Below are 56,186 nucleotides of genomic sequence, written 5' to 3' on the forward strand. Positions count from 1 at the left end.
GCGCCTCCTACAACATGACGCTGTGCACCAGCGTCCAGATCTGCAACCGGCCCGACTGGATCAAGGACGAGCGCGGCAATCAGACCGACTTCACCTATGATCCGGCCCATGGCGGGGTGCTGACCGTCACCAAGTCGGCCGGTTCGGACGGCGTGCGGCCTCAGGTTCGCTACACCTACGGCCAGTTCACCGCCCGCTACATCAAGAACGGCGTCCTGACGGCCGCGCCGGCGGTCTGGCGCCTGACCCGGACCTCGACCTGCGCGACGGGCGCGGCGCCGGCATGTCTCGGCACGGCCAATGAAACCGTGACCGACTATGCCTATGAATCCAGCGCCGCGGCCAACAATGTGCGCCTGCTGTCGGTGACCACCCGGGCCGGCGACAACAGCCTGTCGGCCACCACCAGCTACGCCTATGACGCGCGGGGCGACGTGATCGCCACCGACGGGCCGCTGGCGGGTGCCGCCGACACGAGCCGGACCTATTACGACGCCTCGCGCTGGAAGACCGGCGTGGTCGGTCCCGACCCCGATGGGGCGGGGGCGCTGCTCTATCGCGCCGCCCGCACCACCTACGCCGCCGACGGCCAGCCCACCCTGGTCGAGACCGGCACGGCGACCAATCAGTCCGACACGGCGATGTCGAGCTTCGTCGCGCTGCAACAGAGCGTTCCGGCCTATGACGCCCAACGGCGCAAGATCAGCGACAGCTTGGTGGTCGGCGGCGTGACCCAGGCCCTGACGCAAGTCGGTTACGACACGGCCGGCCGCCCAGTCTGCCAGACGGTGCGGATGAACCCGGCCGCGTTTGCCTCCGCGCCCGGCGCTTGCAGCCTGGGGACCCCGGGAACCGACGGGCCCGACCGGATCACTTACACCGTTTATGACGCCGGCAACCGGGTCACCCAGGTGACCAGCGGCTATGGAACGACCGCGCCCTATACGCCCCGCGTCGAGAAGACCGTCACCTACACCGCCAACGGCCAGGAGCAGACCGTCGCCGACGGCAAGGGCAACACCACGACCTACGAATATGACGGCTTCGACCGGTTGGTGAAGGTCCGCTATCCCAGCCCGACCTGCTGCGCCAGCTCGACCGCCGACTACGAGTCCTACGGCTATGACGCGGCCGGCAATCGCACCACCTGGCGGCGGCGCAGCGGCTATCCCAGCCCGACCTGCTGCGCCAGCTCGACCGCCGACTACGAGTCCTACGGCTATGACGCGGCCGGCAATCGCACCACCTGGCGGCGGCGCAGCGCCAGCCTCGACCCCAACGCCGACACCATCACCTTCACCTACGATGCGCTGAACCGGGCGGTCCACAAGGGTGGTCCGGTCGCCGACACCGACTACGGCTTCGACAATCTTGGACACCAGACCTCTGCCACCTATTCCAGCGGCGGCGGAGCCACATCGGCGACCTATGACGCCCTGGGGCGGATGAAGACCGAGACCACCAACGGCTTGACGATGAGGTACCAGTACGACGCGGCGGGCCGACGGATCGCGGCTATCTGGCCCGACAACACCTTCGCGTCCTATGCCTATGACGTGACCGGCGCGATGACGGGGATCTGGGAGAACGCCGCTCTTTCGCTTGCCGGCTACGCCTATGACGACCTGGGCCGCCGAACCGCGACCTATCGCGCCAATGGGGTCCACAGCTTTTACGGTTACGACGCGGCCTCTCGGCTAAACTGTCTGAGCCATAGGGTGGTTTGCACCGATCCGGCTCGGACCTGGAGCTTCGCCTACAACGCCGCCGGCCAGGTCACGACCCGTTCGGCCAGCAGCGGTCTGTACGAGTGGAGCCAGGTTCAGGCCAGCAAGACCTACACCGTCAACGGCCTGAACCAGTACGCCACGGCGGCGGGAGCGGCGATCGGCTACGATGCTCGGGGCAACCTCTCCAGCGACGGGTCCAAGACCTACGCCTACGACCTGCTCAATAATCTGACGTCCGCCGGAACAAGCGCTCTCACCTACGAGCCTTCGGGCCGTCTGTGGTCGACGGCGGCGAACGGTGTGACGACCAACTTCCTGTATTCAGGTCCGGATCTGGTGGCCGAGTACAGCGGTGGGGCGCTCCTGCGCCGCTATGTGCCCGGTCCCGGAGTCGATGCGCCGGCGGTGTGGTACGAAGGCTCGGGCACGACCCAGCCGCGCTACCTGCTGTCCGACGCCCAGGGCTCGATCGTCTCGGTGACCGACGCGGCCGGCGCGGCGATCACCACGAACACCTATGACGAATACGGCCTGCCGAACGCCGGCAACCAGGGCCGATTCCAGTACACCGGCCAGATCTGGCTGCCGGAGGTGGGGCTGTACCACTACAAGGCCCGGGCCTATTCTCCGACCCTGGGACGGTTTCTCCAAACCGACCCCACAGGCTACGATGATGGCCTCAACTGGTATGCCTATGTCGGCAACGATCCGCTGAATAAGGGAGATCCAACAGGTGAAGGGGCCCTTGAATTTGTTCAGAACGTACTCGCGGATCCGCAAACCCCAGGCGCTGTCGCCCAAATCCTAGGGGGAGGAAGCCTGGCCCTGCTCGGCGGAGCGGGTATCGGTGCGAGTGGTGTGGGAGAGCTTGCAAGTGGCGGCCTCGCCTCGCCGATTGCTATCCCAGCCGCGATCGCTTCTGCCGGTGTCACGGGCGCAGGGATTGGAATTGCCGCGAATGGTCAGGCCAAGTGGAACGACATTATCCACCGGGCGGACGCGAACTCTGGCTCCTCAGAATCGAAGCCTCTCCTTGGACGCAATCCGCAGGCTGGCGGAAGCCGCACCAATACGGATTTGCCCGGCGGTCGCTCTACCGCCAAGAGTATTTTCCGGAATCAAACCCGTGGACAAAGTGTAAGCCAGCAACAACTGGGAAATGGCGGGGTTAGGCGGTCTGCTCCTGATGGGAAGCAAATACGAATGAATCCCAATGGTTCTACACGGGTGGACCTGCCCGGGCGTGGTCCGGCCAAGAACGGCGAGACTATCCATGTTGAACCTTAATTTATGGTCTGCGAGGTGCGCCATGCTTCGTGATGAGATGAAGGCCCTCCTGGGAGGCGGGTGGGGCGCGCTCGAAGCCCAAGGAGGTCAAGTACGCGAGCGTCAAAATATTCACCAAAATATTGCCTATGCCAGCGGGATTGTGATCCCCGTCTCCCCTCCGGTCATTGTAACTGGCGACTCGTTGGAGCAGTCCAACGTGGAGTTCTTCGGGATGAAGATCGAACTCGCCGACAGCGTTCTGCAATCTAAAATAACCCGGCCTCCCTTCAGTGCTATCGAGCAATGGCCGATTGAATGCACTTCACTGAGAGAATTTTCGTCTAGAGGGCCTACGCGAGCAACTATTGGCTGGCAAAGGGCTAGCCTCGATAAGGACTCGCGCGATTCCGATCCCCTTTTTGCTGCGTGGTGTTTGTTTGGGTCAGGTGCAGGGGAGGTTATCTTTTTTGCCGATGAAGCAGTCCCTTTAGACGTTGGTATTTCTTTCGATTCAGAAGCAATCGCTGCGGTGAGGAAGTTCATCGTAGCAGAGTACGAAGAAGAAATCTGATCGTCTTGCTCTAGAGTGAATTCCCTCACCTGCTTATGATAGGCTAAAACCGCCTCAAGGGCCAAATCGGCGCTCCGGGCAAACCTCGCCCGTGTGAGCCGCCGCAAAGCCAAGTGGCGTAAGGAAAATCGCCCGATCTACGACGGGGCCGCGTCGGGGGATCTGTTTCTCCAAACCGACCCCATCGGGTCTAAGGCAGGTCTCAACTGGTACGCCTATGTGGGCAACGATCCGCTGAGCCGGCGCGATCCAACGGGACTGTATGATTGCAAAGGCAACGAGGATGAATGCAAGCGCTTTGCCAGCGATCTTTCAACCCTGCGGAGAGCGAAAAATGTATCTGGATTGTCAAGTGCTGATCACAATAGGCTAGGCGGCGCTATAAAAGCTTACGGCACTAAAGGTGATGGAAATGGCGTAACGGTTAGTTTTGGGGCTCTTTCTGGAACCCCCTTTGCTGAAACCGCCGGTGGATTCCGCAGTAAAACTCAATCTATTACTATAAATTGTGCCAAAATTGACCAGCGCACCAAACCGGGAGCTGGACGAGATGCATTGTCGGCAAGCGTGGTGGGGCACGAAGGGAAGCATGTCGAAGATCATATTTCCGGATATTTCGAGGCTGACTATGGTTATCTCCAATATTTTCAGAAGTCAGAATATTCAGGATAACTTACAAGTTTTATAATTGATAAGGCTCTTGGATTTGCCAATCCCTTATTCCATAAGGAGCCCGCAGGAGGCATCCTATATATCTGACGAACTTGGAGATAAATATTGCCGCAGATCAAATAACGGTTCAGAGTACACGACTAACTGCTGATAGTATTGGTGGCTATGAAACTGATATTATTACTAATCGGAATAACTAGGCGGACAATTTTCTGACAAGTGAGGTGATTTTGCGATTAACGCTTGGATGTATGGTTCTTTAGGGGGGGCTCGCATGAAAAGTCTGTTGAAAATTCTTAGTGGCGTTCTGATATCGACTGTTGTGTTGCTCGCGTCGATCCTAGTCGGTGGGCGCTACGAAATGCGCTCCGTGGGTGAGGGGGGCATGGTGCGGATGGATCGGTGGACTGGAAAGGCAATGGTTTGTGTGCCGCGGCGCTGCGTGATGTATCCGACAGCCCGTCCAGACCCTCTTCCTCCTCCCGAACTTAAGATGAACTGAAGATTAGAACGGCTGGATTGGCCTAATCGCATAATCTGTCGGAGCGAAGATAAGTATGCGCCGGGGATTACGGTGACAGTGCACTAAATTGTGCGGAAGCGGGCCGTATGGAGGTGCGCTGTCACTTGATTACAACGCCGCCGGCCAGATCAAGACGCGCAGCTCGTCCAATCCGCTCTACGAGTGGACAGCGGCCGCGACGCCGCGCGGCTACACGATCAACGGGCGTAAGCAGACCGCCGAGGCCGGCTCCTCGGTCCTGGCCTATGATGGCCGGGGCAACCTGACCAATGATGGGGCGACGGCCTTCGGCTACGACCTGGACAGCCCGCTGACCAGCGCCACTTCTGGCTCCGGCGTCGCCACCTTGAGCTACGACCCGCTGGGACGCCTGGACCAGACTGCCAAGGATGTGACGGCCCGACGTTGCAGACCATTTCGTCCAGATGCCAGCGCGGCGACGGCGCGGGTCGGCGGCGCTTGAGGTTCCGGGCGATCCGCGGGCCGAACTTGACCGTCCAGCAGCGGATGGTCTCGTAGCTGACCTCGATCCCGCGCTGGGCGAGCAACTCCTCGACGTCACGAAAGCTCAGGGTGAAGCGGAAATAGAGCCACACCGCGTAGCGGATGACCTCGGCCGGAAACCGGTGACGCTTGAAGGAGACAGGACGCATGCCGCGCCTCTGCCTTCCTAGACGAACCGTGTCCAGCCCTGGAGCTTCGGGGTCGCCCGGTTAAGCTGACAACACCTGCTTTCGGCCTGGCCGACCATGGTCGACAGCTTTCGGCGCGCCCGCCGAACCTTCGAGCAAGGCTTGGCGCGCGAGGCCGCGCGCCTGGCCGACCAAACCGATCTTGCCAGTCTGGAAGCCTTGCTCGACGAGATGGCCGCCAGCCTGAAGAGCCCCGAGGCGTTCATCGCCGCGGAGCTGCGCTTTCACGCCCGCCTGGTCGCGGTTGCGCGCAACGTCATCTTCGACGCCATGGCCGAGACGGTGCTGGCGTGGTGGCGCGACCACCAGATCGACGCGGCGGCCGTCGCGGCGCGTGCGCGCGCCGTGCTCGCCGCCCATGGCGACACGGTTCGTGCGATCAAGGCCAAGGACCCCGACGCGGCGGAAGTCGCCCTGGCGGGCTATTTCGATCTGATCGCCGCCCCCTAGGACGCGCCGCCTTCGCTCAAGGATGTCGCGCGCAAGGTCAGGGCTTGAGCGCCAGCAGATGCCGATAGCCGGCGCGGGTCATCCATCTGGCGCGCTCGAGATGGGTTTCCCAGCACCGGCGGCTGAGATCGGGCGCCTGGCGCGCGTCGCGACCCAGGATCAACAAGCTGGCCTCCCGCCAGTCCGCGCCGTCCTGATCCGCGTCCAGGAGGCGCAGATAGGTGACCAGATGGCGCTGGTCATAGTCGGTCAGCGTCTGCGACCACGGCGCTTCATCGGCCACGGGATGTTGCAACTGGGACGTCAAACCAAGATCTCTGAATGCGGATGCCACGAGCGCGTCACTCTATCAGGCCTGTCTCCCAAGGCCCTAGCGCCGCGGCGGCGGCGACGTCCATCAAGAACTTGGCTTTGAGATCGGGGCCCGCGGGTCGGCTCGACAGGCGAGGCGGGCTCGGAAACACTTTGGGCGTGGGAAGCTTCGAGCGGTCGCGATGTCCGATGTCCGCGCCCTTGCGCCGGTCTGGCGACAGGCCGAAACCTATGAGCCTCTGCTGGGCGCCGATGCCTCGGTCTGGGCCTGGGAGTTCGCGCGGCGCGGGCGTGGTCGCGACGCGGGCCTGGACGGCGCGGACCCGGGCGAGATCGCGCCCGAGCTTTGTTTCGCGGGGCCCGGCCCCGCCGGAGACCCGCTGCCCGCCGTGCTCTGGCGCTGGCAGGCGGACGGGTCGGTGCCCGTCCTGAGGGCCCAGCCGGCGACGCCTGGCGACGCCGCCGCGCTTGACCTGGCCCGGCTGGACCTGCCGTGCCTCGTCGTGCGAACCGCCGACGGCGAGCAGCACGTTCAGATCAGCCAGGGCCTTGCCCGCCTGCGGTTGGCGCTGGTGGGGGGCGACATTCTCGCCGGTCCCGCGATCCTTCACTTCCATTTGCCGGACGCGGGAAGGGGGGGCGCGGCCCTAGCGGCGGTGGCCAAGCTGATCGCCCTGCGCGACACCGGCCGGCTGCCCCCGCGACCGCGCGCCCTTTCGAAGGCCGGGCGCTGGCTGGAGGTCCTGCGCGCCCATGACGCGCGCCAGGCCGGCGCCAGTCAGCGCGACATCGCCCTGGCCCTGTTTGGCGAGGAGCGGGTGCGCCAGGACTGGAGCGGGCCTTCCGACTACATGCGCATGCGCGTCCAGCGTCTGGTGCGGGCGGCCGAGGAAGCTGTCGGCGGCGGCTATCGGCGAGTGTTCGGGCTCAGGGCCGCCGAGACCGGGCGCGCGCCGGTCGTCGACATCTGGCGTTCGCCCGCCTGGCGCGGCGGGTTTTCGTCGCTGGTCCTGGCGGTCGCGATTTTCCTGGGGACATCTTTCGGACCGACCCAAACGCGGCGCGAGTCGTGCCGATTTTCAGGAGACCCGTGCCTGAAAACGGTCGAGCGGTCCCGGATCGTGGCTCTGGCGGGGTTCACACGCCACAATTCTCGAGCCCAACTCGCCCCAGACGACGACGCCGATTCCGGTCATGCGTCCTGAAGGGCTCAATAGGGGCATGGCCAAGTCCCGCCTCGCGCCCCGCGGTCCCGTTCGCGCCGCCTCGCCCCGCGCCCAGCCGCGGCCGGATCCGACCGACCCCGACCGCGCCCGCATGGCCTGGGAGTTCCTGCGCCGAAATCCCGACTATCGGGCCGACTACCGCAGCTGGCGAGCCGGGGCGGCGATCGGCGTGGCCGAGCGGTGGGGCCTGCGGGCGCCGCTGGATCCGGATCTGCGCGATATCGACGCCGGCGCGATCTGGCGCGCCGACGGGGCGCCTTGCGCGCACCCGCCTGGCGCGGCGCGGCCGCCCGAGCCGCGGGCTATGGATCGTCGTGACGCAGCCGTGGCAGGTTCTCCGCCAGCCAGCGCTCGGCGCCTTGGTCCATCTTGTCCATGTGGCCTTCGAGACTGTCGTATGAACGCTTGAAGGCCTCGATGAAGAACTGCGGCTGGATGTTGGTCATCCGGTCGCCGACCTTCTGCTCGAACTTGTGGAACGAGGCGAGCTTGATCGAGGCGGCCTGGTTTTCGACACAGCGCAGGGCGTGATCCAGCGAGCCCAGCATCAGCGCCTCGATGATGCCGACCGGATCGCTGCCGGTGGCGTCGCCGAACCGGAAGATCCGGGCGATGTCCAGGGCGCCGGAGCCGGACTCGAAGTTGTAGTAGGTGCGCAGGGGCAGGCCCATGGCGTCGGCCACCTGGCGCGCCGACAGGTGTCGCAGGTCGCGAATGTGCTTCAGGATTTGGGACAGGAGCTGACCCTGGCGCCTCAGCTCCTCGGATGCGCGTTTGACCAAAGTATTACCCGGCACTTGCTAGTGTCTATGAGGCGGCAAAGCGACGAACAGGTCAAAGCGCAGCCTGACGTGTCTTTGGAAAACTATTCTCGCGATACGGTTTCAAGCACGCCGACCCAGGGCCCGGGGCGAGGCGCGCGCCATTTTCCACGATGGTTTTACCGACTTATGGCGCGGGCCATGCCACGTAACGATTTGCCGCGCCGTTGAATCGGCGCTCACCCGGAAAAATACCCCCAAATGTTCTCCGGCGACGGAGAAAAAGCGCTCCGCGGACGGCGGCCTTTTCCAGGGTCGGCGACAGTGTCGCCTCGACCTTTCGGGACCCACGCCTTGCCTCCAAGACGCGACGCCTTCGCCCTGGCGCTGAACGCCCTGAGACATCGGCTTCGCCAAGGCGTCGACGCGCCCGGCGACGCCCTGCCGATCCAGACGATCGCCGACGACCTGCGTCTGTCGACGACGCCCGTGCGCGAGGCGCTGTCTCGCCTGGCCGGCGAGAGACTGGTGGACAAGCGCGGCCCAACCTATACGCGCCCAAGGCCCGACGGGCCGACCCTGGCGGCGCTCTACGACCTGCGCCTGGTCTATCTGACGGCCGCCCTGGGGCGGCGGATCGAGCGGCGGGACGGCGTTCGCCGCGCGCCCCTGGAGCTTCTGGCGGTGGCGCGGGCCCAGGCGGTCGGGGCGGGGGCCGCCGCCATGGTCGAGGCGCTGTTCCTGGACCTGATGCGCGGGGGCGACGACGGCGTCCTGTTCCAGGCCTATCAGCCGCTCGCCGATCGACTGGCGCCGTTCGCCGCGCTCGAGGACGTGGTCCTACAAGACGTCGGCCAGGACGCCTCGGCGCTGGTCGCGGCGGTCCAGGCGGGGCGGACGGCCGAGCTGAGACGGGCGCTGAGGCGCCATCACCGTGTCCGGATGACCCAGGCCGCCCAGATCGCCCGCCTGGCCGACGGCGAAAGATATCGAACGGATATGATTTGAATATCGACCCCCCGGGGCGCGCCCTTTGAGGGCCGCGACAAGCGGCTTTCCGCAAACCCAAGGAGGTCCTGATGACCACCCCTGCCACCCTCACGCTGATCCGCCTCGGCTCGGCCAAGTCGCTGACCCTGGCCAACTTCCCGCTCGGCGAGCCCGAGCCGGTGGAGTTCACCGACAAGTACGGCATCTGAAGCCGGACCGCCGGTCGTCGGCGCCGCCGCGCGCCGGCGACCTCCCGTCGATCCCTTCGGTCAAGGAGAAGACCATGACCCACCTCGTCCAAGGACGCCTGCTGCGGCTGGGCGCCGCCAAGCGCCTGACCCAGGCCAATCTGCATCAAGGCATGCAGGAGGGCGAAGACCTCACCGACCGCTGGGGCGTGTGAGCGGCAGGCCGGACGCGCCCAAAGGGCCGTCCGGCCGCGACTTCGTCGGAAGGAGACTCCCCATGGGATATTGGCTGGCGCCCGGCGTCCACGCGGTTCATGTCGAGTCCGACCTGGTGTTCCTGGACATCGCCTCGGACGCCTATCTCTGCCTGGTCGGGGGCGCGGCGCACCTGCATGTCGGCGCGGACGGGGCGGTGAGCGCCGATCCGGCGTCATCGGCCCAGGATCTGGTGGAGGCCGGGCTTGTCGGCCTCCAACCTCGCGCGGGCTCGGGGCCCAGTCCGCCGCCGGTCCGCCAGGCGTTGGAGATCACGTCCAAGCCTTGTTCGCCGCTCGCGCTCATCGGCCTGCTGCCCGGCATGGCCGGCGCGGCCGCGATCAATCTGCGCGCCGCCCGCGCCGTCCAGACCCTGACCTTCGCGCAGGTCCTGGCCCTGGCCGGTCCGCTCAAGGCCGCGGCCTTCGCCGCGCCGTCGCCAGCCCTGCTGGCCGCTTGCCGCCGATTCGACCGCCTGGCGCCCTGGCTCCCGCGGTCTGGTCGCTGCCTGATGCGCAGCCTGGAGCAGCGCCTTTACCTGGCGCGGCGCGGTTTCGCGGTCGCCTGGGTGTTCGGCGTGCGCACCTGGCCGTTCGAGGCCCATTGCTGGCTGCAGGCCGGCGAGGTGGTGCTGGACGACAGCCTGGGGCACGCGCGCGGCTTCACGCCGATCCTGGTGGTGTGAGGTGCGCGACTACCTGGTCATCGAGATCGAAGCCGGAGCCGACCCCGCGCCCTGGCGCGAGGCCGAAGCCCTGGTCCTGGCCAGCGGCCAATGGTCCAAGGTCGCCGAACGCCGGCGGTTTTCGATCTTCCTGGAGGCGGCCCGGCCGCCGGCCTATCGCCATCTGGCCGGCGTCGGCGGCGGGCTGATCGGCGAGGTGTTCGACGCCCAGGCGGCCCGGCGGGGGGAGGGGCGCGATTTTTGCCTGGTGGGGCTGGGCGCGGAACCGCGCGAGGTCGCCGCCGCCCTGGCCGACCGCGCCTTTGGCCGCTACGTCGCCATCCTCAATGACGATCGCGGGCCCGCCCGGGTCCTGCGCGATCCGCTGGGCGTGATGGAGGCGATCGGCTGGCGGCGCGGCCCCTTGCGGTTCATCGGCTCGCGGCTGCCGGACCTGCGGGCGCTGTGGCCGCACGAGCTGTCGATCGATTGGCCGGCCCTGGCCGCCATCCTGCGCCAGAAGAACCTGGCCAGCGTCATCTGTCCCCTCAAGGGAGTGGTCAGCTATCCGCCCGGCGTATTGGCTGGACCGGACGGCGAGGGACCGCGGCTGTGGTCGCCGGCCGTCTTCGCCCGGCGGCCCTGGCGCGACGCCGACCCGCGCGCCCTGCGCGACGTGGTCGATGGGGCGGTCGCCGCCTGGGCCCAGGGCCTGGGCGGCGTCTTCTGCGAGATTTCCGGCGGACTGGACTCGGCGATCGTCGCCACCAGCCTGACGCACGCGCGCGCGCCGCTGCTCTACGGTCTCAACCACAGCTTTCCGCGCGAGGAATCCGACGAGCGCGCCTATGCGCGGGCCGTGGCCGATCACATCGGCGCGCCGCTGCGGATCGTCGAGCGCGGCCCGCTGCGCCTGGAGCCGGCCAAGCTGGTCGGCGCGGCGGGCGGTCCCCGGCCCAACTATGTCGGCGGCGATCCCGACCACGACGCCGACCTGTCCGCCAGGCTCGCGGAGCCGGGCGTGGAGGCGATGTTCACCGGGCGCGGCGGCGACGGGGTGTTCTTCCAATCCGGCCATCCGTCCCTGGCCCGCGACGTGCTGGCGGGCGCCTGCGGCGACGGTCGGATCGGCGGCCTGGCGCGCCTGGCCCGGCGCAACGGCGCGACCGTCTGGGACATCCTGCGAAGGGGCCTGGCGCCGCAGGACCTGACCGCGGGCCTCGGCGTCCAGATGTTCATGAGTGCGGCGGCCGCGGCCGGGCCCGTCGGCCGCCATCCCTGGCTGGGCGAGGCTCGCGACCTGGCCCCGGCCAAGCAGCTGCAGATCCTGGCCCTGGTCAACGGCCTCAGCGCCTTTGGGGAAAGCCGGCGCCACCGGGCCGGCGACGTGATCGACCCGCTGATGAGCCAGCCGGTCGTGGAGTTTTGCCTGTCGCTGGCGGCGGGGCGCCTGGCGATCGGCGCCAATGACCGCCCGTTCGCCCGCGCCGCCTTCGCCGAGCGGCTGCCCGCCGCCGTGCTCGAGCGTCGCGGCAAGGGGAACCTGACGATCTTCGTGGCCCAGAGCTTGTGCCAGAGCCTGGACGCTCTGCGGCCCTATCTGCTGGAGGGCCGCCTGGCCGCCGCGGGACTGGTGGACCGCGAGCGGCTCGACGCGGCCCTGTGCGCCGACCAGCTGGTGTGGACCAACATCACCTCCGAGCTTTTCGTGCTGCTGGCCCTGGAGGCCTGGGCGCGGCGCTGGACCGAGCGGCTCACTGCCTCGGCGGCCGCCCCGAGCCCGCCGGCATGACCGGCTCGGGAGCCGCCAGGGCCGCGTCGAGAAAGGCCAGCAGGCGCTGGTAGTAATCGCGGACATTGCCGGGCGCGTAGAACACATGGCCCTCGCCGCGATAGATCACCAGGACCGCGTCCTTGTTCTGGCGATAGAGCGCGCCGAACAGGGCCTGGGGTTGGGCGACGTCCTTGTCGTTGTCGCCATGGAACATCAGCACCGGGGCGGTGATCTTGTCGGCGAAGACGATCGGACTGTTGCGCAGGTAGCGCTGCGGGTCGCTCCAGGGCGGGGCGCCCATCCGCGCCTGGCCGGTCTCCAGCCAGCCGCTCGAGGCGAACACCGTCATGCCCGCCTCCGGGACGGCGTAGGAGAACGGCGCCAGGCGGGCGTAGGCGCTGATCAGGTTGGAGGTCGCCGCCGTCGCCACCACGGCCTTGAAGCGCGGGCTCTGGGTCGCCGCCCCGAGCACCGCGTAGCCGCCATAGCTGTGGCCCCAGATCGCCACGCGCCCGGCGTCGACCAGGCCCTGGGCGGCGGCCTGGTCGACCGGCCCGAGCATCTGGTCGGCCAGGCCCTCCATCGGTTCGCGGCCCGCCAGATAGGGCATGGCCGGCACGAGGGCGGCGTAGCCGTGGGCCGCCAGGATCTGGGCGTTGACCGACATCTGCAAGGCGCCCGGGGCCTGCTGGGCCGGCGGTGCGGCCGGCGCGCTCCCGGGATAGGGCAGGACCACCACCGGCGGCGGGCCCCTGGACGATGGCGCGCCGGGCGGCGAGCCGTCAGCTGGGCGCGGCGGCAGATAGAGCCAGCTGGTCAGGTCCTGGCCGTCCAGGCCCTTGTGGCGGATGGCGATCGGCGCGGCGAACGCCACATCGTCCAGGGCGGCGTTGACCGTGACCAAGGTCTTGGCGGCCATGCCGTCCTGGGCCAGCAGGACGGTTTCGACGCCGTGGTCGTCCTTGGCGGTCTGGACGGTCCCGGCGGACGTCAGGGCGGTGACGCGCGCGCCCGGCGATGGCGCGGGCAGGCGCGGCCCGGGCCAGGACAGGGCCGGCGGGGCGGCGGCGGCGTCCAAGGCCAGGGCCTTGAGCGGCGGCACGAAATTCTGCGCCCCGCGAAAGCCGGGCGGCCGATCGGCCAGCGACTGGACCTGCGCCGCCGCGACGCCCCAGGCGTGAGCCCCGGCGCGCGTGACGCGCCAGACCTGGCCGCCGGCGCTGAGCGCCCAGACGCCGGGATCGGCGCCGATCGCCCGCGGCTCGCCGGGCAGGGCGGCCGTCAGGTTCGTCGGCCGCCGGCCGTCCAGCCGCCAGTAGTCCGCGCGGCCGCCGGCCGGGGGGCGGGCGAAGATCACCGGCTGTCCGTCCAGCCAGCCGCCGAGCGGCACGCCCTGCAGGTCGAAGGTGGGGGCGAACACCGGCTTCAGACCGCCCAGCGCCAGGGGCGCGGCGCCCCGCAGGCTCATGCGCCAATAGGCGCCCTCCGAGAACGGGACGTCGCCCCGGCGGGCGAAGACCAGCAGCGCGCGCCCGTCGTCGGACCAGCTGAGGAACCGGCCCATCACGTCGCAGTCGGGACAGGGCGTGACCGGCCCTCCGTCGTCGAGCCCGGCCAGCACCAGGGTCTTGGCGGTGGGCTCGGAGGCGGCGTTGGTCGGCTCGGGCGTCTGGGGCTGGATGTCCTGCCCCTCGACCAGGGCCGCCGCCGTCGCCCCGTCCGGGGCCAGGCTGAAGTCGCGCACCGCGCCGGGGACCACGACCCGGCTCTGTCCGGTCTTCAGATCGATCAGCATCAGGCCCAGGCTCGCGGCCCTGGCCCGCAGGTCCCGATAGCGGCCGCTGCCGACGACGCTGGCGCCCAGTTCGCCCCGCGCCGTGGCCGTCCATTGGCCGCTGACCCGCGCCTGGCCCTGCCAGCCGAAGCCGATCGGGGTGTCGGGGGCGTCCTGGGGCCGCGCGGAGACCAGCAGCTGGTCGTCGGTCCGCCACAGCAGGCTTGGACCCCAGACCGGCTGGCGCGGCGCGATCCCCAGCCAGCGCGCCTGGCCGGTGGCCAGCTCGACCACCCCCAGCTCGAAGGCGTGACCGGTGAGCCGGCCGACGGCCAGCCTGCGGCCGCCGGGCGAGACGCCCAGGGCGACGTAGCCGGGCCCCCCCGGCAGATCGAGCCTTCGCTCCGCCCCGCCGGCCTTGACGTCGAACACCTGGATGCGGCCCAGGCCCAGCCGGGCGCTCCAGTCCAGATCGTAGGCCGGGGCGCTGTCCCAGCGCGCGTAGCGCTGGACGACCAGCCAGCGCCCGCTCGGATCGAGCCTGGCCGACTCCAGCTGCTCCAGGGCCAGCAGGCGCTCGACCGTGAACGGCGCCGCCGTTGCGACCGGTGCGACCGGTGCGACCGGCCCGGGCGCCGCGCCGGCGGCCGGGGGGAGAAGGGCGATCAGCGCGCGGCCGACCGCGAGCGCCGACAAGCGTCGCATCGTGGGTGTCTCCGGATTTGGGCGGTTAGGGGGAGGGGCGGCCTACCAGGCCTTGGTCAGCTGCAGGCTGACCATGCGGCCCAACGGGTCGGCGTTGACCGGGTCGTAGCCGATCGCCAGCGGGTTGTCGTGGAACGGCGGGTCGGCGTCCAAGAGGTTCTGGACGTTCAGCGTCACCGACAGGCCATCGGCGGCCAGCAGCCGGCCTTGCCAGCGGCCCTGCAGGTCGAGCGTGGTCCAGGGATGCACCCGCCGGCCGGTCTCGGCGTAGCTGTCGCCGACATGGTTGACCCCGGCGGTCACCGAGGCGGGGCCATGGGTCCAGGTGGCCGAGACGCGGCCGCGCAGGTCGGCCGGATAGCCGGCCACGCCGGCCAGTTCGGTCTGGACCGAGGTCGGGGTGAGCTTGCGCCTATAGTGCATCATCCACGACAGGGCGCCGGTGAACGTCAGCGGGTCGCCGGCCAGGGTGGCGGCGTAGGTCAGCTGGGCGTCCAGGCCCTGGACCTCCAGGCTGCCGGTGTTGAGGTTGCGCGCGTCGATGATCGCCCCGTAGGTGTCGACCGCGTAGACCCCCGTGCCCGAGGCGTTGGGATCGGCCATCGCCGCCAGGACCTTGGCCCGGTCGGCCGGATTGGTCGCCGGATGGACGATCGTCACGAACGGCGCGAACTGCGCCGAGGTCAGGGCCTGGGTCAGGACGACCGGAGCGCCGACCCGGTCCTTGAACACGGTGCGATAGGCCGACAGCTCCACGGTCAGGTCCGGGACGTCTTGCGGCGTGAAGGTCACGCCGGCCGTCCACGACTTGGCGGTCTCGGGCTTCAGGTCGGGATTTCCGCCCTGATAGACCAGGGTGGGGAACTGGCCGCCGGCATAGGTGATGGCCACCGGCGAGACGGTGTAGGGCAGGTGCAGCTCCGACATGGCCGGGGCCCGGAACGAGGTTCCGTAGGTGGCCTTGAAGGCCAGGGCCGGGATCGGCGCCCAGATCACCCCGACCTTGGGGTTTTCCGTGCGGCCGACGTCGTCATAGTCCTCGATCCGCCCGGCCAGCGACAGCTCCAGGCGCTCGATGAGCCGCACGGCGTTGTCGGGACCGACCAGGGGCGCGTTGAGCTCGGCATAGACGGCCCTGACCTCGCGGCCGAACCGGCGGGGGACCTTGGCGGTCCGCACCGCCCCGGCCAGGAACCGCGCGCCGCCGGTCCGCAGCTCTTCGCGGCGGACCTGGCCGCCGAGCGCCAGGCGCAGGGTTCCGCCCGGCAGGCGGGCCAGCGGTCCGTCGAAGCCCAGATTGACCGAGCGGTGCTCGCTGCGGCTCTTGGAGACGTCCCAGCCGGCCAGCACGAAATCCAGCACCTTGGCCGGGTTGGAGCCCTGGCCGATATAGGGGTTGAAATAGCCGTCGCGCGTGGCGCTGAACGATGTCAGCGGCGAGTCGGGCGCCAGGCCCGCGGCCTCGTTCAGGTTGCCGCCGTGCAGCAGGCCCGAGCCGTCGCTGCGCCCCAGCTCCTGGGCGTAGGTCGCCGACAGGTCCGCGTTCCAATCCCTGCCGAGCGGGGTCTTGGCCTCCAGGCTCGCGCCGAGGCTTTCGGAGACGCCCCAGTTGTCGATGCCGCCGCGCTCGTTCTGGAACGAATAGGTGATGCGCTCGGACGCCTGGCCGGTGGGCGAGACATAGAAGGGGTTGGCGGCGGTCACCACCAGGGTCGTGCCCGGCGCGGAATTGCGCGCGTCGATCTCGCGATGGGCGAAGCGGAAGTCCCCCGACAACTCCACCCGGCCCACCGACTGGGCGGCCGACAGCACCACGCTGTGGCGGATGGATTCGGGCAGCACGTCGTAGGCGCCGCGCTGGTTGAAGCGGTTGACCGTGCCGTACACGAAATCGCTCGGCTTCAGCTGCGTCCCGTCCTGGCCCGCTGGAATGGCGTAGGTGGAGACATAGACCCCGGCGCTGTTGAGCCGAAGGATGTTGCCCGGCGCGCTGAGGGTGATGCTGCGCCGGTCCGCGCCGCCCAGGGCGGTGAGGTCGGCGTTGCCGGCATAGGGCCGGTCGGCGCCGCGCAGGGCGTCGTTGCGGGCGTACTCATAGGCCGCCAGCACGTGGCCGCGCGACCAGGTCTTGCCCAGGGCCTGGCTGGCCAGGGAACGGGTGTAGCCGCCTTGCGTCGCCGTCCCGGCCGACAGACGCGTCTCGCCGCCGTCCAGATCGGCGCGCAGGCGGATGTCGACCACCCCGCCGACCGCGTCCGAGCCATAGAGCGCCGAGGCTCCGTCCAGCAGCACCTCGACCCGGCCCACCGCCGCGAACGGGATCGCCGAAATGTCGGAGAAGTCGCCGTAGATCCCCGCGCCGGCCATGCGCTTGCCGTTGAACAGCACCAGGGTCGAGTCCGCCCCCAGGCCTCGCAGGTCCACGCCCGTGCCGCGCATCATGTTGGTGCCGTTCAGGTCCGCCCCGGTGGAGACGCTGTCCTCGCTGGCGGTGCCGCCCGAGGCCTGGGGCAGGGAGGTCAGGGCCTCGGCCACGCTGGCGTAGCCGCCCCGGTCGATCTCGTCGCGGCCCAGGACCACGACGGGCGAGGCGCTGTCCTTGACGCCCCGGATATGGCTGCCGACCACCACTTCCGACAGCAGGGTGGCCTCGTCGGTCTTCGAGGCGGGGGCGTTCGGCGCGACCGGGTCGGCGGGCAGGCCCGCCAGCAGGTCGGGCTCGGCCGCGTCGGCGGCGGCGGGCGGCGGGCCGCCGCGCGGGCGCACCACCAGCAGGCGCGGACCGGCGCGCTGGGCTTCCAGGTCGCTGCCCGCCAGCAGGCGGGCGAGCGCCTCATCGAGGCTGAACACCCCGTCCAGGGCCGGAACCTGGCGGCCCTCGACCGCCTTGCTGGTGAACACGATCTGCACCCCGGTCTGCTGGCCCAGGGCCAGAAGGGCCGCGCCGAGCGGTCCCTTGGGCGTGCGCACCGCCGAGGCGGGCGCGGTCGCGGGCGTCTGCTGCACAGGCGCGGCCAGGCCCGGGCCGGCCAGGGCGGCGCTCAGGGCCAGCAACGATAGGCCCGCGAGGCCCCGACGAATCGACACAACCATGACGGCAATAATCCCCCAAATCGCGCCGGGTTCGTCGTCGTGACGAACGCGTGACGGGCGCGTCTGGGATGGAGACCCGCCAGGGGGCGGCCGGCCTTACCGCCGCGTGAAATAAATATGACGGTGTTCGCCCCGCGCCCGCTCGGCGCGGCGCCGTCGCAATCTGAAGATTGGCCGGCCGGTCCGGGCCATGGCCGACGGCGCGACCGGAAAGCCGGTCCGGCCCTAGGACCGGGCCTTGGCCGGACCCGTCGGGGCGAGCAATTCGATCGAGCCGTCGTCGCGCTCGGCGCTGTCCAGGTTCAGCGAGGCGGCCACGCCCCGCGCGAAGGCGCCGGTGTCGCCGGCGTCGAACACCCCGTTGACCCGCTCGTTGGCCGGCGCGCCGGCCCCCAGCACCACCTTCTGGCGGCTGTAGCGATTGACCTCGTCCACGGCCTCTCGCAACGGCGCGTCCTGGAAGGTCAGGCGCCCGTTGGTCCAGCCGGTCGCGGCCGCCACGTCGACGGCGACCGGACGGGCGGGGGCCTTGCCCGCGACCTCCAGCCGGGTTCCGGCGGTCATCATCGTCGGCATCGGCGCATGGGCCCTGGTCACCTGCACCCGGCCCTCGGCCAGGGTCACCCGCACCGCCGCCCCGGTCCTGTAGACCTCGAACCGCGTGCCCACCGCCCGCACGGCGGTGTCGCCGGCCGTGACCACGAACGGACGCGCCGCGTCATGGGCCACGGCGAACAGCGCCTGGCCCCTGTCCAGGGTGATCGCCCGCCGCTCGCGCGTCAGCCGCACGCGCACGGCGCTGTCGGTGTTGAGCTCGATCGACGAGCCGTCGGCCAGCGACACCACCCGGCGCTCGCCCACCGCTGTGCGGTAGGTCTGGCCGAACGGCTGGCCGATGACGACGTAGCCGGCCAGACAGGCGGCCGCCAGGCTCAGGCCCGCGATCCAGAAGCCCGGCCGCCGGCCCAGCCGGGATCTCAAGGCCGTGGCCGGGCGCGGGCGATCCAGCGCCGCCTGGGCGAGGGCCCGCAGGCGCGGATCGTCGGCGTGGGCGCGCACGCCCTGGGCCAGGCGCTCGATCTGGCTGTAGGCGGCGTCGTTGCAGGCGTCCTCGCGCCAGGCGTAGAACGCCGTCACCTCGCGGTGGGCGATCCGCTGGCCGCGCATCTTGGCGTACCAGGCGGCGGCTTCCTCGCGCGCCTGGCGACGCCGCGCGGGGGAGGGCTCCGCGGGCCGTGTCACGGTCGGGTTATCGCTCATGGCGTGGTCCGCCTAGCTCCCGATGTAGTCGGCGCATCGGGCGACAGCCTGTCTCATCCGCTTTTCCACCGCTCCCAGCGAGATCCCGAGCAGGCTCGCGATCTGCGCATAGGTTTTTCCCTCGACATGGGTCAGGACGAAAACATCGCGCAACTTTGGCGGCAAGGCGAGCATCATCTCGGTGAAAATCAGCGCCGCGTCCTGGTCGCCGTCGGCGCCGGCCCGATCGAGGGCGTGATCGCGCGGGTCGACGAGCACCGCGCGGGCCGCCTTGCGCCGGCGGTTTGACGCCAGGTTGAGCGCGATGCGCATCAGCATCGACTTGGGCCGGCGGATCGGGGCCGGCGGCACGTACTGGTGGACCCGAAGATAGGTGTCCTGGGCGATGTCGGCGGCCTCGGCGTGGCCGTAGCGCTGGGTCAGCACCGCCGTCAGCCAGGCGCGGTGACGCAGATAGGCGTCGGCCAGGGGCGGGGTTCCCGGATCCGGGGGCGGGGCGTGGGGGGACAGCAATTGGGCGTTGAGCGGGGGCATGGGCCGCGTTCCGAACCAGTGAATGCGGGACGGAATCCGGATCGAGCCGTGCCCGCGTGAACGTCGCGGACGCACGACGATATTTGGCCACTTTACTCATAGTCTATTCACTGTCCAGCGTTGAACGTGCGCCTTCACGGCATGGATTTTCTGGCCGTGGTGGGAGCGAACGTGCGCGCCCTGCGGGAAGCTCGCGGGCTTCCGCAGGATGAGCTGGCTCACCTCGCGTCGATCCACCCGAGCTATATGTCCGATGTTGAGAACGGTAAGAGAAACTTCAGCTTGAAGGTCCTGGAGCGGATTGCGGTTGCGCTGCGCGTTCCAGAGACCGATCTGGTGATCCGCCGATAGCGGGGGAAGTGTTCCTAAGGTTTGTCGAACTTTTTTGCGACTTTACTTATAGTCTATTCCGAAATGCACCGCGATGGTGCGCCATCGGGGCATGGATCTCCGAGGGGTTGTTGGCGCAAATATTCAAGCTGCACGGAGTGCTAGCGGCGCCCTGCAGGACGACATCGCGCACGAAGCCGGCATCCACCCCACATACTTGTCTGGCATTGAGAACGGTAAGCGCAACATAACGCTCCGTGTGCTTGAGCGCCTTGCGGCGGCGCTCGGCGTGACGGAAGCGGAGCTTGTGCGACGCAAAGATCGGTAGATCCTAACGGGCGTCTCGCCCGCTTCGCGCGCGATCGCGCTCTACGGCGCCGGGCGCCGCCGAGCCCGCTTCGCGGTCTCGGCCCTTCGGGTGACGATCGCTGACGCAATTGGCCGGGTCCGCAGTGAGGCTGGGTTTCGACCGCATCTGACTCTTCTCCGAACTTGGGAGAGTCCGCTTGTTGGATGACTGTGGGTGGCGGCCGGCATCGGCCACACCTGACTCTAATCCGAACTTCGGGAGGGCTGGTTCCTGGCGGCGACCGGGGCGCTAGCCGTCGATGCTGATCTGCTCGGTGGTAATGGCGAACCGCTCCATCAACTCGGCTCTGGCCGCCTCGGGCGCAGGGGTGAACAGGATGATCCCCAACTCATCTTCGGCCCGAGAGAACGAGACGTAGGCGAGTTTTCGGCTCTTTTCCAACTGACCCTCGGTGGGATCACCGGAGGTTTTGGGCGTCAGCATCTTGTTAAAATTGTAGTGGTGCCACTTGGCTTCGACGTCGTCGTATAGGACCAGAACCCGGCCATACTCCTCCCCCTTCACCCCATGCTGGGTGCTGAATGCGGAGTTCTCCTGGATGAACTTGGCATAGGGAGCCAGGGGGGCGGGCACCATGTCGAAGAGGGCGTCCGCCAGCCAATCGGCCTTCTCCTGCACATGCAACGTCGGGTCATAGGCTTCGGCGCGTGGCGCGCGCGCCAGATGCTCACGCAGTCGATCCGAGACGCGGATCAGCCGGGTCTTGGCGCAATGGCGCAGGATTTCGCCGACCTTCTCTTCGGTCCAACGCTTGTGCAGCTCGTCTATTGCGGCCTGCGAGGCTTCGAGCATGTGGCGAAGGGATTTGGCGGCGTTCTCTCCGTCAATCGCGAAGGCGGGGCTTTCTCGTCGAAGGATTTCGATCACTCGATGGCTCTCGCCGGCCTCCCTGGCCCGGAGCAACGGGCAGATCGTTGTGAGGAACGGAATGAGGAGAAAGTGAGTGCCTTCCTCATAGGCGTCCTTGGCGCGCGAGGAGGCCTTGGTCTCATCGTTGAACAGGTCATTCAATGTCGAAAAACCGAGCCGGCGGGCGATCATCTGTCGCGCCAGCAGCAGCTTCATGACGTCTTCGCGATCCTTCCAGCCCCAGGCGTCCAGGGCGTTGTCCATCCGCTCGAGGGCGCGCGCGACCTGGTCGTCGGAATAGACGTTGCGTTTTCCTTCGGGCTTTTCGGCCCTGATCAGCCGCACCGCGACACGGCCTGCACGTCCCTTGTTGTCGCCGGCCGGGTACTGCTCGACGTCATCGCGAAAAGCGTTGAGGAAGGTGATCACACTTTCGGAGCAGCGGAAGTTTTCGGTCTTGGTGATGAGCTTGCCGCCAGGCGGCGGGCCAAAGTCGCCAGCGCGATCCTCATAGATTTGCTGCCAGGGATCACCAAAATAGCCGACCAAGGGCAGGCCCTCGCCGGCACAGACCAAGTTCAAGCCCTCCACGATGCCTTTGAAGGTGTCCTGGGCCTCATCGACGAAAATGTAGGGAAAGCGAAGCGCGGTGATCCGCCGGAAGATCTTGTTGGTGCGGAGGAGGTAGGAGGCGATCTCGATGATGTCGGGGTGACCAAGTTCGCCCTTCACATAGTTGCTAAAATCGCTGTCTTCGTAGGTAAAGCCAGGAACCAGCTTGACCGCATCTAGCTCTTCCTTGAACCGATCGGCTCTGTCGCGGTGCTTTTGGCCCTCCTTGGTGTGGCCGCCCTTCTCAAGCATCTTCTGCTCAGACTTGGCGATGAGCGCTGGCAGGCGGTCCTCGATCAGGACCCGGCGGATATCCTCTTGGAAGCCGGCCAACTGGCCCCACAGGAAGCTGTGCAGGGTCGATACGAAGTATAGGTCGTCAAACCCCAGACGGGCCCTGATTACCTCGACCGCGCGTTTGGTATAGGTGATGCAGGCGACCCGCTGACCATCGCGTCGAAGGCGGGGCCCATCCGTTTCGCGGATGCGGGCCAGTGCGTCGATCAGCGAACTGGTTTTTCCCGAGCCCGCGCCGGCGATCAGAGCAAAGCTGCGTTTCTCGTCCAGGCAGGCGCGAACCTGCTTATCGGCTTCGGTTTCAATTCGCTTGGCCATGATCAAACCGCCTCGCCGACGATCTTCGTGGGGCAGAGGCGCCCTTCGAGCCACTGAAGACCCTGGGCGATGTATTGGGGTGTCGCCCAGTCGGCGTCCGTGGCTAGAAGGCTCATCGCAAAGGCTGTCTTCTTGAACTTGTCCGAGCGGATCTGGTCGTAGACGGCCTGGTGAAGCGCCGGCCATGTCGTAGGCACGTCGATGCCGATCGACATCGATTTGGCGTGCAACGCGGCGAGGTTTTCATAGGCGATGGCTTCCTCAAGCGTTCGAGGGATCGCCTGCTGCGCGACGCCGCCGACTTCAACAGGCACGGCGACCTGGAACGCGACGCAGCGATCCTTCTCGGCGCTTTGTTTGTCCTGCGTGGTCAACGCCAGAAGCGCCGGCACGGTGCTGACATTGCAGAGCTTCTTTAGGGTCGCATTGGAGGTGCGAGCGTTGGGCGTGTCGCCGCGACAGGCGCTGGGATAGCCCTTGGCGTTGACCGAGTCCAAATCGGTGATGACCAAGTAGGGGATCTTTAGGAAGCTCAACAGGCCCTCGAAGCGGTGGGCGTAGGCACCGCCAACCTCAAGCACCGTCAAATAGGTCCCCCTCAACCGCCCGGCCGCCTTGTCGATCATCGTCGGCATCAAGAGCTTCTCGACGGCGCCTTCGACGAGGATCGCCGCGTCGGCGAAGAACAGGTCGCAGTGTGTTAGCCGCAGATAGCGCTTCAGGAACGCCAAGGCCTCGGTGGTGCTGAGCCGCTGGGCGTCGTCGGTCTCATCGACAGGGAAGCTTGCGCTCTTGGTCTCGTCCTCGGGGCGGAAGGCCTTGAGGCTGCGCACGATGGACGCGTTGCGGATGCTGTCGAGATCGGTCTCGCCTTCCAGGTGGCAGCGCTGGAAGTAGCGGACCTTTTCAAAATCGATGGTGTCCAGGATATGCGAGGAATGGGTGGTCACCACCACCTGCGGCACCAGCTCTGGCTCGCCAGCTTCCCTGGCGCTGTCGTTGATGACGCTCCAGATGTTGTTGATGAAGGTCTGCTGGACCTGAGCGTGCAGATGCACCTCGGGTTCTTCGATGAAGATCAGCAGGCAAAGCGGCCGGTTCTCGGTCGTTGCGATCCACTGCGAATGAAAGTGGCGGGCCTGGATCGCCATGTAGATCAGGTTTTTGAACCCCAGGCCGTTATAGGGCTCGGGCAGGCGGTGGTTGCGGCCGGCGTCCACATAGATCAGCTCGGTATTGCCTTTGAGCGCCGCGTCTGGGCTCATCGAGGAGATAATCTGCAGTTCGCGATCGTTGATCGAGGGCACGCCCAGGTCGCGGATCAGGTTCATCAGCGACTTGAACTGTGAGCCATAGTGCTCGGTCAGGGCGGTGTTGTTGGCGTCGATCACGCTCTGGGCCTCGGCCGCGGCGCTAATCTGTTCCAGATTTTTGCGATAGTACGAGGCGAACGCCGTCGAGAGGCGGTTTGCGCGCGCGCCCTCGTCGTCATTGATATTGCGTTGGGCGTCGACGAACTCAGCGCGGATCAGATTTTTGACCAGGCGCTTGCCCTCGTCGGGATCCAGGCGAACGGCCTTCACGGAGGCCGAGCCGTCGGCCTGGGGCGTTTCGCTCAGCGAGAAGTGACGCACCGCGCAATAGCGGCTGAGATTGCCTTCGATGCTGAGGTACTCGAACAGCGTCTTGGCCCTGGGCCCTTCCTCCGGTTTTGGATAGGCGGCCTGATACTCGGTGCGAAGCTTTTTGGGCTCCTCAACGCCGAAGGTCAGGCGAAGGCCGACCTTCGGCTCATCCGACAGGCTCTGCAGCAGCGTGTAGACCCGGCCAAACGCGATGCTGTCGGGATCGATTGTGAACCAGAGGTCCAGACTGATTTCCGGGAGCGGCGGCGGATCGGCAGCCGGCAAGGCGGGATCTGCATCCTCCTGAGGTTGGGCTTGGTCCTGCGCTGGCGCTGCCGCGGCGGCTGGTTCAACGGGCGCTTCACCTAGGATTGCCGCGAACGGATCGGCCTGCTCGGCCTGAACGGTCTGGGGCGCTTCAAGATCTTCGCCAAAGGCGTCGAACGCAGCGATCCGCGCGACGGAAAAGTCATGGATCTTGAACTCACGCGTGCCCAGAAAGGCGCGGAAGATGGCGGTCGCCGAGGTCTTCCCGCTGTTGTTTGGGCCGACAAAGACGGTCTCGCGCTCCTCAACGTCGATGGTGACGTCCTCGAGCCGGCGAAAATTTCGGATCGCCGCTTTGCTGAGCTTCATGTTTCCTTCCCCGAGCAGCCGAAGCCAGCGCCACACGACCAATTGCAGCGCTGAACGTCAAGGTTGCGGAGCTGTTAGCTGATCCTCAGAGATTCGCCATGCTGCTCGGCCAGGGACTACTCGCGCCAGGCAAATCCGGTGTTGAGCTCGAAGCCGTGCTCGCCGGTGGCCAGCCGCATAACGTCGCGCACGGTGTTGATCGCCGCGCCGCTGGTGTTGGGCACTGGTTCCTGGGCGTCGTGCATCAGTTCGTTGCGGGCCGTCCGGACCTCGCCGATGCGAAGGGCCAGGGACTTGCTGATCACTTGGGTCTCCAAGAGGAGATCAGTCAGCCCCGCAAAGCCCTTCTTCTTCATGTCGCCACGTGTCAGCAGCTTTCGTGTGATCGGGAGTTTAGGCGTCAGCCGCGCCGTCGCCCCTTCAACCAAGCCCATACCCAGTACCACTTCCTGCAAAGCCGCCTCGAGGACCACGGCCGAAAGGGCCAGGCTGGCGCCGGCGTGCTGGTTGCCGTGGAGGACCGTCGCCTGGAATGTCATGGCGACCATCGCGACCGGATCGGCGACGGCATAGGTTGGCGCAGCCGCCAGAAGACGATCGGCCAAGGCCAGCCCTTCCACGACGATGTCCAGGCCGATCACGGGCGGCCGCCTTCCGTGCTGACGGCGCGCCAGCCAAGGGCGTAGCCGTTCAGGGTCGCCCGGGCCCAAAGATAGATATCCCGGCTGGATCTCGAACCAACCGTAGATGTGTTCCAGTGTGGGGTGCAGGAGGCCCTCGAGCGAAGTGTGGTTCCTGACGCCGTGAACGCCGAGTACGCAGGCGGAAACGAACGTCGCTAGCCGTAGACGATTGGACTGCAGCGCGATCATCGCCTCGCGGTTGGTCCAGTCGGCGTCATGTGCGTCATTAGGGCCGGCTCGGACCAGACGCTTGAAGCCGCCCAGTGACGTTCCGGCAAAGTCGAGACCGACAAGGCCCATATTGGTGACGACTGCGTCCATGCCCGTGCACATACGCCGACGCGCCACGATGCGCGTGCTGATGGTATCGACGTCGGCGGGTTGGTCGAAGACGTAGGTGCTGGACGGCAGGATGGCCAAGGTATCGGGGAAGGGTTGTTCGACCCGCGCCCTTTGATGTGTCGATGCAGCCATCGAACCAGCTCCTTGAGGCTTGGCCACAATGCATGACCTGATTTTCCGCGTCGTCCCAAGGCCGGACGCGGCACGAGGTTGGCGGCCTCTTGGCCTTTCGCGCGGCGGGAGCACCGGTCAGATCCCGCTCTCGGCCATCTCCGGTCTTTCCTGAGAGTCGTCTAGGCGGTGAGGGCGGATTGCGCGTTTGGGGGCAGAGGTCAGCCGCCGAGAGTGAGCGCCCGGGCGGGATCTCGCGGATGGATTAAGACGACCCGCGAGAAGCATTTGAGGTCGATGTCGTCACCGATCCTGGCACGTTCGTCGGCATTGAGGTCTGGTCCTATGTGGTCGGGCAGGACCAGCCACCATTCCCTGTATCGGCCCATGCTCGGCGCGATCTTCTTGGCCTTTTCGGTGATGCAGAGGTTGAGGTTACGGAGGATTTCAGCGGCCACGAAGCCGCCGGCGTCGTAGTCGACGAAGCCGCCCAACATGTAGAAGTCGTCCACGGGTATGGAGGCCGGGGCGATCTCAAGCCGCAAGTTTGCGACCGGCACGAGTTCCGCGCCGCCTGGAGCCGGCGCAGCCTGAAAGGCCGCCAGGGCCGCGGGTAGCTCGCGCTTGGCCCGCTTCCCGTCGATTGGGCGGCGAAAGTCGTAGGTCACCCACCAGCCCCTCCGGTCCGGTGCGGGACCGAAGGTCGGCAGCAGGTTTTCGATGAAGCGGATGAGGCCGTGCTGCAGATCCTCCAGCCCGTCGTAGCCGTCCAGGCCTTCATGGTGCTGATTGAGGCGCCGGACCTCGATGGCGATATCGCCGATCGCGAAATCTGGTGTCGTCTGGCCGTCGGGCTCGAAGACGACTGGGCCCAGGCCCAGGCTCTCCAGATAAGTCAGCGCCTGTTGTTCCGAGAGGTTCATGACTTCAACTCCTCGGACAGGGCAGGGGCGGCAATCGCGCGCGGGTCACGGTCACAGCGCCTCGAAGCTGGCCTGACTGACGTGGAACACCAGCATCGCCTCGGCCTTGACCTTGGGGATCCCTCGAACGGACGGATGGCAAAGGTGGCGCTTGTCGCCGTGCGTGATCCGGTAGTCGCGGCCGGCCTTGTAAACGCTGACCACGGCTGGGGTGCCATCAGCGCCGACCCCGCGCAGATGACCAAGCAGGATTTCCTTCGTTCGGGCCAAGACCAGGGTCTCCATGAAGATCGAACTGTCGATGAAGACAGCCTAGGCGCGGGGGGCGACAAAAGAGGACGTGTCGTTTAGCGGCCGTGCTCAAGGCGCCCCCGAACCACCCGTTCGACGAAGTCCGCGGTGAGGACTTCACCGCCAAACAGCGCGATCAGCGATTGCGTCGCCTTGCGGGCATAGGGGGCGACCGCCAATGGCGCGGTCGCGAGCGGGATCTCCACGAAGCTGACGGCCTCATCGTCAGCGGCCCGATCGAACGGCGGCCGCATTTCGCCCGACAGCGAGGTCAGCACGCGCCCCTGAAGGCCGGTCCAGCGAAACTGGAACCCAAGCACGGCCTCCTCGGCCGCCCAGCCCAGGGCCGCGGCGAACTGCAGACCCGCGGCCATCGCTTCGGCGACATCCTGGACCGCTAGGCCTGGATCAAAGCCGACGCCGGGCGTGCCGCCGTTGCGTTGGGCGAAGGCGTCGATCGGATACATTCGCCGCTGATAGAAGGCGCCCGTCGGGTCCGCGCGCATGAAGTCGAAAACCTGCCAGCCCTTGTCGATCACCACCCAGCTTTCCCAGGCGCCCTGCTTGATCACCGGCGTCGCCGGCGGCCCCAGACCGCCCGCGTCCCACCAGAGGGTCATGCCGCCGTAGTGAGGATCAGCCACCTGTAAGGTCCGCCAGAAGGATTTGTCGGCAACCTGGTCTTCGCGCGGCGGCCAGATTTGCAAAGCCGTTTCCGCGCCGCCCCAGGCGGCTTGGAACGGGGGTGGACCATGTTCCACTAAAGCCGTGGCGAAGCGCTTCTTGCTCCGGTCCATCAGCGCAGCGGTCAGAGCCTTCAGATCGGGGGCGGCCACCGTTTCGATCGCCATCAGGCTCTTGATCAGCCCGGGGCTGACATCGGCCAGATGTCTGCGAATGAACGAAGCAACGTCGGCCTCGCGATTGTCGAAGCAGCGCTGGATCAGGTCGGGCCAGTCGCCGGCTTGAGCCAAAGCCGTGCTCACCGAGCCGTTTGTCCTGAGCGTGCGGACGTAGACGCCGTTCTCGGGGGTCTTGAGGATCGGCTTGCGCACGACCGCGGGAGAACGAACCCCCGAGGGGACCACGATAATCGGGTGTCGCACTCCCTGGCGCTCGGCGAAGCGCAGGGTGATCGGGGCGGGCAGGCTCAGGTGTTTGGAGACCAAGGTCTGCAGGTCGTCTTCGTTGAATATGGCCTCGACGTCCGGCGGGCCGCCCTCTGCGGTCGTTCGGCTGACATTGTCGATGCCGAAAACCAGATAACCGCCGTCCTGATTGTAAAGAGCGGCGACGGCGCGGACGATCTTCTCGCGGGCTTCGTCGGACGACGAATCCATCCAGCTTTTCAGTTCGACCCGCAGGCTCTCCGACGGCGCGTCAATCAAGCGCTGGAGGGTGTCTGGATCAGAATTCATCAGGAACTCTCGACTTGCGGCGCATTTGCCAACTGCCGCTCAGCGCGCTTTGTGGGGGAGTTGTCGCCGTTAGCGCAGGCCGGTCAATGTCTAGTTCCTGGAGCCACACCAAGGTCCGGTTATGGCGCGATATTAACTACTGGGCGGACCTTCGAAATCTTAGTGGCTGCCGTTCGACCGGCAGCCAATTTCAATCTCGAATAGGTCGCGTTACCAAGGCGCGCCGGATTCGGCGTCCGCAATTCGCCGCATGGTGTCGCTCATGCCCAAGGCTACGCAACGCCGCAGGAAATATTCCCGGGCCTTTTCTGCCCAGCGATTTTTGCCCTTCAAGCGCAGAGCTTTGATCACGGTTGCGGCGCATAATACTTCATCTACATCCCCTCTAGCAGGAAGTAGTTTCTTGCACCGATTCAGGCAAACAATAGCGGCGTACGGGCGAAAAGCCGCGATATGAAATTCAGCGGCGCTTGCCCAATATTCCATCCAAATGTTGTCATCATTTATTGACTTGGCGTAAATCGATAATTTTTCAAACAGCGGCTCCGCCTCAGGAAGCAGGTTCATTTGAATGTTTGATAAAAATATCCCGTTATTCGCCTTAAATATATCTATGGGCTCTCCATGTAAGACCCTTCCTTGCATTGATGCCAGGAACGCCGCGCGCGCCATTCTTGGCCTAGAGGTATACAGAAGGTAGAGTCCTGCGCAATGCAGAGCTCGTGCGCGATGTAGCTGTACCTTGTATGGGCCACGCAATTTCGCAACTTTTAAGAGCCGGGAAAATGCCCTGAAGTGAATTAAAAATTCTCTCTTTCGTTCTAGGACGCAAAGAGCGTCAAGTATCATGTACTCGTTGGATACCCTCGCATCTTCGCTCTTCATAGCCGGTCTAGCTCGCCGTGCGAGTCTCAGCATCTCTCCCCACGTGTCTTGCGATCTGGCGAGGTATCGGAATGACCATTCCTTAATTCGACTTGCGCTGGACTTCTTGGAAATCGAGAGGCATTCACGAGCCGATACATAATTTCCTTGGTTTAGGGCCATTCTTCCCAACAAATACCAGCACTGATTCACGCTGTACTTGAATGATACGATATCTGCAGGCCTACCCACATCGCGGTGTAGCGGGAATAGTTTCGCAAGCAAATCGCCCTTTACGCAAGTGGTGGAAATGCCACGCCTTGTCCATTCTGATAGCAACTCATCTACACTCTCGGGAATTTCACTGCCCAAACACTCTAATCTCAAGGGGAAATTGTCATGGACAAACCAAGTGCAACTGGTCGGACTGGCCGCCTTCAGTGCGGGCTGGATGTCGAAGCTATCACTTGAACTATATCCGACCGCGATAAGATCTCGCCCATTGATCATTTGAATCATCGATTGCAGATGCTGCGGGAAGCTTCCTATTTCGCTCCCTCGTACGACATCAAAGATAGTCACAGCTACGCCGTCTGGTGAGGTATCTACAAAGCCTTTTCCGTCCCAGACTTGCGCGGTGCCGTGGGGCTTGATGAGATTGTGTTCGGCAAGAGCGATGTCGCCTCTCAGTAGAAGCGCATGCTCTATGAAGCAGTCGAAATTCGTCGTTACTACAATGGTGCCTTCGGAGATTAATTGCGCCAATAGCTGATGGTAGGGATTCGGGTGCGGTATAAGACTTGTTCTGCGGCGCCTGAGGCGCAATGGGGAGAGGAATCTATAAAATGGATCAATCTCTTTTAGGCAAAAGCAAATTAACTCGAAGCGAAGGCGCGGAAATGTTTCATTTCCCCAAATAATTGAATCAATGAACGTTGGCGAGGCCTTCAATTTACACTTAAAGTAATTTGAAAGTGCTTCCATGAACTCGTTGACGGTATAAGCGCAGGTGGGAGCCGGAACCGATATTCCGCTGCCGCATAGGACGATCAGGCGCGCGGGATCAGCTGGTTCGGCAAAAGCCTGGACGCTTTCTGCTAGCGCTGCCGGCTCAGTCAACATTGGCGTAGCCTCCAACAAAGGGGCGGCTCTTTGCGCGCCGACGTGAAGCTGCTCACCTACGATGTTGAAACTTGGTCAGCCACCCAAGAAGAATAGTAATAAGATTCGGATCAAGCTACTCGCTATACAACGGATGAGGTCCGTACCCCGCAGATCGGGCCGCGTGGACAGGGTCGCTTGGTTTTCCAACATGTTTTCGCCGGATCATGCGGACGTCAGGACACCGGCAGGCCATCTCTTATTCGAGCTGATTGCAGATAATCTTTGACCTTTGAACGTCCGAATTCTGGAGCGGCCTGCATGTCCGCAACTGGCGCATGAAGGCCGGGGAGGTCTGCGAGGCTGGCGTCGCCCGATTCGCGACCAAGGGCGGGAGCGGCTAAATCGCCAGCATTTTCCCTCATTTCGGCCTTAAGACGTAAAGACTTGGACGTCCGGATCGTGAGGCAAGGCCGACCAGTCGTCGTTCTGGACGAGCGTCAGCACTAGGCGCGCGATTTGGGGCGAGGTCAGGATGCTCAAGTGATCGAGCTCGCGAGCGCTCAGGTGTGCTGCGTGAAGCCTCACCGGCCCGTTGGCATAACCGGCGAAATCGAACTCGGCGAACTCCGTGCTCGTGCGCGCCACGATGTTATTCTTGCCTTCGGCGACGATGCCGTCGTGCGGTCGGGCGATGTGGGAAACGCGTTCGAGCCCCAGTGTCACCGCGCCCATCAAGCCCTTTCCGCTTCGATAGCGCCGGCTAGCGTGGAAATAGAGACCCGGGATGCTGGCGTAGCGCTTGTTGGCGACGGCGGCGCGGACAGTCGGGCGATCACGTCGTTCCAGGAAGATGTCTTCGGCAAGGGTCAATTCCACGACCCCGGGGCAGCGAGCCAGCGGAGAGACCCAGCGGACGCCGCCCATGAATTCCTGGCCAAGAAACCCAAGTTGCGATGTCGTGACGGCCCCTCGGTTGGGCGTGGCCAGAGTGATGACCGTCTGGACGGCCTTGAGGTTATGATCTGCGACGGCCAAGCGCGCTACGAGCCCGCCCATGCTGTAGCCCACCAGAACGATGTCGGTACGCTTGAGCAAATCAAGCTGGGCGGCGAGGTGCGCCGCACTAAGGTGCAGCGGTTGGGTCCAGTCATAGTCGAAGATGGCGATGTCGGCCGCGGGCGTATGCGAGCGGATCAAGTCGGCAAAGTCTGTCATCCCGGACGCCCTTTGCATGATCCCATGCACCAGGACGATCAGGCGGTCGCCATGACCGGTTTGGACAAAGAGCAGGCTGGGTGGCTTGCTCATCATCCTTCTCCGAGCAACAGGACGCCTGGCTGCACTGGCTCATCCTCCTCGGCCGCATAGTACCGATGGCGATAGGCCTCCAGTTCGGTGGGACCCTCGAGCGCCGCCAAGGCAGCCAAGGTTTGCTCCAAGTCCGAAGGCGCCTGGCCCTGTACGACATTCAAGGCTTCATCAGGCCCACCGCCCAGGATGGGCTCGTTAAACCATTCGGGGTCCGACTCCTCGATCGTATGGGCCTGCAGGAAGGCGACACGGATAGCTTGGCCTGGGGCTCGCTCAAGCACAGGGCCGATGTCAATCCGCAGCCAGTGGGCGCCATTGGGCAGATCGCCTCCGACGGCCGTCGTGGCGTAAGGCCGCCCGGCTTGGTCGACGCAGAGAGCGGTGTAGACATGACTGCGCGGACCGGTGCGTCGCCAGATCAAGTGCAGGAATTCGCGCCGAGCGCCGTTCATGCCAAAGCCCGACGAAGGTGCATGGCCCGCAGCCAGCGGGACGGGTAGGGTCATGCCGGCGGTGTCGAAGACCGGATCGATCTCGAAGGGGTCCGGGACCTTTTCGCGGGATGTGTCCACAAAGCGCGGATCAGCGTTGAAATCCAGATCGATGATGGGGGACGCGCGGAATTTCCCATCGGCCAAAGCGGCCGAGACGATCAAGGCTCTGCGCTCGTTGAACGCCGGAGCGACGTCGGCAAAGCCTTGAAAGCCGCTGAAGAACGCGTCCAAAGCGCCCTGATCAGGCATCCGCGCCCGTAGTGCGGCGGTGAGGTAGTAGAGCCGACGCTTCAGCGGCCAAGAGCGGGCGAGCGCAGCCCGATCGTCGCTCTGCAGGAAGCGTTCGATAAAGCCTTCGTCCCCAATCACCCCGACGTTGCGATGGGAGATCACCGCCAGGTCCAACGCCGCTTCGATGGCGAGCAACAGGCTGAAAATCTCCAGGTCGGTCTCTTCGCGGCGTGCGGCGCTATCGGCGAAGCCTGGCCTGGCGATGCACCGAACGGCAAGCGCTTGCATGTCCTGCAGTGCGCGATCATCGACAGGGGCCGCCCGCCAAGAGTCGAATACGATATTTCGAAGCGGAATCTCCGCGCTCAGGGCGCGCCTTTTTTCCAGTCTCCTGCGCTCACCGTTCCCGGCGATCGACCAGCGGCACCAAATCGCCTCAGGGACCAGCGCCTGGATCGCCTCGTGGATCTTCGGCGTCAGGGCGTCATCCCCGTCATGCTCGAGATCGATGTCCGAACTGAACGGGCAAAGCTCGACTAGGCCTTGTTTAGAGAGGCTGTTGTGCATGAGGTGCATGGCCAGACGCGACGCTGTCCCGCCCGTCAGGCGCATGCGCACGCCGAATGCGTCGCCAACGGCCTTCAGGCCGCGAAACTGTGGAAGGTCGTAGAGCGTCAGGTCGAAGGGTTGAGCCATGAGCGGGCTTACTCGCTACGAGGTCGCGACCAGTCGTCGCAAGCACTACCATACCGTGAATTAATGGCGCGCGTGGATCAAGCCGCTCTTCGACCGATGGAGGCGGACTGAATGTCTCGTTTCCGGAGCTGTGCCAACGTCAGCAATTGGCGCGGTCCGGCAGTGTACGGGCGTGGAAGTGCGGGCAGGCGGTGCGGGCAATGCGCCCATTCCCCAGGATGGCCCGGCTTTAGAACCGCACGGTCAAGGCTCGTCCACCATACAAGACTGTACGATCGGCCAACAACGGCGGTGTGAGTGCGCCCGCCCCGGCGGCGCCGATCACCACGATCTTGAGCGTTGGACCGCCGCTCGGCGCCGGGCGCGCCCCGCGGCCAGAGCGCAACCCTCGCCGGGCCGCCGGCGATCGCGCGCGGCGTCTCGGCCGCCGCCGCGAGCGGCGCGCCAGCCAGAAGCGCGACAAGGGCTACGGCGCGGACGAGCATTGCGAACCTCCCGAACCGCGCCTGCGGTCCGTCTTCGCGATCCCGCCTCCACACTTTAGCGCGCGTCCCTGCTGCGATCATCGTCTAAGGCCGGCTTTGCCTGGCGCTAGCGGCGCGCGTAACTGGGGAGCGCCGAGCGCCGAATCGGGATCGACCTGGACGACGCCCTGGAGACGTCGGAGCAACTCGACCTTGGGCGCCAACGCCGCGGGCGGCGCAGTCTCAAGGCGACGCCCCAAAACAACCAGCGCCCGCGGCCGCCGTTTCTGGCGTCCCCACCGTGCCGCCCGACGTTACGACGATCGTATGATGGTGAAGGTCGGATAGATCGTGTGGCCATGTCCGTCCGACACGGCGTAGGTGAAGCTGGCGCCGGGGGCCCTGACGTTGTTGATGGTCGCATTGGCCCCGGAGAGGGTGCCCGTCGCGGCGTTGGTGAACCCCGTGAGCGAAACCAGCGTCAGCGCATCGCCGTCGGGATCGGTGCAGGCCGGGCTTAGGGTGATCGGCTGAAGGGTCAGGGAGACGCCGGCGCCGCCATTTGGGATCGAACCGATATTGATCGACCTGTTGGCGCAAGTCGGCGCCTGGTTGGTCGCGGGCGGCGCGCCATTGGTGACCTGCACGCGGGTGCGGTTAGCGGCGGCGTCGTAGGTGTAGGCGGTCTGAACACCCGACGTATAAGCCACGCCCGCCAGCCGGCCTTGAGCGTCATAGCTGAACGTCGCATTGGCTTGCGCCAACGCCCCTTGGGTCGCGGACCACAACAGGCAGCATGCGGCCGCGCCGAGCAGAACACCTCGTGACATGGTTCCCCCTATCGTCGTTGTTCTCGAACAAACTACAACGTTGACGCGTACGCTAGCGCTACCGTAGGCTGAGGTCGAGACAGAAAACCCGGGGGGGAGTTGATGGGACTTAGCGCGCACGTCGCGGGCGTTTGGGCGCGGGCTGGGTTCCTGATCGGCGTCACGCTGAGCCTGACCCTTTTGCCTCCAGCTGCCAGGGCGCAAACCTCCGCGCCGCCGCCGCCCGTCCACACCTTCGTGGACGCTAACGGCGTGGATCTGCTCAGCGGCTATATCGTCGCGCCCCAAACCATCCTCACGATCGGCGCGCCTGACGCGGGGATGACCCTATCGCGCACTTTCGTCGGGGCCGGCGAAAGCGACAACCTGACGGGCACGGTCAACTTCCTGGGCGGCGGCGGCGTCTATCTGGTGAGCCTGGGGGGCAAGTCGGAACAGTTCTACGTTTCCGGACCCGGGATCACCGCGCCGAACGGCAAGGGCGCGACGCTGTCTTACGACAGCACCAGCTTCACCTACGTGATGAAGGACGGCGCCGTCGCCGTCTTCCTCAAATCCCTGGCCAGCGCCTTCACGTCCAAGGCCGACAGCGGACGCGTCAGCACCATCACCCGTCCGTCTGGCGAAGTGATCACCTTCAACTACTACGCCTACAATCTTTGCATGCCGAACGGTCAAGGCTGCACCAACGTGCTCGCCCACGGGCTGCTGTCGGTGGTCAGCAGCCTTGGCTACCAGATCCGCGATCCGTGGCAGACGCCGACAGCCATCAACATGGCCGTCGACATCTGCAATCCCACCGGAACCTGCTCTCCGAGCGCGCCGGTCAATCCGATCGACAGTCTTTTGACCTACACCTCGACGGGATCGTCCAACCTGACCATCCACGCAGCCTCCGGCGCGACCAAGACCTATGCGCGCGACGGCATGCGGCGGGTCACGTCGGTCAGCAACGGCTCGGCGACCTGGAACTATTCCTATGTGGACAGCGGCGACACGCGAACCGCGACCGTCGTCGATCCGCTGGGGCATACGCGCGTTCTGACCTCGTCCATCGCTTACGCCCTGGTGCTTACGGACACCGACGGGGTTGGTCACACCAAGACCTTTCACTACGATTCTTCATTTCGGGTTGATCGCGTCACGCAGCCGGAAGGCAACTACGTCCAGTACGCCTACGACACGCGCGGCAATCTGACCGAGCGTCGGGAAGTCTCCAAAACCCCCGGCGCGCCAGCCGATGTCGTCATATCGGCGTCCTTCGACAGTGTTTGCCTCAATCCCAAGACCTGCAATCAGCCCAACTATGTCATCGACCCTCGCGGCGCGCGCACCGACTACACCTACGACGCCAGTCACGGCGGCGTGCTGACGGTCACCGCGCCGGCCGGTGACAATGGCGTCAGGCCGCAGACGCGTTACGGTTACAGCCTGTTGCCGAGCTACGCCAAGGACAGCGCAGGAACGCTCGTTCAGGCCGGATCGGTGTGGCGGCTGACCAGCACGTCGACCTGCGTCACCACGGCGTCCTGCGCGGGCGGGAGCGACGAGTCCAAGACCATTGTTTCCTATGCCGGCTCCAACACCTTGCTGCCGACGTCGACGACCAAAGCGTCGGGCGACGGCTTGATCGCCGCCACGACGACGATGACCTACGACACGGCCGGCAATGTGTTGACCGTCGATGGTCCCCTGGCGGGCGCGGGCGATACCATACGCTACCGCTACGATGCTTCGCGACGCGTGGTGGGCGTGGTCCGGCCGGCGCTGACCAACTATCTGGGCCAAACCAAATACCCCGCCTCGCGCACGACCTATTCGGCGGGCCGCGTCGGTCAGATCGAGCAAGGAACCGTCGCCACCCAGGCCGACGCGGACTGGTCCGGTTTCGTGTCGCTGCAGCAGCAGGCCACGGCCTATGACGCGGTGGATCGCGTGGTGAAGACCACGGTCACGGCGGGCGGGACGGCCTATGCGCTCACCCAGTATAGCTACGACGCGGCCAATCGCCTGGATTGCACCGTCGTCCGCATGAACCCGGCCAACGCTTCGCCGCCGGGGGCCTGTGTTCTGGACGCGGCGAACGACCAGATCACCAAGTCGACCTACGACGCGGCCGATCGGGTCACCACTTTGTCGCGCGGGTTCGGCGCGGCGGGGGTGAGCAACGAGGTCACGGTCTATACGAACAACGGGCTCGTCGCATCCGTGGCCGACGGCAAGGGCAATCTTACGACTTACGACTATGACGGCTTCGACCGTCTGGCCAAGACGCGCTATCCCAACCCTTCAGGCGGCGGCAGCTCCACGAGCGACTTCACCCAGAACGTCTACGACCCGGCCTCGAACGTCACCCAGGAAACGCGCCGGGGACAGGTCACCAACTACACCTACGACGCCCTCAATCGCCTGACGTTCCGCGACGACCCCAAGGGCTGGTACTATTACGACAACCTTGGCCGTCCGACCTTCACCTATTCCGGCGCGTCGGCCGAGCAGGTGATCGCGAATTACTATGACGGCCTGGGCCGTCCCTCCGTCACCTACGATTACAGAAACAGCGTCTGGGTTCCGACCTACACCGGCTACGACTTGGCCGGGCGGCGTGTTTCGCTGCAATGGAGCGACGGCTTCGGAGTCAATTACTACTATGACGCCGGCGGGAGGCTTCAAAGCATCTATGAGAGCTCCGGCGCCATCCTGGCCGCGTTCAACTATGACGACCGGGGGCAAAGGCGGATGCTGGCCCGGGCCAACGGGGTCAACACGACCAGCGTCTACGACGCCGCCTCGCGCCTGACCTCGCTGAGCCACGCCTTCCCCAACACCGCCAGCAATCAGACCTTGACCTTCGGCCGCGACGCGGCCGGACGCATCACCAGCCGAACGGCGACCAATAGCGCCTATGCCGCGCCCGCGCCGGGCGTCGTGGATCGCGCCTACACCCTCAACGGCCTGAACCAGGTCACGATCTCGGGCGCGGTTTCGTTGAGCTATGACAAGGGCAATCTCACCGCCGACGGCGCGGGAACCACTTACGGCTACGACGCAGACAACCGCCTGATAAGCGCTTCGGGCGGCGGGGTGAGCGGCGCGCTGACCTATGATCCGATCGGCAGGCTGGAGCGGGTGGTTGGGCCGGCGACCACGCGGTTTGGCTATGATGGCGACAACCTGATCTCGGAATACAACGCCAGCGGCGGACTGATCCGTCGATACGTCTTCGGTCCGGGCGAGGACGAGCCGCTCGTCTGGTACGAGAGCGCCAGCGCCACGCCGCCGGCGGCGGCCCGGCGATGGTTCGTCGCTGACGAGCGCGGCTCTGTCGTCGCCACCACCGACAACGCCGGCGCCGTGCTTTCCATCAACACCTACGACGAGTTCGGCGCCGGTCCCGCCAACAGCGGTCGTTTCGAATATACCGGCCAAGTCTGGATGCCGGAGATCGGCCTGTACCACTACAAGGCTCGCGCCTACTCGCCCAATCTGGGCCGGTTCCTCCAGACCGACCCCATCGGCTACGACGACGGTCTCAACTGGTACGCCTATGTCGGCAATGATCCGGTCAATCGAACCGATCCAAGCGGGTTGGCGGACGTCTGCTTTGCCCAGCAGAATCCGGGCAGTTTCGTGCAAAACAGTGACGGCAGCTTTACCGCGACCCTCGGTACGACATCGACCAGCTGCGTCAGCATGCCTGAACCGAACCTGACCTTGGCCCAGTTTTCGTCGCCATTGTTCGGAATCCCCGAAGAACTTGTGCCCCTGACGCCGTTGGAGGAAGCACTCGTCGAGCAGTACACCAAATATGGCGAGCTGCCGGGTGTTGGCCGAGGCCTGCCGCCGAGAGGGGTGCAGCCTCCCACCAAGGGTCCTTTCCGCGTAGGTCCCGCAAGCCGGCCTTCGGAGGTGCAGAAGGGCGGAAGAAGTCTCTATGACCCTGATGGCGGGGAGTGGCGTTGGGATCCGGGGACCAGCAAGTACCATAATCCACATTGGGACTATAAGCCGCCGGGCAATCCAAACGCGGGGTGGCAAAATATTCCCTGGGGAAATATGCCCAACCTCGTTATCTGATAGAGAGCGGCGCTGTGAAAATAGAGTACTTCGTCGATACCGGACTTTACACCAACATCATATTTGTGATGTTGCGGGCGCGTGAAGTGGCAGAATTCATCGCGAGGCTGTCCGGCAGCGTCTTCTTGGAATTCGATGCGATTGATGGAGCTGATGTGCGCTTATCTGACAGCGCGGTTGGGAGCTTCGGTGTCTGCCTTGCGCTCAGCGAAGACGTTAAATCCGATTTGATCAGAAAGTGCGAATATCTGTCGAAAGAAAACCGACCTTGCCATGACTATGTCGATATCGATGCGGTCTATTCCGTGATGATATCGAAAGATGAGTATTTTTGACGGGTCATCGTAGCCAGGTGATGGCGGGAACGAAGGCTCGGTCATTGAGGGTCGGCCGATATTGGCGATTGGCGCTGCGCGGTCCGCCTGGAAGCCGAAAAAGCTACGGCTGAACGAGCCCATCGGCGACAAGCGCTTTTGGACTCCTTGTGGCGGCGGCGAAGCCTTGGCGTCCAGCGACAATGGCTTTGGTTGGCAGGCGACAAGGATCTCTCTGGCTGAGCCGCCGGGGAGGTTGGAGGCCGCGGCGTTTCCGAACCGGGATCGCACGAAGACAGAAGAAGGCCCAGGTCGTCACGCCGCCGGACCGCCCAGCCGGCGGCGAGCGGTCCTTATACCGGCCGCCCCGCCTGGCGCGGGCTCAAGGCCGTTCAAGGGCAGCCGGGCTCGTCATAGGTCAGGGCCTGGTTGAGCAGGCGGGCAAGGCGCGCGCCGCCCAGCGAGACCTGATCGCGCGTGGTCCGCACCGCGCGCTCGGCATAGGTTGGCGTCAAGTAAAACGGCCCCTTCTGACCGCGCTTGATCGGCGAGGCGTAGACCAGACGGTCCGCCAGATCATGGCTCTCGTCGAGCCAGGTCTGGACATGGATCACCATGGCCTTGTCCTGGTCGGCGAGGGGCAAGCCGGCCCCCAGATCGGCCGCAGTGGCCAGGCTGGCGCTGTCGTCTCCCGGCGCGCCGTCCCAGTAGGAATGGAGATTGGCGGGCAGGTATTTGGAGGCTGGATAATAGGTCGGATCGCTCCAGTCGGCCTTGGTCTTCCAGCTGAGGAGGACGCCGTTGCCGCCGTCGTCCTTGCCGCCGTTGAACGCCCCGCTGACCTGGGTGGCCGCGTGCAGGGGCTGATGGACATCGCCCACCAGGTGGATCAGCCAGACCAGGTCGTAGGACTTCACATCGTCGGACGCCGTCGAGGCCAGGGTCTTGGCGAACAGTTCGATGCGCTCGCGCGCATTGATGGGCGGCGGCAGATTGGCCGCCGGCCTGGCCGGCACCGGGTAGTCCGCATAGTGCCAGTATTTGTGCATGTACCGATCGGAGAAGCCGACATTGTCACCGGCCTGAGCGCCCGTCGGCTCCTCGCCGTCATTGATATAGTGGGTCTTGTCCTGCTTGATCCGGTCGGGCCAGGTCGCGGCGCTGACGAACAGGGCCTCGTCGCCACGGTTCGGGCCCAAGGCGTTCAACTGATCGCCATAGGCGTCTTGGTGGGTTTTGAGCAGCTTGACCGCCCGGCAGCGGGCTCCCGGCGCCATCTGATCCCAAGCCACCTTGGCGGTCATCATATGACCTTGCCCATGCCAGGCCAGGGCGCTCGAGCCAAGACCGGCCCCCAGAGCGATCACGCCGGCGAAAATAGCTTTACGAACTTGGGTCACGCTTGCCCTCCCCAGAACCGCGAAACGCGACACTACCTTGTCTTGTTGATTCGACCAGCGCGCCCTCAAGATGCATCGAGGTCCACGGCGAGCCTTGGGCCGGCGGCTCGAACGTCTGCTTGTGGCTCGTGGCCCAAGGTCTGTTTCTGGCGCATCTCGGTCATGACGGCCAGGCCAACACTTCTCCGAGCTTAGGGAACGCCGCGCTGCCCGGCGCAGGCCGACGGGGCGTCCCAATAGCGCGTCTCGACGGGCCAAAGGTGATCGGCGGCCCGGGCGGTCAGATGTTCGCGATCCGGCCGCCCCACGAAAAAGCGCAGCCCGGTGCGAAGCTCGATCTGAGCGATGGACACCAACTGGGGCTTGGGGTCGTAGCGATGGTGCAGGCTTTTGGCTTTGTTGCAATTGACCCATTGGGCGCTGGGCGTTGGACGGCCGGCCGCGTCCAGGGCGTTGGGCTGTTCGTAGATGAACGCCAGGGTCTCGACGCCTGAGGGGCCTTCATGGAGGAGGATCTTGAAAAAGCCGTCGGGAATTTCGACCGGGGCTTCGCCCGCATCGCCGATCGTCAGCTTCGGGGTCGCCGGATCGAAGATCGGGCCGGTGACGATCCAGACGCTGCGATACTTGTTGGCCGCGGCGGCCGAATAGGTCTCCAGAAATCGCCACGGGCCTTGGTTGAGGTCCTGGGCCTGGGGCGAGGCGTTCCAAAACTGATGGGTGTTGCAGGCGGCTTCAGCGCTGATGCGCTGGGCGTGATCGCTCATCGCCAGGTGGCCGCGGTTCCACACGCTCCCCACCCCGGCGTAGGACTCATCCAGCCCCTTGGCGGTGACGCCGGGGACAGCGGCCAGAAGGGGCGCGAACTCCACCGAGTTGTACCAACGGCTCGGGCGCTGGATTGAAATCGCGGGCTCAGGATAGTCGCCGGCGGCGTTGGGCCCCACGCCGCGAAGCTCATAGGCGACGTATTCGGGATTGAAGCGAAGATCGGCGCGCCCGTCCCCGTCGTCGTCATCGGCGTCGTCGAAGACGGACTGATAGGCCGTGAACGTCTTCCTCAGGCCCGCGGCCTGCGGCGCATAGCGGCCATGATCGTGATCGTTCGGCGCCAGCGCGGGGAATGGCGACGTCGTCGCGCCGCCGCACGGAAAGTCCGCGGCGCTTGCCGCCCCTCCAAGGGCGAGGGTGATCGCCAGCATGCAGATCAGTTTCATCATCGTCTCAACCTTTACCTTGTCCGCTGGGCGCCGGATCGGGCGCCTCGTCCAGGAGGGGCGGGAAGTCGCGCACGACGCTGAGCGTGCCCGCCGGCGCGGCGGTCAGCATCTGCGACTGGGGCCGCGTGAGGTCCAGCCAATCTCGCCCGTCCTCGGCTGACAACAGGACGATCTGACGGTCATGATAGGGCTTGATGTCCGCACCGGGCTCGGTCGTCAGCATGGTCCAGCAGCCATGCTTGACGACGCCGGCGATCCAGAACAGCGGGTTGTCCACCATCGTGAATCTCCACCGCGTCTTGCGTTTCTGCCCCGGCAGCTTGTCGGTGAACTCATAGAAGGCGTCGGCGGGGATCAGCACGCGGTCGCTTTTTGCGAAGTCTCGACCGTCGGACTGGTAGTTGAACACCGGCCCCTTGGGCCCAGGCCAGGCCCACTGGGTCATCGAGACCATGGCCTTGTCGCCGACATGCCGCACGATCGGCGCCATCTCCGTCATTCTGATCTCCGGGCGCGGCTCGAAGTTCGACGCCCGACCTTCCCAGACCACGGGCAGCTTCAGCACCTTGTTCCAGGTGGCGAAGAGGTCGCCGGTCTTGAGGCTGTAAAGGTTGCACATCACGGACCCTTCCAGAGCTTCAGATGCCACCACCCCCTCGGGGCATGGATCGGGTGTCCAGCCGCGTCGACGAACAGTTCAGCGTAGTAGGCCTCCTCGGCGAGCACGCCGACGCCCGCGTCTGGAGCGCCTTTCCCGTGGCGCTCCTCATCGGGTGGCCGATCTGGCTTTTTCGTGCCGTCGTTCATCTCCTGGAACCTAGGCGAACGCTGTTCGGCCGACTAGTCGGGCGAGGCTTTGCCGACTCAGCTATGCCCCGTCCATGACCCCTGACGACATCGACAAGCTGATCGATCTCCATGCTGACGAGGGCGGCCCCGGCTTGATCAGGCTGTCGGCCGACACCTGGTGCCGCATGCCGAGTGATTTCGGTGCGCGCTGCGTCAGTCCCCTGCGCGGCATCCGATATCGCGGTGTGCGGATCTGGGTTTCGCGGGCTTTCGAGGATCAAGTGTTGTCGCGCGCCGAGGCGATGGCGCTGGGTCATGACGAGTTCGAGGATTTGACCGCGCCGCCCGAGAGGCTTTGAGACAAAAACCGTTGTTGTTGTCTTGGACCTTGCGCACCTTGTGGCGGGGAGGACGTGTCCATGGCCAACAACTATCCCGATGGCGGCGAGCAGCCTCTGGGCCCGATCGAACGCAAGGTCCTGCCTTGGCTGGCATGGCTCCTCTGCACGTTCGTGGCCGGCGCGCTGATCATGCTCGCCTTGGCCCAGTTGCCGTTTATCGGCAGCCTGGTCGCCGGACTTGCGGGGTTCACCGCGGGCGGGGTGTTTGCGGCCTGGGCGCTGAGGCCCTGGTCGTCCTAGATCTACATCCTCGCGTCGGTGTCGATCCAGCCGTCTTGCCCGCGCGCGCCGCATCGGCTGCACCGCAGCTTGGCCCGGATGGTGTGGGGTTGGGTGTCGCCGCCCAGGTTCACGATCGCCTTCTCGCGCGACCAGATCTGCTGGTTTCCGCATCCCCGGCAGGTGATCGTCAGCGGCGATTTGATCCGCTGCAGGGTGGGCCAGATGACCGCCATGCGTCACCCGCGAGGCGTCGAGGCGAGGCCGACCTCGCCTGGCGCGATCCCCGCGTCCAGCAGCGTCTCGACCAGCCACGAGCGCCGACGCGCCGCATCGCCGCGGTCAAAGCCGTCGTGATAGCCGCCCGCCATCAGATGCAGGATCGGCATGGGGCCCCCGCAGGTCCGCACCGGGCAACTCACGGCGCGCTGGAGGCGCATCATCGACCAAGCCAGGCGGGAACGCAGGCGCTGGCCGAGCATGTCGCGCCGGCCCCAGGTGCGCGCCATGCCGCAGTATTGGCACTTGAACCGGACGTCGTAGCCCAGCTCGACACAATCGATCAGCAGCGTCGCGGCGACGTCTGGCGCCAGCATCGCGGCCTTGCGGCGATCGCTGTCGCTAGGCTCAGGCATCGGCCGGCGGCTCCACTTGGCGCACGGCGCGCCAGAACGACCACGGCTTGCCCTCGACCAACTCCATCTCGAACCACGCTTCCTCGCCTTCGAAGGGCGGGACGTTCTCGGGGGCGATGAACGTCGATCGCGAGTTTCCCGAGCCGCCGCCGGGTGTGGTGAAGAACAGCGTCTTGCTCTCAGGGTCGGCGTACAGGCGCACGCGCGTGAGCCTTTTGACGTCGCGGCGGTAGACGCGGGGCGGCTTAGGGGCGTGCAGTGTCGCGCGCTGAGGGGCACGTGGGGGTGACATTTGGCGGTTCTCGATGTTCCGCTAATGTTCTCATTCTGGATGGCGTGAGAGTCAATCGGCTTGAGGTGGAATCTGACTGAATGTCCGCTTGCAGGTGGCGGGCGAAGGGCGGCGGCCGGCGCGTGTCTGCCTCGCGGTGATCGATCACGAGCGCCGCGGGGAAGCTACCGCTGGTCGCCGATCACATGGCCCCGAGGCGATGGACAATCTGAGTGCGTAAAGCCAAGCTTGTTCGATAGCCAAGAAGGGGAGGGCGGGGCGTGAACAAGCGCATGAAAACCTGGGGCGCGGCGGCCGCGGGCGCGATCGTGCTGCTTGTCGGCGGCTATTTGGCGTCGCCCTACATCGCCGTCGTGGGCCTGGTGAACGCGGCTCGGGCCGGCGACAAGGACGGTCTTGAGGAGCGCGTCGATTTCCCGGCCGTTCGCGAGCACTTGAAGGCCGAGCTTACCGCGACCTTCATGACCAAGTTTCAGGAGGATCCGGAGATGCAGTCCAATCCGTTCGCGGGTCTGGGCCTGGCCTTGATTCCCCTGATGGCCGACAAGGCCGTCAACGCGCTGGTGACCCCCGAGGGCCTGACGCGTCTGTTGGCCAAGACCCAGACGCCGTCCGACCGTAAGCCTGTTTTCGGCCTGCCCAAGGACGCCGGCTACGTGACGCTCGACCGCTTTCGGGTCGGCGCGCCCGCGGGGGATGACGGCGGCAAGAAGATCCAGCTCATCTTTCGCCGGCAGGGCCTGTTTTCCTGGAAGTTGAACCGCATCGACCTGCCGCCGGATTTGCTGGAGGACTAGCGCGGCCTGGGCCGCTGGTGCGTCCTTGCATCGCGGGCGGCCCGCCGGGAACCGTACGCGAGGCCGACGCCGCCGACGCCGCGACCCGGACCTGCGGAGAGCACCGTCAGGCCCGGCTGGCGCGACGCACCGGGGCCGGTCGTGCATTATCAAATGGCTGAATGGGGAGCTCGCCGATGTCCAAGCCGCCCGCGGAGGCCCCCGACCTGATCGACGTGCATGTGGGCAAGATGATCCGGGCCCGGCGGCGTGCGATCGGCGTGTCACAGCATGACCTGGCGCCGGCGATCGGCGTGACCTTCCAGCAGGTGCAGAAGTACGAGGTCGGCAGCAACCGCGTCAGCGCGTCCAAGCTCTTCGCGATCGCCCAGGCCCTTGGCGTGCCGGCCGGGAGCTTTTTCAGCGACCTGGAGGAGGCTGGGGCGGATCCGTCGATCCTCTCCGAGTTCGGCGATTTCCTGGTCCTGAACGGCTCGGCCGAACTGGTGAAGGCCTATCGAAACCTGTCGGCGGACCAGCGCCGCGTTCTTGTCGATCTGGCCCAGGTGATGGCCGCGTCCTGACATCGCCGCGCGCCGCTTGAGCCATGGCGCCGACCAAGCGGACATCGCGCTTCGCGCGATGACTTTCCTGAAGGGCCTTTCCCCTGAAAGCGGGGTGGGCGGCGCGCCGGCATAGGCCCGCCCGGGCCGGCGGCAAGCCGGCCTTCGGCCGTCTCCTCCACTTACGTTTCGGCCCTTCGGGTGCCGCCCGCCCTTGCGGCGGGCCTAACCGGCTTCTTCGCCGCCCACCCCCCTTTCCGGGGAAAGGATGTGGGGTTTTGGGGCGGTGAAGGAGCATCCTCATGCGCCCCACCGGTCAACGCCGCAAAGGCCAGCGCCAAACGTCCGCCGCCTCGCCCTCCCGACGGGCGGGCGCCAAGACCGATGTCGTCAGCCTCTATGACGAGGTCACCCGCAAGATCATCGCCCAGCTGGAGGCCGGGCGTCTGCCCTGGGTCCAGCCCTGGGGGCGGGCAGGGGGCGCGGCGCTGTCCTTGCCGCGCAACGGGATCACCGGGCGCCGGTATTCGGGCGTCAACATCCTGCTCCTCTGGGGCGCCGTCATCGAGAACGGCTATCCCTCGCAAGGCTGGCTGACCTTCCGCCAAGCCCAGGCCGCCGGGGGCTGCGTGCGCAAGGGCGAACGCGGCGCGACCGTGGTCTATGCCGACCGCTTCACGCCGCGCGAGGAGCTGGAGCGCGCCGCGCGCGACGGCGAGGAACCGGGCAAGGTGGCGTTCCTCAAGCGCTTCACCGTCTTCAATCTCGCCCAGTGCGAGGGCCTGGAGGACGTCGATCCCGAACCCGCGCCGCTCCCCGAGCGGCAGGTTGTCCCGCGCGCCGAGGCGCTGATCGCCGCCACGGGCGCCGATTTCCGGATCGGCGGAACCAAGGCCTTCTATTCTCCGGCCCAGGACCTCGTGCAGGTGCCGCCGCAACCGGCCTTTCACGACCAGATCAACTATTACCGCACCGCCTTTCACGAACTGTCGCACTGGACCGGGCACGGCTCGCGCCTGGACCGCGACCAGTCGGGCGTGCGGGGCGGCAAGGCCTATGCCCGCGAGGAACTGGTCGCCGAAATGGGCGCGGCCTTCCTCTGCGCCAGCCTGGGCATCGTCCCCACCGTTCGGCACGCCGACTATCTGGCCTCGTGGCTGGAGGTCGTGCGCGAGGACAACCGGGCCATCTTCCGCGCCGCCTCACAGGCCTCCAAGGCCGCCGACTTGCTGCTGGCCTTCGGTTCGCGGGCGTCGTCCGTCACGACCGGTCCGAAGGCGGCCGAGGTCCTGGAGCGGGAGTTGGTCGCATGACCCTGCTGCCGCCAACCCTTCGCGCCTTGCTGCTGATCAACGGCGCCGCCGAGGTCGAGACCGACCACGTCCCGGTGGTCAAGTTCTTCAATCCGCTCGGTCCGGGCCGCTGGCTCGTCACCGAAATGGACGCGGACGGCGACACCCTGTTCGGTCTGGCGGACCTGGGCGAGCCGGAACTGGGGTCGTTTAGTCTCGCCGAAATCCAGGCCGTGCGTTTGCCGTTCGGCCTGACCATCGAGCGCGATCTCCATTTTTCGACGGGCCTGCCGCTTTCGGTCTGGACCGCCGCGACGCGTCGCGCCGGTTCGATCTGCGCCGCCGAGACGCTGCTGCGGGTCATCGCCCGTCGCGAAGGCGGCGCGTCATGATCCCAGTCGCCCGATCCAAACCCTGAAATTCCGCGCGCCGGGGCAAGCCCCGGCGCCGGACGCCCGCGCCAATCCCGGCGCATCCCCGACCCCGCCCCAAGCCTGGACAGCATCGCGGGCGGGGTCGGTTCCACCCCCAAATCCCCAACAGGAAAACAGGAGCGTTCGCTATGAGACTTGCTTTCGCCGATCCCCGCAACATGACGATCTCGCCGCTCAACATGCACTTTGGACAACCCGCGCCGGACGTTTCCGACATCCGGCCGTCCATCGCAAAGCGCGGCGTCCTTGTTCCCATGCTGGTCCAGGAGAGGTTCGCCGACGGCGCCGTCATGCCCGGCGCCTTCGCGGTCGTGGCCGGGGCTCGCCGCCTGACGGCGGCCCAGGCCGAAATCGCCGCCGGGGTCGATATCGATCCCGTGCCGATCTGCATCCTTGATCCCGGCGACGACGCCGCCGCCATCGAGGCCTCGCTGATCGAGAACCTCCATCGCCTGCCGCCCGACGAGGTTTCGACCTGGGAAGCGTTCGCCAAGCTGATCAAGGAGGGGCGAACGCCCCAGGAAATCGCCGCGACCTTCCATATGTCCGAAGCCGTGGTGAACCGCACCCTGGCGCTGGGCAATCTTCTGCCGCGCCTGCGCAAGCTCTATCGCCGCGAGGCGGTCAATGTCGCCACCATCCGCCTGCTGACCCTGGCCACCAAGAGCCAGCAGAAGGCCTGGCTGGCGATCCATGACGACCCCGACCAAGTCACGCCGGTGGGGCAGGGCTTGAAGAACTGGCTGTTCGGCGGCGCCGCGATCCCGACCAAACACGCCCTGTTCAGCCTGGAGGACTACCCTGGCGCCATCATCGCCGACCTGTTTGGCGAAGACAGCTATTTCACCGATCCGGGATTGTTCTGGACCTGCCAGAACGCGGCCTTGGCCGCCAAGCGCGAGGCCCTGCTGGCCGAAGGCTGGAGCGCGGTTGAGGTGCTGGAGACGGGGCGCTCCTTCGACAGCTGGAAACACGAACGCGTCAGCAAGGCCAAGGGCGGCAAGGTCTATCTGTCGGTCAGCCAGCGCGGCGAGGTCACCGCGCACGAGGGCTTCCTGACCGCCAGGGAGGCTCGCCGCGCCCAGGCCGTCGCGGCGCAGATGGCCAAGGGGACCGCGCGCGGCGAGGAGGGCCGCGCCGATCCGAAGACCGATCGCGCCGAGGTCACCAGCAGCCAGCAGGCCTATATCGACCTGCACCGTCATTCGGCCGTCCGCGCGGTGCTGACCGATCATCCGGGCGTGGCCTTGCGGCTCCTGGTCGCCCACGCCGTGGCCGGAACCCATCTGTGGCGGGTCGAGCCCGATGCGCGCCGGGCCGGGTCGGAAGCGGTGGCCCAGAGCGCGCAGGCCAGCCCCGCCGAGGCCCGGTTTCAGGTCAAGCACAAGGCTATCTGCGCCTTGCTGGGCGCCGACCCCGAGCGCGCTCTGGTGGGGCAACGGCGCGAAGGCGGCGCGGCGGGCGCCTTCGCAAAGCTGCTCGCCTTGCCCGACGCCGACGTCCTGGCGGTCGCCGCCGTGGTCATGGGCGAGACCCTGGCCGCCGGGAGCGTCGAGGTCGAGACGGCGGGGACCTTCCTGAAGGTCGACATGGGCGCGGTCTGGACGCCCGATGAGGCTTTCTTCGAGCTGATGCGCGACCGCGAAGCGGTCAACGCCATGCTCAGGGAGGTTGGCGGCAAGAAGGTCGCGGACGGCAACCTGACCGAAAAGGTCAAGACCCAGAAGACCATCCTGCGCGACTTCCTGGACGGGACCAACGACCGGCCCAAGGCCGCTCGCTGGACGCCAAAATGGCTGACCTTCCCGGCCCAGGCCTATACCCGCAGGCCCTTCGCCACCGCCCAGCGGAGCAGGGCGGTCGCCCCGCTGCTGCGCGGCGTGCGCCTGCCGAGCCCCGCCGCCACGCCGCCCTCGACCATGGCCCCGGCGGTCGATCCCAACCCGGCGATCCTCGCGGCCCAATAGCGCCGCGTCGGTCGTCAACCTCGCCCCCGGATCATTGGATCCGGGGGCTTTTGCGCGCCGCCGAGACTTCGGACGCTACGACGGGGAGAGCCGCCCCTGGACGCGAGACGGACCTGGATCGCGTAAGACGGGGCCCGGGGCTGGGCCGTGGTCCCCGCGCCTTGCGACACGGAGGCGGGGCGGTCAGGCCTCGCCGGTTCCAGATCGGGGCGAAGCCGTCGTCGTCGTCCTGACCGGCCGCGCGCCCCAGTTCGGCCTGGCGGGCGGGCGGCCCGAAAGTCGGGATGGGCCAGGCCGACGGACGTCTGCTGGCGGGTCTGGCCGACACCGCGCCAGCCCCCGCCGATCTCGACCCCGAACACGCCGACCGTCCGCCGGATCGGCCGGTGGAGGCCTTGTCGCGGACGGGCACGACGTCGATGTCGGCGGGCGCCCTGGCCTGCGCGGACGCCCCTTGAAGACGCGGGGTTTCCAGACGGGTGACGAAGCCGAGCGGGTGGTTGGCGGCGGCCCCCTCGGAAACCCATCGCGGCACGAACCCACGACGATGGCGTAGACCCTATGGGGGCTTGGCCCCGCCTTGAACCATCGCGCCGACCTTTTTTCCCCGTCGCGCCCAAGCGGCGGGCGCGCCTCCTCGCGCGCAAAAAAGCCCGTCGCTCCGGTCCTCCGCTGCGCTGCGGCCCTCCGGGTCAAGACGGGGCCAAGCCCCCATGACGGGCGCCTGTCGCCGGGGATCGGCCCCGACGGATCACTGAAAGGACCACCGCCATGACCGCCACGCTCGGCTTCGTCACCCGCCTGGAAACCGGCGCTTTCAAGGGCCATCTGCGCACCCTCAACATCAGCGCCGACATCGACGTCGTGCCCGTCCGCGACAAGACCTCGTCCAGCTATCCCGACTATCGGGTCGTCTCGTCCGGGGTCGAGATCGGCGCCGGCTGGAACAATGTCAACCAGACCAGCCAGCAGCCCTATGTCGGCCTGACCCTGGCCCATCCCGACATCGGCCCGCGCACCTACAAGGTCAAACTGGGCCGCGCGGCCGGTCAGGACGACGACGACGTCTTCGCCCTGATCTGGAACCCCGAGGACTGATCGGCCCAGCCCCCGCGTCGCAAGGCGTGGGGGCCACGGCCCAGCCCCGGGCGCCGTCTCTGGAGGGGAACGTTTCTCGCAAGGCCGTTTTGCGTACGTCCCGCCCGCGCGCTCGTAACGGTCTGCTCGCCCTGGCGCGGCCCAGCCCATTCAACCCACCGCCGCGCCCCCCCCACGGGAACTCAGGAGCACGGCGATGATGGATGAAGACGACGCGATCAAACGGGCCGCCCGCGCGCGAAAGGGCAGCCCGTTCCTCAACACGGCCCAGGCCGCCCACTATGTCGGCTTGGCCGAACGGACGCTGGAGGCCATGCGCGGCCAGGGCCAGGGACCGGCCTTTCGCCGCCACGGCCGTTTCATCCGCTATCACATCGATGACCTGGACGCTTGGTCTGCCCGTCAGGGCGGCGGGCGACGCCATGTTTAGCCGCGTGTTCACCCCGCGCGGCCAGGGTCTGGCGGCCCTGATCGCTCTGGCCCTGGCCGGTCTGGCCGCGCCGTCCGTGTTCGATCCGCCGCCGCGCCTGGTCTGGAACGCCAGCGCCAGCGCGCCCGTCGGCCTGTGGGCGATCAACCCCGGCGCGCCGATCCAGGTCGGCGACAGCGTGCTCGCCTGGCCGTCGCCCGCCGCCCGCCGTCTGGCCGCCCAGCGCCATTACCTCCCGGCCAATGTGCCGATGATCAAGACCGTGGCCGCCGTCGCGGGCGACCAGGTTTGCGCGGCCCAGGCGACGATCACGGTCAACGGCCGGCGCGTCGCCGTGCGGCGCCTTGCCGATGGTCGTGGGCGGATGCTGCCCTGGTGGCGCGGTTGCCAACGCCTGTCTCGCGGTCAGCTGTTGCTGATCAATCCCGCCCCGGACTCGTTCGACAGCCGCTATTTCGGGCCGGTCGAGGGGCGGGCGATCATCGGCGAGGCGAGGCTGCTATGGCGACGATGATCGTCCTGGCGGCGGTCGTGGCCAGCCACGCCCCATCGCCCTCCGCGGCCGTCGCTCGTGTCGAGCAATGGCGGCCGTGGATCGTGGAGGCCTCGCTGCGATTTGATGTTCCGCAGGCCTGGATCGCGGCGGTGATCACGGCCGAAAGCGGCGGCCGAACCCATCTGAACGGTCGGCCGATCACCTCGCGCGCCGGGGCGATGGGCCTGATGCAGGTGATGCCGCAAACCTATCGGGCGTTGGCCAGGACGCACGCCCTGGGTCCTGATCCGTACGACCCACGCGACAATATCCTGGCGGGAACAGCCTATCTGGCGGTCATGCGCGCCCGGTTCGGCTACCCTGGACTCTTCGCCGCCTACAACGCCGGACCGGCCCGTTACGAGGCCCATCTGCGCGAGGGTTTGGCCCTGCCCAGCGAGACCCAGGCCTATATCCAGGTGTTGTCGCGCGCGCCCGGATCGGTCGATCTGCCGCCCGCCGTGCTGTCGGGGACGCGCCTGTTTTTCCCTGTTGCATCCCGCACCGATCCAATGCGGACGGGCGCGTCGCCAGCGCCTTCGGGCGGGTTGTTCGCGCCCGTGGGATCGCGGCCGGGAGGGGAGCGATGAGGCGATGGGAGCGGGATGAGGAGGGAGGCGGGCTACGGCAAGATGAAGCAACGTCGCCATCCCTTGGGATGTCGCCGTAAGTCATTGTCTGCACGTCGGCTTCTTCTTCGTGGCATGGCGCCATGCGCGCGGGTTTGGCGCCGCGGCGCCGCCAAGGCCTTGCGTGGCAAGGCGTTGCGATGGCGCCCGTTTCGCTGGAGCGCGGGGGCGCCCACCTTGCCGGTTGGAGGCCTGTGTCATGGCGCAAGACGACGATTTCGATCCCCGCCTGGGCAAGCCCCGCGCCCTGGGCGGCAAGCCCCAGAGCTATCTGTCGCGCATCCTGCGCTCGGCCATGCTGGCCAGCGGCGGGACCTTCGGCCGCGCGCCCCGGCGGTCCGGCTTCACCGGCGCGCGGATCGGCCGAGGGGCGGGCGTGGGCCAGGTCCTGATCTCGCGCGACCGTCTGGCCGCCTATCGAAGCCGCCGCGTGATCGTGAAGTTCTCCATCCCCAAGCTTTCAGGCAAGGGGCTCGCCGCGGCCCGCGCCCACATGCGCTATGTGCAGCGCGACGGCGTCACCCGCGATGGCGCGCCCGGCCAACTCTACGGAGCCGACACCGACCAGGCCAATGGACGCGCCTTCATCGACCGCGCCGAGGCCGGCGAGGACCCCCGGCAGTTCCGGTTCATCGTCTCGCCCGAGGACGGGGCCGAATACGAGGACCTCAAAGCCCTGACCCGCCGGCTGATGGCGCGGATGGAAAAGGACCTGGACACCAAGCTCGACTGGGTGGCGGTCGACCATCACAACACCGGCCATCCTCACACCCACATCATCGTGCGCGGACGCGACGACCAGGGCGGCGAACTGGTGATCGCCAAGGACTACCTGACCCAAGGCCTTCGCGAGCGCGCCGCCGAGCTGGTGTCGCTGGACCTGGGGCCGCGCAGCGACCGCCAGATCGAGATGCGGCTGCGCGAAGAGGTCGGCCAGGAGCGGCTGACGAGCCTGGACCGGGGTCTGCTGCGCGATGTCGGCGAAGACGGCCTGGTCTCGCCGCGACATGTCGATCCCTTGCAGCATTCGGTGCGCGCCGGCCGGCTTCAGACCCTGTCGCGCCTGGGCCTGGCCCGCGAGGACGCGCCCACGCGCTGGCGGCTGGCCGGCGGGCTGGAGGTGACCCTCAGGCGCATGGGCGAGCGCGGCGACATCCAGAAAACCCTCAATCGCGCGCTGATCGAGGGCGGCGTGGACCGCGACCGGGCCGACCAGGTGATCTATCAGCCTGCCGCGCCGGGCGCGCGGCCGGTGGTCGGGCGCTTGGTGGCGCGCGGACTTTCGGACGAGTTGAAGGACCACCATTACCTGGTCGTCGACGGCGTCGATGGCCGCGCCCACTATGTCGAGATCGGCAGGAGCCTGGCCACCGAGCCGATCGCGTTGGGCGCCCTGGTCAGGGTCGAACCGCGACCCATCGAGGTTCGAGCCGTTGATCAAACCATCGCTCGCATCGCCGCGGCGCATGACGGGCGCTACAGCATCGACCTGCACTTGGCCCACGACCCGACCGCCTCGGTATCCTTCGCCCAGGCCCATGTTCGGCGCCTGGAGGCCCTGCGACGGGGGCGCGTCGGCGTCGAGCGGCATGACGACGGCGCCTGGACCATCGGCGCCGATCATCTCGATCAGGCCGTCGCTTTCGAAAAACGCCAGGCCCAGACCGCGCCCGTGGTGGTCAAGACCCTGAGCGCCCTATCGCTCGAAGCTCAGGTCGGGGCCGACGGCGCGACCTGGCTTGACCGCCAATTGCTCGCGGACGCGCCCGAGCCGCTGCGCGACGCGGGCTTTGGGCGCCAAGCGCGCCAGGCCCTGGCCTTGCGGCGACAGTGGCTGATCGACCAAGGCCTGGCCCGCCAGGAGCTGGACCAGGTGATCTACCGGGCGGGGTTGCTGACCCGCCTGCAGCGCCGCGAGCTGATCGTCGCGGCTGAAGGCCTGGCGCGGGAGACGGGGCGGACCTTCTTCGAGGCGCGTCCAGGCCAGCGGGTCGAGGGCGTCTACCGGCGCGCGGCGGACCTGGCCAGCGGCCGGTTCGCGGTTGTCGAACGCAGCCGCGATTTCACGCTGGTTCCGTGGAAGCCGGTGCTGGAAGGGCGAGAGGGCAGGTTGGTCTCGGGCGTCCTGCGCGAGGCGGGGGTGAGCTGGACGATTGGCCGGGGACGCGACGGGCCGGTGATCTCGTGACCATCAATTGGCGCCCTGCGGGCGCGGATCAGCGCAGTTGGTGGATCGCGACGGCGACGCCGGCGACCATCAGGCCCAAGGCGCCCGCCCAGGCCCAAAACGCCGCGCGGCGCTGGAGCCGGATCGAGCGCGAGGGCGGAAGAATCTGGAAGGCCATGAGGCCATTGTGCCTGGAAGCAAGGCGGTTGGCAAAGCCGGGCGTCGCCAGCGGGCTTGCCGGGTGTGGACATCGTATATACGTTATCAGTACGGTCAAGGAGAGCGCCGATGAGCAAGGATGCGGTATTCACGCTCAAGCTGGAGCCTCAGCTGCGAGACGCCTTCCTAGCCGAAGCCCAGGCGGCCCATCGACCGGCGTCCCAGATCGTCCGCGACATGATGCGTGATTTCATCCAGCGCCAGCGTGACGACCGCGAGCACGACGCCTTCGTCAGAGGCAAGGTCGAAGCCGGACGCCGCGATCGCGCCGCGGGTCTGGGATTCACCAATGACGAGATCGAGACCGAGTTCGCGGCGCGTCGGGCCGCGCTCCTGGGAAAGGCGGCTGAGGCCAAGGCGTGAACGTCCGCTGGACAGCGACGGCGCGGCTCGATCGTCTCGAAATCATGGACTACTTCGCCGCCGAAAATCCGCGGGCGGCCTTGCGCATGGACCAGCTCTTTTCCGACGCCGCCGCTTCGCTCGCGGCGTTTCCGCTACGCGGGCGGCCCGGTCTCGTCGCCGGCACGCGCGAACTCTTTCCGCATGAGTCCTATCGGCTGATCTACGAGGTGGACGGTCAGACCGTGTGGATCCTGACGCTGCTGCACGCCGCTCGCCGGTGGCCGCCCCAGCGCGACTAGCGTCACGGTCTGATTGACCTTGGGCGACGCCGCCGCCGCGCGGGCGAGCGGGAAGGACGGCGCCTTGCGCGGGCTTGACCGGGCACAGACGCCCTAAGCGGTTTTGGCATCTGGCCGGAGTCTGGCCTGGCCTCGCCGCGCCCCTGCCGCGAAGGCGCCGGGATCAGGCGCATGACGCCCACAAAGCTCCTCATCGGTCAGATTCTCGCGGTCTTCGCGATCATGATCCTGGGCGTGTGGGCCTCGACCCAGTGGGCCGCGGCCATGCTCGGCTATCAGGCCCCGTTGGGCGCGCCCTGGGCGGCGCCGCTGGGGCTGCCGATCTATCGCCCCTGGCAGCTGTTCGACTGGTGGTATCACTACGAGGCCTACGCGCCGGCCGTGTTCAACAAGGCCGGGATCCTGGCCGGCGCCAGCGGCTTCCTCGGCTGCGCGTGCGCCATCGCCGGCTCGCTCTGGCGGGCTCGGCAGGCGGGACAGGTCACCACCTACGGCTCTTCACGCTGGGCCACGCCCCGCGAGGCCGCCGCCGCGGGCCTCTTCCATGACCAGGGCGTGTTTCTTGGCCGGCTGGGACGGCGCTATCTGCGACATTCCGGGCCCGAGCACGTCATGGCCTTCGCGCCGACCCGGTCGGGCAAGGGCGTGGGCCTGGTGGTCCCAAGCCTGCTGTCCTGGACCGGCAGCGCCGTCGTCCACGACATCAAGGGTGAGAACTGGACCCTGACGGCCGGTTGGCGGGCCCGCTTCTCCCACTGCCTGCTGTTCAACCCGACCGACGCCCGCTCGGCCCGCTACAATCCATTGCTGGAAGTGCGCAAAGGGCCAGACGAGGTCCGCGACGTTCAGAACATCGCCGACGTGCTCGTAGACCCCGAAGGGGCTTTGGAGCGCCGGTCGCACTGGGAGAAAACCAGCCACAGTCTGCTGGTCGGGGCGATCCTCCATGTCCTGTACGCCGAGGAGGAAAAGACCCTCGCCCGGGTCGCCACCTTCCTGTCCGATCCCCAGCGCTCTTTCGCCCATACCCTGCGGCGGATGATGGCCACCAATCACCTGGGCACGCCGGACGCGCCCCAGGTCCATCCCGTGGTGGCCAGCGCGGCGCGCGAGGTCCTCAACAAGTCGGAAAACGAACGCAGCGGCGTGCTCTCCACCGCCATGTCGTTCCTGGGGCTCTATCGCGATCCCACCGTGGCCTTGACCACCAGCGCCTGCGACTGGCGCATCGCCGACCTGGTCGACGCGCCATCGCCGGTCACCCTCTACCTGGTCATTCCGCCGTCCGACATCTCTCGCACCAAGCCTCTGGTGCGACTGGTGCTCAACCAGATCGGCCGGCGTCTGACCGAGCGGCTGGAAGGCGATCCCAAGAAGAGCCGCAAGCATCAGCTGCTGATGATGCTGGACGAGTTTCCGGCCCTGGGACGGCTGGACTTCTTCGAGACCGCCCTGGCCTTCATGGCCGGCTACGGCATCCGCGCCTATCTGATCGCCCAGTCGCTCAACCAGATCTCCAAGGCCTACGGCGAGAACAACGCCATCCTGGACAATTGCCATGTCCGCGTCGCGTTCTCCTCCAACGACGAGCGCACCGCCAAGCGGATCTCGGACGCGCTGGGCACGGCCACCGAGCTGCGGGCCCAGCGCAACTACGCCGGCCATCGCCTGTCGCCCTGGCTCAGCCACGTCATGGTCAGCCGCCAGGAAACCGCCCGGCCGCTGCTGACGCCCGGTGAAGTGATGCAGCTGCCGCCCAATGAGGCCCTGGTGCTGGTGTCGGGCCTGGCGCCCATCCGCGCCAAGAAGCTGCGCTATTACGAGGACCACAACTTCACCGCCC

General features: G+C 66.5%; 54 protein-coding genes and 1 pseudogene (1 of these 55 running past the window's edge). 30 read left to right on the plus strand and 25 right to left on the minus strand.

Going from position 1 to position 56,186, the window contains the following annotated elements; genetic code table 11:
- The 4 genes from ASD21_RS21265 to ASD21_RS24160 all read left to right on the plus strand — a co-directional run.
- Positions 1 to 3,017: RHS repeat-associated core domain-containing protein (locus ASD21_RS21265; RefSeq protein ID WP_056446296.1), on the plus strand; the 3,017-nt coding region annotated here is incomplete at its 5' end.
- A 22-nt stretch (positions 3,018 to 3,039) separates the two neighbouring features.
- Positions 3,040 to 3,570 (plus strand): hypothetical protein, encoded by a 531-nt coding sequence (locus ASD21_RS24150; protein WP_156398452.1) that lies wholly within the window; start codon positions 3,040 to 3,042, stop codon positions 3,568 to 3,570.
- 93 nt (positions 3,571 to 3,663) lie between these two features.
- Entirely contained in the window at positions 3,664 to 4,242 is a 579-nt protein-coding gene (locus tag ASD21_RS24155; protein ID WP_156398453.1) for an RHS repeat-associated core domain-containing protein, read from the plus strand.
- Positions 4,243 to 4,832: 590 nt separating this feature from the next.
- Positions 4,833 to 5,228: a hypothetical protein gene (locus ASD21_RS24160; protein ID WP_056446299.1), complete on the plus strand. Its 396-nt coding sequence runs from the start codon at positions 4,833 to 4,835 to the stop codon at positions 5,226 to 5,228.
- On the opposite strand, the pseudogene ASD21_RS24935 reads toward ASD21_RS24160, so the two are convergent.
- A pseudogene (locus tag ASD21_RS24935) lies at positions 5,164 to 5,418 on the minus strand (IS6 family transposase); the annotation flags it as partial. The gene ASD21_RS24160 and the pseudogene ASD21_RS24935 sit on opposite strands and share 65 nt — an antisense overlap.
- A gap of 96 nt (positions 5,419 to 5,514) precedes the next feature.
- Between ASD21_RS24935 and ASD21_RS21275 the strand changes: the two are divergent.
- The gene (locus ASD21_RS21275) at positions 5,515 to 5,907 is read left to right on the plus strand and encodes an FCD domain-containing protein (RefSeq protein WP_056446302.1); all 393 of its coding nucleotides are present in this window, start codon (positions 5,515 to 5,517) and stop codon (positions 5,905 to 5,907) included.
- A gap of 37 nt (positions 5,908 to 5,944) precedes the next feature.
- Here the strand turns inward: ASD21_RS21275 and ASD21_RS21280 are convergent, their stop codons facing one another.
- Positions 5,945 to 6,202, minus strand: coding sequence for a DNA -binding domain-containing protein (locus ASD21_RS21280; RefSeq protein ID WP_327019765.1), 258 nt, complete (start codon positions 6,200 to 6,202; stop codon positions 5,945 to 5,947).
- Between the two features lie 199 nt (positions 6,203 to 6,401).
- Here ASD21_RS21280 and ASD21_RS21285 point away from each other — a divergent pair, with 199 nt between their 5' ends.
- On the plus strand, positions 6,402 to 7,424 hold the full coding sequence (locus tag ASD21_RS21285) for a DNA -binding domain-containing protein (RefSeq protein WP_082554885.1): 1,023 nt from the start codon (positions 6,402 to 6,404) through the stop codon (positions 7,422 to 7,424).
- A 16-nt stretch (positions 7,425 to 7,440) separates the two neighbouring features.
- Positions 7,441 to 7,854 carry a transcriptional regulator domain-containing protein gene (locus tag ASD21_RS24940; RefSeq protein WP_268761085.1) on the plus strand — a complete coding sequence of 138 codons (414 nt, stop codon included), beginning with the start codon at positions 7,441 to 7,443 and terminating at the stop codon, positions 7,852 to 7,854.
- Here the strand turns inward: ASD21_RS24940 and ASD21_RS21290 are convergent.
- Complete coding sequence (locus tag ASD21_RS21290; protein ID WP_056446304.1) at positions 7,748 to 8,227, minus strand: helix-turn-helix domain-containing protein; 480 nt, start codon at positions 8,225 to 8,227, stop codon at positions 7,748 to 7,750. The genes ASD21_RS24940 and ASD21_RS21290 overlap by 107 nt on opposite strands.
- A 333-nt stretch (positions 8,228 to 8,560) precedes the next feature.
- Between ASD21_RS21290 and ASD21_RS21295 the strand changes: the two genes are divergently transcribed.
- From ASD21_RS21295 to ASD21_RS21305, 3 genes are all read left to right on the plus strand, one after another.
- On the plus strand, positions 8,561 to 9,214 hold the full coding sequence (locus ASD21_RS21295) for a GntR family transcriptional regulator (protein ID WP_056446305.1): 654 nt from the start codon (positions 8,561 to 8,563) through the stop codon (positions 9,212 to 9,214).
- Between the two features lie 447 nt (positions 9,215 to 9,661).
- On the plus strand, positions 9,662 to 10,324 hold the full coding sequence (locus ASD21_RS21300) for a lasso peptide biosynthesis B2 protein (protein ID WP_056446306.1): 663 nt from the start codon (positions 9,662 to 9,664) through the stop codon (positions 10,322 to 10,324).
- Position 10,325: 1 nt separating this feature from the next.
- Positions 10,326 to 12,095, plus strand: coding sequence for an asparagine synthase-related protein (locus ASD21_RS21305; RefSeq protein WP_056446307.1), 1,770 nt, complete (start codon positions 10,326 to 10,328; stop codon positions 12,093 to 12,095).
- Here ASD21_RS21305 and ASD21_RS21310 read toward each other — a convergent pair.
- The 4 genes from ASD21_RS21310 to ASD21_RS21325 form a co-directional block, all read right to left on the minus strand.
- Positions 12,058 to 14,556 (minus strand): S9 family peptidase, encoded by a 2,499-nt coding sequence (locus ASD21_RS21310; protein ID WP_056446309.1) that lies wholly within the window; start codon positions 14,554 to 14,556, stop codon positions 12,058 to 12,060. The two genes, ASD21_RS21305 and ASD21_RS21310, sit on opposite strands and share 38 nt — an antisense overlap.
- A 42-nt stretch (positions 14,557 to 14,598) precedes the next feature.
- On the minus strand, positions 14,599 to 17,610 hold the full coding sequence (locus ASD21_RS21315; RefSeq protein ID WP_235524939.1) for a TonB-dependent receptor: 3,012 nt from the start codon (positions 17,608 to 17,610) through the stop codon (positions 14,599 to 14,601).
- A 264-nt stretch (positions 17,611 to 17,874) separates the two neighbouring features.
- Positions 17,875 to 18,909 carry a FecR family protein gene (locus ASD21_RS21320; protein WP_056446314.1) on the minus strand — a complete coding sequence of 345 codons (1,035 nt, stop codon included), beginning with the start codon at positions 18,907 to 18,909 and terminating at the stop codon, positions 17,875 to 17,877.
- A gap of 12 nt (positions 18,910 to 18,921) precedes the next feature.
- Positions 18,922 to 19,443 carry an RNA polymerase sigma factor gene (locus tag ASD21_RS21325; RefSeq protein ID WP_056446317.1) on the minus strand — a complete coding sequence of 174 codons (522 nt, stop codon included), beginning with the start codon at positions 19,441 to 19,443 and terminating at the stop codon, positions 18,922 to 18,924.
- A gap of 141 nt (positions 19,444 to 19,584) precedes the next feature.
- Between ASD21_RS21325 and ASD21_RS21330 the strand changes: the two genes are divergently transcribed.
- Both ASD21_RS21330 and ASD21_RS23645 read left to right on the plus strand, forming a co-directional pair.
- A complete protein-coding gene (locus ASD21_RS21330) occupies positions 19,585 to 19,794 on the plus strand; it encodes a helix-turn-helix domain-containing protein (protein WP_056446320.1) in 210 nt (69 codons plus the stop codon).
- Positions 19,795 to 19,870: 76 nt separating this feature from the next.
- Positions 19,871 to 20,101 (plus strand): helix-turn-helix domain-containing protein, encoded by a 231-nt coding sequence (locus ASD21_RS23645; protein ID WP_082554902.1) that lies wholly within the window; start codon positions 19,871 to 19,873, stop codon positions 20,099 to 20,101.
- Positions 20,102 to 20,371: 270 nt separating this feature from the next.
- Here ASD21_RS23645 and ASD21_RS21335 read toward each other — a convergent pair whose 3' ends face one another.
- The 10 genes from ASD21_RS21335 to ASD21_RS21375 form a co-directional block, all read right to left on the minus strand.
- Positions 20,372 to 22,219 (minus strand): UvrD-helicase domain-containing protein, encoded by a 1,848-nt coding sequence (locus tag ASD21_RS21335; protein WP_056446322.1) that lies wholly within the window; start codon positions 22,217 to 22,219, stop codon positions 20,372 to 20,374.
- 2 nt (positions 22,220 to 22,221) lie between these two features.
- On the minus strand, positions 22,222 to 24,480 hold the full coding sequence (locus ASD21_RS21340) for an AAA family ATPase (RefSeq protein WP_056446325.1): 2,259 nt from the start codon (positions 24,478 to 24,480) through the stop codon (positions 22,222 to 22,224).
- Between the two features lie 116 nt (positions 24,481 to 24,596).
- On the minus strand, positions 24,597 to 25,637 hold the full coding sequence (locus ASD21_RS21345; RefSeq protein WP_156398454.1) for a hypothetical protein: 1,041 nt from the start codon (positions 25,635 to 25,637) through the stop codon (positions 24,597 to 24,599).
- A 200-nt stretch (positions 25,638 to 25,837) separates the two neighbouring features.
- On the minus strand, positions 25,838 to 26,539 hold the full coding sequence (locus tag ASD21_RS21350) for a hypothetical protein (RefSeq protein WP_056446331.1): 702 nt from the start codon (positions 26,537 to 26,539) through the stop codon (positions 25,838 to 25,840).
- Between the two features lie 51 nt (positions 26,540 to 26,590).
- The gene (locus ASD21_RS21355) at positions 26,591 to 26,809 is read right to left on the minus strand and encodes a hypothetical protein (RefSeq protein ID WP_156398455.1); all 219 of its coding nucleotides are present in this window, start codon (positions 26,807 to 26,809) and stop codon (positions 26,591 to 26,593) included.
- A gap of 77 nt (positions 26,810 to 26,886) precedes the next feature.
- Positions 26,887 to 28,248: an AlbA family DNA-binding domain-containing protein gene (locus ASD21_RS21360; RefSeq protein WP_056446336.1), complete on the minus strand. Its 1,362-nt coding sequence runs from the start codon at positions 28,246 to 28,248 to the stop codon at positions 26,887 to 26,889.
- A 210-nt stretch (positions 28,249 to 28,458) separates the two neighbouring features.
- The gene (locus ASD21_RS24165) at positions 28,459 to 30,234 is read right to left on the minus strand and encodes a hypothetical protein (RefSeq protein WP_156398456.1); all 1,776 of its coding nucleotides are present in this window, start codon (positions 30,232 to 30,234) and stop codon (positions 28,459 to 28,461) included.
- A 411-nt stretch (positions 30,235 to 30,645) separates the two neighbouring features.
- On the minus strand, positions 30,646 to 31,524 hold the full coding sequence (locus ASD21_RS21365) for a lipase family alpha/beta hydrolase (RefSeq protein ID WP_056446338.1): 879 nt from the start codon (positions 31,522 to 31,524) through the stop codon (positions 30,646 to 30,648).
- Complete coding sequence (locus ASD21_RS21370) at positions 31,524 to 32,948, minus strand: hypothetical protein (protein ID WP_056446341.1); 1,425 nt, start codon at positions 32,946 to 32,948, stop codon at positions 31,524 to 31,526. Before ASD21_RS21370 ends, ASD21_RS21365 begins: the two co-directional genes overlap by 1 nt.
- Before the next feature lie 778 nt (positions 32,949 to 33,726).
- A complete protein-coding gene (locus ASD21_RS21375) occupies positions 33,727 to 34,176 on the minus strand; it encodes an RHS repeat domain-containing protein (RefSeq protein WP_056446344.1) in 450 nt (149 codons plus the stop codon).
- Positions 34,177 to 34,344: 168 nt separating this feature from the next.
- On the opposite strand from ASD21_RS21375, the gene ASD21_RS21380 reads away from it, so the two are divergent.
- Both ASD21_RS21380 and ASD21_RS24170 read left to right on the plus strand, forming a co-directional pair.
- Positions 34,345 to 38,319 carry an RHS repeat domain-containing protein gene (locus ASD21_RS21380; RefSeq protein ID WP_082554890.1) on the plus strand — a complete coding sequence of 1,325 codons (3,975 nt, stop codon included), beginning with the start codon at positions 34,345 to 34,347 and terminating at the stop codon, positions 38,317 to 38,319.
- Positions 38,320 to 38,333: 14 nt separating this feature from the next.
- Positions 38,334 to 38,654 carry a hypothetical protein gene (locus tag ASD21_RS24170; protein WP_056462376.1) on the plus strand — a complete coding sequence of 107 codons (321 nt, stop codon included), beginning with the start codon at positions 38,334 to 38,336 and terminating at the stop codon, positions 38,652 to 38,654.
- Positions 38,655 to 39,025: 371 nt separating this feature from the next.
- Here ASD21_RS24170 and ASD21_RS23655 read toward each other — a convergent pair whose 3' ends face one another.
- From ASD21_RS23655 to ASD21_RS24175, 4 genes are all read right to left on the minus strand, one after another.
- Positions 39,026 to 40,033 carry a S1/P1 nuclease gene (locus ASD21_RS23655; RefSeq protein WP_162250266.1) on the minus strand — a complete coding sequence of 336 codons (1,008 nt, stop codon included), beginning with the start codon at positions 40,031 to 40,033 and terminating at the stop codon, positions 39,026 to 39,028.
- A 191-nt stretch (positions 40,034 to 40,224) separates the two neighbouring features.
- Positions 40,225 to 41,250: a DNA/RNA non-specific endonuclease gene (locus ASD21_RS21390; protein ID WP_056446352.1), complete on the minus strand. Its 1,026-nt coding sequence runs from the start codon at positions 41,248 to 41,250 to the stop codon at positions 40,225 to 40,227.
- Between the two features lie 7 nt (positions 41,251 to 41,257).
- Positions 41,258 to 41,872, minus strand: coding sequence for an SOS response-associated peptidase family protein (locus tag ASD21_RS21395; protein ID WP_056446355.1), 615 nt, complete (start codon positions 41,870 to 41,872; stop codon positions 41,258 to 41,260).
- Positions 41,872 to 42,060 (minus strand): hypothetical protein, encoded by a 189-nt coding sequence (locus ASD21_RS24175; RefSeq protein ID WP_156390778.1) that lies wholly within the window; start codon positions 42,058 to 42,060, stop codon positions 41,872 to 41,874. The genes ASD21_RS21395 and ASD21_RS24175 overlap by 1 nt, the downstream gene beginning before the upstream one ends.
- Positions 42,061 to 42,134: 74 nt before the next feature.
- On the opposite strand from ASD21_RS24175, the gene ASD21_RS21400 reads away from it, so the two are divergent.
- Positions 42,135 to 42,401 carry a hypothetical protein gene (locus ASD21_RS21400; protein WP_056446358.1) on the plus strand — a complete coding sequence of 89 codons (267 nt, stop codon included), beginning with the start codon at positions 42,135 to 42,137 and terminating at the stop codon, positions 42,399 to 42,401.
- Between the two features lie 60 nt (positions 42,402 to 42,461).
- Positions 42,462 to 42,683: a hypothetical protein gene (locus ASD21_RS21405; protein ID WP_056446362.1), complete on the plus strand. Its 222-nt coding sequence runs from the start codon at positions 42,462 to 42,464 to the stop codon at positions 42,681 to 42,683.
- Between the two features lie 2 nt (positions 42,684 to 42,685).
- Here ASD21_RS21405 and ASD21_RS21410 read toward each other — a convergent pair whose 3' ends face one another.
- The 3 genes from ASD21_RS21410 to ASD21_RS21420 are packed head-to-tail and all read right to left on the minus strand — an operon-like array spanning position 42,686 to position 43,499.
- Positions 42,686 to 42,898 (minus strand): hypothetical protein, encoded by a 213-nt coding sequence (locus tag ASD21_RS21410; RefSeq protein ID WP_056446365.1) that lies wholly within the window; start codon positions 42,896 to 42,898, stop codon positions 42,686 to 42,688.
- A 3-nt stretch (positions 42,899 to 42,901) separates the two neighbouring features.
- Positions 42,902 to 43,297 (minus strand): hypothetical protein, encoded by a 396-nt coding sequence (locus ASD21_RS21415; RefSeq protein WP_056446368.1) that lies wholly within the window; start codon positions 43,295 to 43,297, stop codon positions 42,902 to 42,904.
- Positions 43,290 to 43,499 (minus strand): hypothetical protein, encoded by a 210-nt coding sequence (locus ASD21_RS21420; RefSeq protein ID WP_235524940.1) that lies wholly within the window; start codon positions 43,497 to 43,499, stop codon positions 43,290 to 43,292. Before ASD21_RS21420 ends, ASD21_RS21415 begins: the two co-directional genes overlap by 8 nt.
- A 350-nt stretch (positions 43,500 to 43,849) precedes the next feature.
- On the opposite strand from ASD21_RS21420, the gene ASD21_RS21425 reads away from it, so the two are divergent.
- The 11 genes from ASD21_RS21425 to rlxS all read left to right on the plus strand — a co-directional run bounded on the left by ASD21_RS21425 (position 43,850) and on the right by rlxS (position 53,501).
- Positions 43,850 to 44,386 (plus strand): DUF2939 domain-containing protein, encoded by a 537-nt coding sequence (locus ASD21_RS21425; protein ID WP_156398457.1) that lies wholly within the window; start codon positions 43,850 to 43,852, stop codon positions 44,384 to 44,386.
- 176 nt (positions 44,387 to 44,562) lie between these two features.
- Entirely contained in the window at positions 44,563 to 44,949 is a 387-nt protein-coding gene (locus ASD21_RS21430) for a helix-turn-helix domain-containing protein (RefSeq protein WP_056446377.1), read from the plus strand.
- Positions 44,950 to 45,230: 281 nt separating this feature from the next.
- Positions 45,231 to 46,241, plus strand: coding sequence for an ArdC family protein (locus ASD21_RS21435; protein ID WP_082554894.1), 1,011 nt, complete (start codon positions 45,231 to 45,233; stop codon positions 46,239 to 46,241).
- The gene (locus tag ASD21_RS21440; protein ID WP_056446380.1) at positions 46,238 to 46,612 is read left to right on the plus strand and encodes a DUF2958 domain-containing protein; all 375 of its coding nucleotides are present in this window, start codon (positions 46,238 to 46,240) and stop codon (positions 46,610 to 46,612) included. The genes ASD21_RS21435 and ASD21_RS21440 overlap by 4 nt, the downstream gene beginning before the upstream one ends.
- A 170-nt stretch (positions 46,613 to 46,782) precedes the next feature.
- The gene (locus ASD21_RS21445) at positions 46,783 to 48,621 is read left to right on the plus strand and encodes a ParB/RepB/Spo0J family partition protein (protein WP_056446383.1); all 1,839 of its coding nucleotides are present in this window, start codon (positions 46,783 to 46,785) and stop codon (positions 48,619 to 48,621) included.
- A gap of 284 nt (positions 48,622 to 48,905) precedes the next feature.
- The gene (locus ASD21_RS24180) at positions 48,906 to 49,079 is read left to right on the plus strand and encodes a hypothetical protein (protein ID WP_156390777.1); all 174 of its coding nucleotides are present in this window, start codon (positions 48,906 to 48,908) and stop codon (positions 49,077 to 49,079) included.
- Between the two features lie 313 nt (positions 49,080 to 49,392).
- Positions 49,393 to 49,719: a DUF736 domain-containing protein gene (locus ASD21_RS21450; RefSeq protein ID WP_056446386.1), complete on the plus strand. Its 327-nt coding sequence runs from the start codon at positions 49,393 to 49,395 to the stop codon at positions 49,717 to 49,719.
- 196 nt (positions 49,720 to 49,915) lie between these two features.
- Positions 49,916 to 50,149: a helix-turn-helix domain-containing protein gene (locus ASD21_RS21455; protein WP_200941465.1), complete on the plus strand. Its 234-nt coding sequence runs from the start codon at positions 49,916 to 49,918 to the stop codon at positions 50,147 to 50,149.
- Positions 50,142 to 50,663: a S26 family signal peptidase gene (locus ASD21_RS21460; RefSeq protein ID WP_056446387.1), complete on the plus strand. Its 522-nt coding sequence runs from the start codon at positions 50,142 to 50,144 to the stop codon at positions 50,661 to 50,663. Before ASD21_RS21455 ends, ASD21_RS21460 begins: the two co-directional genes overlap by 8 nt.
- The gene (locus tag ASD21_RS21465; protein ID WP_056446391.1) at positions 50,651 to 51,274 is read left to right on the plus strand and encodes a lytic transglycosylase domain-containing protein; all 624 of its coding nucleotides are present in this window, start codon (positions 50,651 to 50,653) and stop codon (positions 51,272 to 51,274) included. Before ASD21_RS21460 ends, ASD21_RS21465 begins: the two co-directional genes overlap by 13 nt.
- 238 nt (positions 51,275 to 51,512) lie before the next feature.
- A complete protein-coding gene (rlxS, locus tag ASD21_RS21470) occupies positions 51,513 to 53,501 on the plus strand; it encodes a relaxase/mobilization nuclease RlxS (RefSeq protein ID WP_056446394.1) in 1,989 nt (662 codons plus the stop codon).
- Between the two features lie 28 nt (positions 53,502 to 53,529).
- Here rlxS and ASD21_RS25105 read toward each other — a convergent pair whose 3' ends face one another.
- The gene (locus tag ASD21_RS25105) at positions 53,530 to 53,658 is read right to left on the minus strand and encodes a hypothetical protein (RefSeq protein WP_268761086.1); all 129 of its coding nucleotides are present in this window, start codon (positions 53,656 to 53,658) and stop codon (positions 53,530 to 53,532) included.
- A gap of 110 nt (positions 53,659 to 53,768) precedes the next feature.
- Here ASD21_RS25105 and ASD21_RS21475 point away from each other — a divergent pair, with 110 nt between their 5' ends.
- The 3 genes from ASD21_RS21475 to ASD21_RS21485 all read left to right on the plus strand — a co-directional run.
- Positions 53,769 to 54,062 carry a hypothetical protein gene (locus ASD21_RS21475; protein ID WP_056446397.1) on the plus strand — a complete coding sequence of 98 codons (294 nt, stop codon included), beginning with the start codon at positions 53,769 to 53,771 and terminating at the stop codon, positions 54,060 to 54,062.
- Positions 54,059 to 54,343, plus strand: a complete 285-nt coding sequence (locus ASD21_RS21480) for a type II toxin-antitoxin system RelE/ParE family toxin (protein WP_056446400.1) — start codon at positions 54,059 to 54,061, stop codon at positions 54,341 to 54,343. The genes ASD21_RS21475 and ASD21_RS21480 overlap by 4 nt, the downstream gene beginning before the upstream one ends.
- 171 nt (positions 54,344 to 54,514) lie before the next feature.
- On the plus strand, positions 54,515 to 56,186 hold the 5' portion of the coding sequence (locus ASD21_RS21485) for a conjugal transfer protein TraG (protein WP_056446401.1). The gene runs 362 nt beyond the window's last position; 1,672 of the gene's 2,034 nt are visible here — the first part of the coding sequence; the start codon lies at positions 54,515 to 54,517; its stop codon lies beyond the right edge, outside the window.

The organism is Caulobacter sp. Root1455 (assembly GCF_001426905.1).
Classification (GTDB): Bacteria; Pseudomonadota; Alphaproteobacteria; order Caulobacterales; family Caulobacteraceae; genus Caulobacter.

Excerpts from the sequence above, each read along its gene's own strand:
- ASD21_RS24150 (WP_156398452.1), top strand. The coding sequence starts at position 3,040 with ATGCTTCGTGATGAGATGAAGGCCCTCCTGGGAGGCGGGTGGGGCGCG.
- ASD21_RS21275 (WP_056446302.1), top strand. The coding sequence starts at position 5,515 with ATGGTCGACAGCTTTCGGCGCGCCCGCCGAACCTTCGAGCAAGGCTTG.
- ASD21_RS21285 (WP_082554885.1), top strand. The coding sequence starts at position 6,402 with ATGTCCGATGTCCGCGCCCTTGCGCCGGTCTGGCGACAGGCCGAAACC.
- ASD21_RS24940 (WP_268761085.1), top strand. The coding sequence starts at position 7,441 with ATGGCCAAGTCCCGCCTCGCGCCCCGCGGTCCCGTTCGCGCCGCCTCG.
- ASD21_RS21300 (WP_056446306.1), top strand. The coding sequence starts at position 9,662 with ATGGGATATTGGCTGGCGCCCGGCGTCCACGCGGTTCATGTCGAGTCC.
- ASD21_RS21310 (WP_056446309.1), bottom strand. The coding sequence starts at position 14,556 with ATGCGACGCTTGTCGGCGCTCGCGGTCGGCCGCGCGCTGATCGCCCTT.
- ASD21_RS21320 (WP_056446314.1), bottom strand. The coding sequence starts at position 18,909 with ATGAGCGATAACCCGACCGTGACACGGCCCGCGGAGCCCTCCCCCGCG.
- ASD21_RS21325 (WP_056446317.1), bottom strand. The coding sequence starts at position 19,443 with ATGCCCCCGCTCAACGCCCAATTGCTGTCCCCCCACGCCCCGCCCCCG.
- ASD21_RS21330 (WP_056446320.1), top strand. The coding sequence starts at position 19,585 with ATGGATTTTCTGGCCGTGGTGGGAGCGAACGTGCGCGCCCTGCGGGAA.
- ASD21_RS21335 (WP_056446322.1), bottom strand. The coding sequence starts at position 22,219 with ATGGCCAAGCGAATTGAAACCGAAGCCGATAAGCAGGTTCGCGCCTGC.
- ASD21_RS21340 (WP_056446325.1), bottom strand. The coding sequence starts at position 24,480 with ATGAAGCTCAGCAAAGCGGCGATCCGAAATTTTCGCCGGCTCGAGGAC.
- ASD21_RS21345 (WP_156398454.1), bottom strand. The coding sequence starts at position 25,637 with ATGGCTGCATCGACACATCAAAGGGCGCGGGTCGAACAACCCTTCCCC.
- ASD21_RS21350 (WP_056446331.1), bottom strand. The coding sequence starts at position 26,539 with ATGAACCTCTCGGAACAACAGGCGCTGACTTATCTGGAGAGCCTGGGC.
- ASD21_RS21360 (WP_056446336.1), bottom strand. The coding sequence starts at position 28,248 with ATGAATTCTGATCCAGACACCCTCCAGCGCTTGATTGACGCGCCGTCG.
- ASD21_RS24165 (WP_156398456.1), bottom strand. The coding sequence starts at position 30,234 with ATGTTGACTGAGCCGGCAGCGCTAGCAGAAAGCGTCCAGGCTTTTGCC.
- ASD21_RS21365 (WP_056446338.1), bottom strand. The coding sequence starts at position 31,524 with ATGAGCAAGCCACCCAGCCTGCTCTTTGTCCAAACCGGTCATGGCGAC.
- ASD21_RS21370 (WP_056446341.1), bottom strand. The coding sequence starts at position 32,948 with ATGGCTCAACCCTTCGACCTGACGCTCTACGACCTTCCACAGTTTCGC.
- ASD21_RS21380 (WP_082554890.1), top strand. The coding sequence starts at position 34,345 with ATGGGACTTAGCGCGCACGTCGCGGGCGTTTGGGCGCGGGCTGGGTTC.
- ASD21_RS21390 (WP_056446352.1), bottom strand. The coding sequence starts at position 41,250 with ATGAAACTGATCTGCATGCTGGCGATCACCCTCGCCCTTGGAGGGGCG.
- ASD21_RS21395 (WP_056446355.1), bottom strand. The coding sequence starts at position 41,872 with ATGTGCAACCTTTACAGCCTCAAGACCGGCGACCTCTTCGCCACCTGG.
- ASD21_RS24175 (WP_156390778.1), bottom strand. The coding sequence starts at position 42,060 with ATGAACGACGGCACGAAAAAGCCAGATCGGCCACCCGATGAGGAGCGC.
- ASD21_RS21400 (WP_056446358.1), top strand. The coding sequence starts at position 42,135 with ATGACCCCTGACGACATCGACAAGCTGATCGATCTCCATGCTGACGAG.
- ASD21_RS21405 (WP_056446362.1), top strand. The coding sequence starts at position 42,462 with ATGGCCAACAACTATCCCGATGGCGGCGAGCAGCCTCTGGGCCCGATC.
- ASD21_RS21410 (WP_056446365.1), bottom strand. The coding sequence starts at position 42,898 with ATGGCGGTCATCTGGCCCACCCTGCAGCGGATCAAATCGCCGCTGACG.
- ASD21_RS21415 (WP_056446368.1), bottom strand. The coding sequence starts at position 43,297 with ATGCCTGAGCCTAGCGACAGCGATCGCCGCAAGGCCGCGATGCTGGCG.
- ASD21_RS21430 (WP_056446377.1), top strand. The coding sequence starts at position 44,563 with ATGTCCAAGCCGCCCGCGGAGGCCCCCGACCTGATCGACGTGCATGTG.
- ASD21_RS21435 (WP_082554894.1), top strand. The coding sequence starts at position 45,231 with ATGCGCCCCACCGGTCAACGCCGCAAAGGCCAGCGCCAAACGTCCGCC.
- ASD21_RS21440 (WP_056446380.1), top strand. The coding sequence starts at position 46,238 with ATGACCCTGCTGCCGCCAACCCTTCGCGCCTTGCTGCTGATCAACGGC.
- ASD21_RS21445 (WP_056446383.1), top strand. The coding sequence starts at position 46,783 with ATGAGACTTGCTTTCGCCGATCCCCGCAACATGACGATCTCGCCGCTC.
- ASD21_RS24180 (WP_156390777.1), top strand. The coding sequence starts at position 48,906 with ATGGGCCAGGCCGACGGACGTCTGCTGGCGGGTCTGGCCGACACCGCG.
- ASD21_RS21450 (WP_056446386.1), top strand. The coding sequence starts at position 49,393 with ATGACCGCCACGCTCGGCTTCGTCACCCGCCTGGAAACCGGCGCTTTC.
- ASD21_RS21455 (WP_200941465.1), top strand. The coding sequence starts at position 49,916 with ATGATGGATGAAGACGACGCGATCAAACGGGCCGCCCGCGCGCGAAAG.
- ASD21_RS21460 (WP_056446387.1), top strand. The coding sequence starts at position 50,142 with ATGTTTAGCCGCGTGTTCACCCCGCGCGGCCAGGGTCTGGCGGCCCTG.
- ASD21_RS21465 (WP_056446391.1), top strand. The coding sequence starts at position 50,651 with ATGGCGACGATGATCGTCCTGGCGGCGGTCGTGGCCAGCCACGCCCCA.
- rlxS (WP_056446394.1), top strand. The coding sequence starts at position 51,513 with ATGGCGCAAGACGACGATTTCGATCCCCGCCTGGGCAAGCCCCGCGCC.
- ASD21_RS25105 (WP_268761086.1), bottom strand. The coding sequence starts at position 53,658 with ATGGCCTTCCAGATTCTTCCGCCCTCGCGCTCGATCCGGCTCCAGCGC.
- ASD21_RS21475 (WP_056446397.1), top strand. The coding sequence starts at position 53,769 with ATGAGCAAGGATGCGGTATTCACGCTCAAGCTGGAGCCTCAGCTGCGA.